This window comes from Allobosea sp. P2_B12, from assembly GCF_056404835.1.
This window is the reverse complement of record NZ_JBFUDG010000009.1, coordinates 1-54,552: the sequence shown is the minus strand read 5'-3', so window position 1 is coordinate 54,552 and position 54,552 is coordinate 1. Positions and strand designations below refer to the sequence as shown.

The window sequence follows — 54,552 nt, the reverse complement described above, 5'->3', positions numbered from 1 at the left end:
GGGAGAGCGAAATGCCATTCTCAAAACTGGCGAATCCGATCGAGGTTGCGCTGGCCCGTGCAGCGCTGGATCGTGCCTGGGCGGAGCTCAAAGATGATCCCGACCTTATGCTCGGGAGCGACGAAGCGGAGCGGCTGCGGCTTGCCGGAATCGTCGCCGGCCTGGCCCCGCTGGCGATCGATGAAGACGATCTGGTCGCCAATGCCATCGACCACTTTGTCCAGGGCTGCCGGAACCAGTCGCCTCGTCTGGCGTCTTGAGAGTGTGCCGGTTCTCTGGTGCCATGCGGTGTGTGTCGCTTCCCAATGGCCGGGCACTGCCGCATGATCAATCCCCTGGCAAGGACGAGCATCCGATGGACATCGTTGTGACGCAGACCGGCCTCGGCGCCTGGACGCTTGTCGACCTGCTGGGCCGCCATATGGGCGTCGTGGAGGAAATAACGGGCGATGAGTACCGGATCACGCCTGGCGAACGCGTCGCGGAATCCCTGCGCGCGATGAAGCATGGCCCCTTCGCCACGCTCGACAAGGCGCTCTCCGAGATCGAGACCTTCACCCGCTCGACATGCCGGATTGCGCCGACGGACGTGCCCCAGGCGGTAGCCTGACGCCGTCGCGCCGCCTGCCGCATTTACTTCCCGCTAGGCCTGAAGCAGGCGATATTTCCGGTGTTCCATGCAGGAATTCACGACGGCGACATAGCCCTGCATCGCTCTCTCCTGAGTCTCGGCCGCATTGGCAGCCGTTCCTTCGCCGACCGACTGAAGCGCATTGGTGGCACCGGCCAGCACATGAGCCTGACGGAAACCTGGCACGGGGATGAAGCTTGCGAGCGCGCCGACGGTCTGGATGGCCGTACCGGTCTGCTGGGTCTGCGCGGCGCGGCGCGCGGCGGCCTCATGCGGTGCGGCCTCCGCCCGGCACTCCAGAAGATCCTTTCTCAACTTGGCGGGGTTCACCCGGCGCGTGTCGACCACTGGCTCGTAGAGTGGCGTCGCGGCAGCAATCTGGGCGTCTGACGGCAGGTTCGGAGGCGGTCCGGCCGGCATTCCACCTGTCGGACCAGAAGATGCCAACGCCGTCGGCGCCGTGGATGGCAGAGTAGTCTCGGCTGTCTGTGACGTTTGATTGCAGCCGGCCAGCATCAGGCCGCAAGCCGCGGCCAAAAAGACTTTCATGATTTCGCTCCCCAACACCGCATCTTTACGTGTGCTCCAGGAGAAAAAGCACGACGTTAGGGAAATCGCAACCATGTTGGCGCGCCGAGAGTTAACGCGCGATCGCGCAATCCACTGGTTCCGTTCGGGACGAGAACAGTGCCCCGCGGTGCGATGCGGGTTGCCGATCCACCGACCATCGACAGCGCAACCGAGGCTGACGCCGTTCACCATGAGGGAGCGCAAGCGGTGCTCAACCAGAAATCGAAGGAACATTTGTCCTCTCTCATAGGTTGATGACGTGGAGGGCCAAATGTTCAAACAAGGTTCCACCTCATTTTTTAGCGAGAATAGTTTCGTCAGATCGCGTTTGACTGGCGCAATGATTGCCAAGAATTCCGAAGCGTTTCGCCACGAACGGGAAATCGAGTTTCTCTGCTCGCTCTCCCCGGATGGGCTGGACGATATTCTGAATGGCTTTGGCCGCAACACCTGCCTGCAAGACAGCCTTGCTGCCTTGCGGAGGCCGATCGAGCTTAATGTGCTTCGATCCGAGATCGCCCGGTTCCGCGCCTTCTCGGTGAGGTGAGGAAGCCATGCACCACCTCGAGGTAAGACCACCCATCTGGCCGGAACTGGACGTCTGGCTGTGGGTCGCGATCATCGTCGCGGTGTGGGGCTTTGGCAGCTTTACCCTGCGATAGCCCAGACGCTTCATCCGGCGGTCGGCGATGGCGCGCAGCCGTCGATGCGATCCGCCTGCGCTCCTATCCCTGATATTCTGTCCGCGAATGCCTATATTCGCGACGAGGTAAAATCAGGAGGTCCAGGATTATGACAACGGAACGCGCAGTGCTTGCCGGCGGTTGCTTCTGGGGCATGCAGGATCTGATCCGCCGCAGACCCGGCGTGATCTCGACCCGCGTCGGCTATTCCGGCGGCGAGGTGGCCAATGCGACCTATCGCAATCATGGCAACCATGCCGAGGCGATCGAGATCGTGTTCGATCCGGCACAGACCAGCTACCGCGACCTGCTCGAGTTCTTTTTCCAGATTCACGACCCGTCGACACGCAACCGTCAGGGCAATGATGTCGGCGCGAGCTACCGCTCGGCGATCTTCTATGGCAGCGACGAGCAGAAGCGCGTTGCCGAGGATACCATCGCCGATGTCGACGCCTCGGGTATCTGGCCCGGCAAGGTCGTGACCGAACTGGCGCCGGTGGGCGATTTCTGGGAGGCCGAGCCCGAGCACCAGGACTACCTGGAGCGGCTTCCCTCCGGCTACACCTGCCACTTCCCGCGGCCGAACTGGACGCTGCCGAAGCGCGAGGACATCCGCCGCGCCGGATGAGAGTTCTGCGGATCGCTGCAGCCCGGTTTGCCGCGGCGATCCGCACCATCGCGAAGCTATCCTTGGAACCTGAAGGCGACGCCTCCGTTTTGCCGTGCAGGCAACACGAGGAGGCGCAGATGCCACGTGGTGACAAATCCAAATACACCGACAAGCAGGAACGCAAGGCCGATCACATCGCCGAGGGCTACGAGAAGCGGGGCGTCTCGGAGGAAGAAGCCGAACGCCGGGCCTGGGCCACCGTCAACAAGGACGATGGCGGCGGCAAGAAGGCCGGCGGTTCCGGACGCGGCAAGGAAACCGGGCATCCCGCCGCGCATAAGGGCGGCGAGACAGGCGGCAAGGCCGCGGCCTCGCGCTCGGCCGAAGACCGCTCCGCATCCGCGAAGAAAGCAGCGGCCACCCGCAAGAAAAACGCCGAGCATCGCGCTCATTCCTGATCAGTAGTGACGGCCCCGCGCTGCGAGACAGTCCGCAAGGGCCGCTTCGCCGGACGCGGGTAGGCATGCAAATGGCCAGGTCGGCGCAAGGACGCTCCGCGACGATCCGGATCGGTCTGTCACGCGCCGCGCCAGTAACGCAGAGCTTTGCCGGCAAGATAATGCGGAGCCCCGCCCCACCGACGCACCTGGGAGGGTGCTCGGCTGGGGCTGGAGGCTTGGTCAGCCTAACGCCGAGGCAGCGGTCGCGCGCACCGCTCCGGCAGGTTGGTGTCTGGACTGCGACTGCCGATAATTTACCACCGCGCCCCCGATGACGGCGCGCTTTGCTTGCGCTAGATTGAGCGTTCCCGGTCACTCATCCTTGAAGCTCCATGTACGATCGTCGCACGCCTCAGTCCTCTCAACCCTTTGTCACGCACGAAAATATCGAAGCCAAGGTCAAATGGTTCGACCCCGAAAAGGGGTTCGGTTTCGCGTCGCCAGCCGATGGCTCGGGCGACGTCTTCCTCCACATTTCGGCGATCGGCCCGCTCGATCAGCAGGCCCTGCAGCCGGGCGCCACCATCGTCTGCGATCTCGGCGAAGGACGCCGCGGCCTTCAGGTCGTCGCTGTCCATGAGATCGACGCCTCCACGGCGACGCAGTCGGCGCCGCGCTCTGCCCCCCGCGCCCCGCGCGACGATTTCGGCGGCGGCGGTTATTCCGATCGCGGTGATCGCGGCGGCTACGGTGGTGGCGGCGGCTATGGTGGCGGCGGTGGTTACGGCGGCGGTGGTGGCGGCGGCTATGCCGATCGCGGCGGCTCCGGCAGCCGCGACAGCGGCCCGATGGAAGGGCCCTATGACGGCGCCGTGAAGTTCTTCAACGCCGAGCGCGGCTTCGGCTTCATCGCGCCCGACAAGGGCGGCCCGGACGTGTTCCTGCATGTCTCGTCGCTCGGCCGCAGCGGCCTGCAGCCGCCGATGGACGGGCAGCGCGTGCGCTTCTCGATCCGCGCCGGCAAGAAGGGCCCGGAAGCGGCCAATGTCAGCTACATCTGACGCAACGACGCGTTGAGATCTCAGGCCCGCCGGCTCCACCGGCGGGCCTTTTCTATTGGGGCCTGATGGTCAACCCGCCGCCCGCACATGGAAATCCTGACAGTCCCCGGCTCAGGCTGCTGCGCGTGGGCGCGCCGCATACAGCACGCCCATCGTTGCCACGGCGAGGAGCGAGCCCAGCATCGCCGCCAGGTAGTCGCCAGACAGCAAGGGCCAGAGTGCGATCGCAACCATCGTCAAGGCCAGAAGCTCTATGACCGTCACGGCGATGGGACTCTTCATGCGCCGCCTGATCATGCCGGTCCTCGCCAGTCTGGGTTGATGCCAGATGTTGACGAGGATGCCGCAGGCGATGGCGCAGGCAACACCGAGCAGACTGACCAGACCGGCCCAGGCATCGAACATCAGCAAGAGCATCAACGGCGGTGCGGCGAACGTGACTGCAAGCCAGGATATGGCGCCAAAACGGGCGCGCGCGCGTAAGCGAGGGTCCAGCGGTGCGGTCAAGGCAAGTTCGGCTGCTTCGTCTGCCGATATCGCGATCCAGGTCAGGCCACCGGCAATCTGGCCACACAGAACGATGAGGACCGGCACGAGCGCCGAGGCGCCGTCGGCCCCGCTCGAGACCCGATAGACCGTCACGACGGCGATCGGGATCAGAAAAATGCATTGCATCAGGATCTGCGACAACAGCCACGGATCACGGAGAATGATGCGCCGTTCCTTGAGCATCAGTGCCGCCACCGGTGATGCTCCGAAGGAGGCGCGACTGCGCCTGGCGCGGGGTGGAGCTGCAGACGCCGATCCTGCTGCCAGGACCGCATTGCGCACGAAGCTCTCGGCAAGGCCTGTGAACATCAGCACGGCCATCAGCACAGCACAGGCACCCACAGCCAGGAGCGCCACGACATCGCCCGTCATGGCGCGGGCAGGCAACATCGCCAATTGCCAAACAGGAGACTGGGGATTGGCCATATAGTCCGCGACGAGGGCGTCCTTTGGACCTCGCCCAAAAATCGCATCCCACTGCACCATCACAAGCACCAGCAGACCGGCCAGCGCTGCCGCCACCTGCGCCGCGACGCGCGTGCTCCGGATACCGATAAGGCGAACCAGACCCATTGCCAGTCCGATCGCGATGGCCGTTGCGCTGAGCGCAAGCGCCAGGATCAGGGGCAGGCCAGCCAACCAATGCGGTCCGCGCTGCACCGCCAGCAGGATCAGCATCGGCGCGCCATAAAGACCGGCTTTGGACAGCGTGAAACCAAAGACGTTGAGAGCCCTGACCAGCAGCACCGTTTGCGGTGGCAGGGGCGCGGAGAACATCAGATCGTAGTCGCCGCGCGCGTAGAGCGCATAGGCGGCGGAATCGAGCGCGGCCGAGATCATCAGGACGAACAGGAAGGCAAGATTGATGGTCAAAGTGATCTGAAGGCGCGGATCGGCAGGGTCCAGTTCGCCGGCCTGCATCAGCAGAAGCTGCGACACGCCGAAAATGATCGTGCAGACCACAGCCAGCACGCATGCGATGCGCCAGGGACGCATTGCCGTTTTCGGGCCTGCCATATCGGCAATGCCGCGCAATGCCAGACGCGCTTCGAGCGCCAGCACGGCGCGGCTTGCACCCGACACGAGGGCCTTCATCTCAGGCTGCCTCGTCGCGCGAGACGACATCGAGGAAAACATCCTCAAGGGTAGAACCCTGGTAGGCTCCACCATCGCGCAGTTCGGCCATCGTGCCTTCGCAGACCAGCCTGCCATTGCGAATGATGCCGATGCGGTCACTGAGCCGTTCAGCGACTTCGAGGATATGCGTGGTGAGGATCACCGTCACGCCGGTTGCGACACGCTCCTGAAGCAGTTCCTTCACATGGCGCGCCATCGACGCATCGAGGCCTGTCAGCGGCTCGTCGAGGATCAGCAATTCGGGTTCGTGAATCAGCGCGCCAGCGAGAGCAACCTTCTGGCGCATCCCCTTGGAAAAGCCCTCGCAGCGCTGATCCGCCACGCGGGTTAGCTCGAGGGTCTCGAGCAGGGCGTCGCGGCGCAGCTTTGCGACCCTTGGCTCAACCTGCCAAAGGCCGGCGACAAAATCGAGATACTCGACAGGCGTGAGCTTGTCATAGACCATCGGCTCATCTGGCAGCCACGCCACCACACGTTTTGCCGCAACCGGATCACGCAGGCGGTTGATCCCGCAAATGCTGATCTCGCCCGCGTCCGGAGAGAGCAGCCCCGCGACAATCCTGAGCGAGGTGGTCTTGCCCGCCCCGTTCGGACCCAGCAATGCGTAGAGCTCGCCGCGCCGTACACTGAGATCAAGGCTGTTGACAGCCGTGAGGCCGCCGAAGCGCTTCACGAGACCGCGGACAACCAGCGCATCATGGCCACTCATGCGAACGCCCCCATCATTGTGGGGCGTTATGCGGCATCGCTGGTGACGTTCAGGTTAAACTGACATGCCCAGAGAGAGCCGGCTCGGCTTGTCTGAACAGTTCGCGGGCTTGGCCTGCTGCCGGGGTCGAGCCACGCATCGCGCAAGCGTCAGGACGATGCTTCTGTCACCTTACCGCCTAAACGCCGCTGGCGAGAATGGCTTCGACGATCTCCTGAACGTTCAAGGCTTCGGCGAGCGTCGCAAGATGATGCGCTTCGCCTCGCGTGAGGCGAACCACGCCCTCGATCTGGCGCTTGAGTGCGACCGGACGTGCATCCGCCTGCGACAGCGCATCAGTCGCGCGCTCCCATGTGCCGTCGGGTCGGCGGCGTTCGGCGAGCGACCAGTCGCAGAGCCGGACCGCGCCCCTGTCGCCTTCCAGCATCCAGATATTGTGGTCATCCTTCGCAGTGGTGCCGACACTGCCCTTGAGTTCGACGGGGATCTCACCGGCCGAGAGCTTCGCCTCGATGCGGCGCTCCGATTTGCCCGGCTCCGGGAAAGCCACGCTCGCGGCAAGGCCATGCAGCGGGCCAGCCAGCCGGCGGCTCAGGAAGAGGAAATGCGATACGACCTCACGGGTGAAGCCGCCCTGTTGCCGCCCGTCCAGCCAGGCAGCGGCATCGGCTTGCCAGGAGCGTGGCCAGGTTGCGAAAGCGACGTCGATCGTGATGCGCGACACCGTGCCGACGGCTCCTTGCGCGATCCAGTCCATCAGCGTCGCCACGGCCAGCGATGAGGCGAAGGGGAAGTTGACGGCTCCCTTGTCTCCAGCTTCTCCGACGAAGGCGCGCGCATCGGCGACATCGACCGCCAAAGGTTTCTCGCAGAAGACGCTCTTGCCGGCCGCAATGGCGGCGCGGGCATGACCGAGATGGGACGCTGGCGGCGAGGCGATATAGACGCAGTCGCTCGCGGCGATGATCGCGGCAGCGTCGGCCAAGCGCGGAACCTGCGGGAATGTCGCTGCCATGCGCTCCATCGCCGATGGCGCCGGATCCCAGATGCCGCTGACCGTCACCAGCGGCGGCGACTGGTCGAGAATGGCGCTCAGCAGCCGCTCGCCCATGATGCCTGCGCCAATGATCCCGATCGAAAGAGTGCCGTCATGCATCGCCTGAGATCCCCTGCCCTGAGCCGAGAAGCGCGATAGCAGGATTCCCGAACTCTCACGAGCAAAGCCGTGCGTGTTCTTGAACTCAGCCGGCCCCCGAATGCGACGCGCTCAGACCCGTTCCAGTGCCCTATGCGGCAGTGCCGGCAGCGTCACGGCGATGGCGTCGCCCGGCCGGATTTCTCCGCCTTCGAGCACGACGCCCATGATCCCGGCCTTGCGGACGACCCGCCCCTGCGCATCGCGCCCGAGCACGGCGGCGAGCAGGCCGGGCCGGAACGTCTCGATCTGGGCGCATGGATTGCGCAGGCCGGTGATCTCGACCAGAGCCTCGTCCCCCAGTCGCAACCGCGCGCCGACCGGCAGCGCCAGCAGATCGACCCCGCGCGTCAACACGTTCTCGCCCATCTGCCCGGGAGCGACGTCGAAGCCGGCGGCGTTCAGTTCATCGAGCAGTTCGGCATGCAGCAGATGGACCTGCCGCAGATTGGGTTGCGTCGGATCGACCGCAACGCGCGAGCGGTGCTTCACCGTCTCGCCGCAATGCGCGTCGCCTTCGACGCCGAGCCCCTTCAACAGCCGGATCGAAGCCAGCGTCGGCTTGCTGAAGCGGTGACCGGACGCCCCGCTCACCGTGATGATCGTCGCCGTCATGCCCCGCCTCCGCCCGCCCACGCGCCGCTCATGCCACGCTCGGCTTCTGGCACGGACGCGGCAGGCTGGCGAGCCGCCGAAACGAAAAAGCCGACCCCTTCGAAAGGGGCCGGCTTCTGCTGATTCTGTCCTGGCGGGCGCGGGCTCAGTGACCCTCGTCGAGCGAGCCGACATGCTTCTGGGTGTAGAGCTCGATGCCGATGCGCGCGATCAGCTCAAGCTGCGTCTCGAGGAAGTCGATATGCCCTTCCTCATCCGCCATCAGATCCTTGAAAAGCTGCTCGGACGGGTAGTCGCCGACCTCGCGGGCGTAGCCTGCCGCTTCCTGATAGAGCGACCGCGCCTCGATCTCGGCCTTGAGGTCGCATTCGATGACCTCCTTGACGTTCTCGCCGATGCGCAGCGCGTCGAGGGTCTGCAGGTTCGGGAAGCCTTCGAGGAACAGGATGCGGTCGACGAAGCGGTCGGCATGGACCATCTCCTCGATCGATTCCTTCTTCCAGGTCTTGGCCATCTCCTTCAGGCCCCAGTTGTCCAGCATGCGGTAATGCAGCCAGTACTGGTTGATCGCCGTGAGCTCCGAGCGAAGCCCCTTGTTGAGATATTCGATGACCTTCTTGTCACCCTTCATGGCGCCACTCCCGATCTTACATTAGAATGATACTAATGTAGGGCAGCCAATTTCAGAAGGAAAGCAAAAAAGGCGAAAGGGCCGGGATATTCGGCGGCGCTCAGGCAGCGGCGCGGTCATTGTCCATGACGAGGCCGTCCATCATCTGCCCGACGGAGACATGCACCGCGCATTCAATGTCGCGAGCGGAACATGAGCCGCACTGCGTCATGCAGGCGGCGCGGGCCTCCGCCAGGATGGCGCGCACCTCGCGGGCGCAGCGCCCGCAATCGGGGCTGCAGCCCAGGCAGTCATACGCCTCACCGGCCGTCCTCGGCCCGGTGCCGTCAGGGGCGATGGTGCCCTTGATCTGCCGGCAGGAGATGACGTTGCAGGAACAGACGATCATGAGCAGACGATCACGCGTGTCCGCCCACAGGGCTGCGGCTCTCGATCTCCTGGCCATCGGCGCGGCGCAGCCGCACGATCACCTCGACCGAGGAGATCACCATGCCGTCCGGCGCGTCGGGCAGGCCCGCGACCTGGATCATCGAGCCCGGAATATCGACGACGGTCTCGTCTTCCTCATTGTAGAAATGATGGTGCTCGGAGACGTTGGTGTCGAAGAAGGTCTTCGGACCCGAGACCGAGACCTGGCGCAGCAGGCCCGCTTCCGAGAACTGGCGCAGGGTATTGTAGACGGTGGCCAGCGAGAGCGGCTCGCGGGCGCGCAGCGCCTCCTCATAGAGCATCTCGGCGCTGACATGGCGGTCGCCCTTGGCGAAGAGCAGCCAGCCAAGCGCCATGCGCTGCCGCGTCGGCCGCAGGCCGGCGGTACGCAACCGCGCCTTCACGGCGCTGATCGGGCAGGACGAAGGGCTCTTCTGCGGCCAGGGAATATGGTCCGCCATGACCCGCTGCTGGTCCTGATCCTTCAGGGACGAAACGCTCATCGACAACGCCTTCCACAAGGCCGGCTGGCCGGCTCGTAGTTTAGAAAATATCTAAACTACTGATATTGTTGTTATATTTGTCGCAAAGCCGTCCCGGTGTCAATCTTCGCGGGTGCGGCATCCCGTCCTCGCCCCCATGCTTTGGCCGCACGAAGCCGTGATCGAGTGGCCCGGCCCGCGGGCCGCTCAGTGGCCTCCCCCTCCGCCCGGCGCCGCTGCCGGGGGCTTGCGCATGAACAGCGCCAGCAGCACCAGACTGCCGAAGACGAGGGTCAGCCCGAGGAAGACATCGCCGAAGGCCATGATCAGCGCCTGCTTGTGGGCACGCTGGTTGATCAGGGCCAACGCCATCTGCTGCGCCGCATCGCCATAGTCGATGAAGCGCTGCATCGTCTGGGCGATCGCCTCCTCCGCCACCTGCCGGCCGGCCGCGACGCTCTCGTGCAGCCGCGTGATGTGCAGGTCGGTGCGCGTGTTCAACAGCGTGTTGATCAGCGCGAGACCCACCGCGCCGCCAAGATTGCGCGTCAGGTTGTAGAGACCGGACGCGTTCTTGAGCTGCGCCGGCGGCAGCGTCCCGAGCGCCAGGTTGTTGATCGGCACCATGCACAGCATCAGCGAGACGCCGCGCAGAATCTGCGGAATCAGCAGCTCGTGGAAATCCCAGTCGGCGGTGATCGCGGTCGCGATATAGGTGCCGAGCGCGAAACCGCCGAAGCCGATCATCATCTGCACGCGCGGATCGATCTTCTGCGAGAGCTTGCCGGCGATCGGCGCCGTCAGGAACATGCACAGCCCGGTGACGAACATCGTCTCGCCGATCTGCAGCGCGTCATAGCCGCGGATGCGCCCGAGATAGACCGGGTAGAGATAGGTCAGGCCATAGAGGCCGATGCCCATGCAGAAGGAGAACAGCGAGCCGAAGGCGAAGTTGCGGTCCCGGAAGGCGTAGAGATCCACCAGCGGATCGTCACGCGTCAGGGCCCGCCAGAAGAACAGCACGGACCCCGCGAGCATCACGCCGGTAAAGAACACGATCTCATGGCTCTCGAACCAGTCGAGCCGCGTCCCCTCCTCCAGCACATATTCGAGGCTGCCGAGGAATCCCGCCATGCCGATGAGCCCGAGCCAATCGAAACGCTTCAAAAGCCCCTTCTGCGGCTGGTCGAAATCGATCAGCGTCCAGGCCGCGATCGAGACGCAGATGCCCGGCACGACATTGACCAGGAAGAGCCAGTGCCAGGAGAAGGCGCTGCTGAGATAGCCGCCGACGGTCGGCCCGATGGTCGGCGCCAGCGTCGCGACGAGGCCGATCAGCGGCGAGACGATCGGGCGCTTCGAGGGCGGGAAGATCGTGAAGGCCGCGGCGAAGACGCCGGGAATCATGCCGCCGCCGATGAAGCCCTGGACGGCGCGCCACAGGATCATCTCGTTGATCGAGGACGACATCGCGCACAGCACGCTCGCGATGGTGAAGCCGGCTGCGGCCATCGAGAAGAAAACGCGCGTCGACAGAGCCCGGCTGAGATAACCCGACAGCGGGATCATGATCACTTCCGCGATCAGATAGGCGGTCTGGACCCAGGCGATCTCGTCGGACGAAGCCGAGAGGCCGGCCTGGATCTCGGCGAGCGAGGCCGAAACGATCTGGATGTCCAGGATCGCCATGAACATGCCGAAGATCATCGCGATGAAGGCGAATATCCGCCGCATCGGAATAGCGTCGTCGGCCGGCGGCGCGCCGGCGGGGCTGGTCAGGGTCGCGGTGGCCATAGTGGCCTGCCTTTCCTATGCAACCTCTTGGTCATCCCGGACAAGCCGCGAAGCGGCGCTGATCCGGGATCCATGCCTGAGCATGGGCCGGTGAGGTTCAGGCATGGATCCCGGGTCTCCCTGCGGTCGCCCGGGATGACGGTGAGGTTTTCGGCAAGCTCAGCGCCGGCCTTCCGGCCGCGGATCGATCTTCACGACCACCGACATGCCCGGCCGCAGCACATGACGCCCGGCCGCCTCCGGCGCGAGCGCGATCCGCACCGGCACGCGCTGGACGATCTTGGTGAAGTTGCCGGTCGCGTTGTCGGGCGGCAGCAGGGTGAAGACCGAGCCGGTGCCGCCACTGATGCCGCTGACCTTGCCCTCGAAGACATGGCCCGGCAGCGCATCGACGGTGATGGTCGCGCGGTCGCCGATCTTGAGCGGCCCGACCTGCGTCTCCTTGAAGTTGGCATCGACATAGACCTGGTCGAGCGGCACGATCGACATCAGCCGCTTGCCGGCGCTGACGAGATCGCCAAGCTGGACATTGGTGTTGGCGATGAGCCCGTCGATCGGAGCCGCGACCTTGGTGAAGGTCAGGTCGCGCTCGGCCTTCTGCTCGGCGACCTTGAGTTCGTCGGCCTGCCGGGCCGCCTCGACGCGCTGCGCCTTCAACACCTCGATATTGGCCTTTGCCGCCGAGACGCCGGCTTCGGCGCTGCCCAAAGCGGCCCTGGCCTGATCGCGGGCAGCGGTCGCACCATCAAGCGTCGCCTGCGAGCCATAGGACTTGGCGGCGAGGCTGTTGGCCCGCTCGAAATCGGCGACGGTACGGGTCACGCCGGCCTGGGCCGAGACCTGCTGCGCCTGCGCCTGCTCGAGGCTGGCGCGCCCTGCCTCGATCTGGCTGTCGATGCGCGAGAGCGTCGCGGCAGCCGTCGCGCTCCTGGCGCGCGCACTGTCCAGCGCGATGCGCCAGTCGCCGTCGTCGAGCGCGACCAGCGGCTGGCCGGCCTTGACCTGCTGGTTCTGCAGAACGGAGACAGAGGCGATGTTGGCGGAGAGCTTGGCCGAGATCGTCGCCATCTCGGCGCCGACATAGGCGTCGTCGGTCGACACGATGAAGCGGCCGTTGAACCACCAGTCCGAGCCGAACCAGAGACCTGCTCCGATCGCGGCCGTTCCCAGCAGCATCAGGCCAGCGCGGCGCAGCCTCTTGCTCTTGAGCGGGGCTGCCGCGGGAGCGCCCGCAGCCTCGCTCGGCCTCGCCTCGGTGCGCCGCGCTTCCGCAGGCGCCTTGTCGAGGGCGGGATCGACCAGCTGCAGCCTGTCGCGGCGCTGGTGAGTGATGATCTCGGCAGCCATGGCTTCGTCCCGGAGAAAACAATTCGAACCAGCCGGTTCGATATGACTTGAAATAGCGTGAGCCTTCGCGCATATCAAGTCATATCGAACCGATTGGTTCGATTCTTTTTGCATGGCAGCCACACGCTGCCGGGTGGGGGCGATGACCAAGACTGCCGAGGCGAAACGCAGATCGGGCCCGCGCAATCGCCGCGTCGCCGGCATGGACCCCGACAAGCGCCGCCAGATTCTCGACGGCGCGCACGCCGTGTTCAATGCGCAGGGCTTCGATGCGGCCAGCATGAGCGAGATCGCCGCCGCTGCGGGCGTCTCCAAGGGCACGCTCTATGTCTATTTTGCCGACAAGGAGCATCTCTTCGTCGCGTTGATCGAACGCGAGCGCGAGGCTCAGAAGATCGGCGTCTTCGAGACGCTCAACGAAGACACCAACCTGGCCCATGCGCTTGCGCATTTCGGTGAGGCGCTGATGCGCCTGCTGGCCGGCGACTTTGCGGTCAGCGCGCATCGCATCGTCATCGGCGTGGCCGAGCGGATGCCCGATCTCGGCCGCGAGTTCTACGAGCGCGGTCCCCAGCAGGGAGCTCATCGCCTCGCCGATTTCCTGGCCGCCAAGGTCGAGCAGGGGCTGCTGGCGATCGACGACACCTATCTCGCCGCCGTGCAGTTTCTCGATCTCTCGCAGTCGACCATGCTGCGGCCGCGCCTGTTCAATGCCAAGCGCGAGCCGCCCTCGGAGGAGGAGATCCGGCGTGTCGTCGCCTCCGCGGTCGAGATGTTCCTGGCGCGCTATGGCACGAAGGCGCTTCTCGACAAGTCCTGAGCGCGTTCAAGCCAGGCTCTTGGCCCTGATCCGCTCGCGATGCGCGGTGTAGAGCCCGGACGCCGCGATGATGACGGCACCGACAAGGGTCCAGATGTCCGGCAGCACGGTGAACAGCAGATAGCCGAACGCCGAGGCCCAGAGCAGTTGTAGATAGGAGAACGGCGCCAGCAGCGAGGCGTCGGCATAGCGGAACGCCGTCACCAAAAGCCAGTGCCCGACCGTCGAGGACACGCCGATGAAGAGCCCCATCAGCAGGAACTCCGAGGTCAGCGGCTGCCAGACGAAGGGTACGAACAGGCTGACGATGGCAAAGCCGATCATCGCCGAATAGGTCAGCGTGGTCAGGGGTGTCTCGGTCCGGCTCATCATCCGGGTGATGATCATCGCAAAGGCCCAGGACAGAGCAGACGCCACCGGCAGGAGCGAGGCAAGCTGGAAGCCGCTCCCGCCGGGCCGTACCACGATCAGGACGCCGATGAGGCCGATCAGGGTCGCGGTCCAGCGCCGCCAGCCGATCGTCTCGCCCAGCATTGGGATCGACAGGGCCGTGACGAAGAGCGGCGCGACGAAGCTCGATGCCGTCGCATCGGCGATCGGCAGGTATTGCAGGCCCCCGACGAACAGGATCGAGGACACGGTCACGCCGACGCCGCGCAGGAATTGCAGAGCGGGCCGCTTCGTCCGCAGCCGGCTGCGTCCGCCGGCGCGCCAGACCAGCGCCAACATGATCAGCATGAAGGTGCCGTAGCGCAGCCAGATCACCTGCAGCGTCGACATCTCCGCCGTCAGCAGCTTGGAGACCGCGTCCGCCGAGGTGAAGAAAACCCCCGTCACCAGCACCAGGCCGATGCCGCGCAGCGGCGCGTCACGGCGCAGCGGCAGCGCATCGCCCCCCTTCGGCAAGGGCGTCGGTTCGGGATGCGGGACGTTTGGCAAGGAAGCGGCGTTTCCGGAAGGCTTGGGCGTCGAGTCTTGGGGCGCGTCGACTTGAGCCGTGACACTAGTCGATTTCGCCGGATTTCGTCGCGCAAAGAACGAAAGCCCTGCATGCGCACGGGCGCCCCCAGCTCGGATGCCGCCAAAGACAAGGTCAGCCCGCGAAACGAAAAAGGCGGGCTTCGCAGCCCGCCTCGTTCAACTCACGCCGGTGAAGCCAGCCGTCAGGCCGCCTTCTGGCGCGGCTGGATCAGCTTGCGGTTGATCAGCACCTCGGCGATCTGCACCGCGTTCAGCGCCGCGCCCTTGCGCAGATTGTCGGAGACGCACCAGAAGGCGAGCCCGTTCTCGACGGTGGCGTCCTCGCGGATGCGCGAGATGTAGGTCGCGTCCTCGCCGGCCGCTTCATGCGGGGTGATGTAGCCACCGGGCTCGTGCTTATCGATGACGAGGATGCCAGGTGCCGCGCGCAGAACCTCGCGCGCCTCGTCGGCCGTGACGGGCTTCTCGCACTCGATGTTGACGCTCTCGGAATGGCCGATGAAGACCGGCACGCGCACGCAGGTCGCGGTCAACTTGATCTTCGGATCGAGGATCTTCTTGGTCTCCGCCATCATCTTCCACTCTTCCTTGGTGAAGCCGTCCTCCATGAAGACGTCGATCTGCGGAATGAGGTTGAAGGAGATGCGGGCGGGGAACTTCTTGGTCACGACCTCGCCAGCCGAGAACACGGCGCGCGTCTGGTTGAAGAGCTCGTCCATGCCCTCCTTGCCGGCGCCGGAAACCGACTGATAGGTCGAGACCACGACGCGCTTGACGACATACTTGTCATGCAGCGGCTTCAGCGCGACGACGAGCTGCGCGGTCGAGCAGTTCGGATTGGCGATGATGTTCATCTTGGTAAAGCCGGCCACAGCCGCCGCATTCACCTCCGGCACGACCAGCGGCACGTCCGGATGCATGCGCCAGGCCGAGGAGTTGTCGATCACGACGCAGCCCTGCTGGCCGATCTTGGGCGACCACGCCTTCGAGATCTCGCCGCCAGCCGACATCAGGCAGATATCGGTGTCGGAGAAGTCGTAATGCTCCAGCGACTTGCACTTCAGCGTCCTGTCGCCGAACGAGACCTCGGTCCCGATCGAACGCGAAGAGGCGAGAGCCACGACCTCGCTGACCGGGAAGGCCCGCTCGGCCAGGATGTCCAGCATCTCGCGGCCCACATTGCCAGTGGCGCCAACGATCGCGACCTTGAAGCTCATGATGAAATTCCTTTTGGTGAAACCGGTTTTGGTCTCCCCCTGGGCACCGTCCGCCTCACTCATCGGGGCGGGTTCGGCGTAATGCCCCCGCCGGGGGGGAGGGGCCCGGAACCGAGGCGAAATTCAGCGCGGCGTACCGGTGGTCCCGGTCGCCGGTTTGGTCGTGCGTTTCGTCGTGAGACGGACAGTCACAGGGCCAATCCCGAAAGGCTGAAGCTTCGCGGCGCCATCCAGGGCGCTCGGCCCTGCATGACACATCGCTGTGAGAACACCGTAGACGGCGAAAAGTCAATTGCCCCCTGCTCCGGCGCATGTCCCGGCCGCCGCATGTCTCGCGCAGCCAGCGGCCATTAACCCTGCTTCTTGACCACCCGTTCACGCTGCGTCGCGATTCCCCGGCCGCGGTAACCCGCCGCTGACTCACCCGCCGTCACCGTGCACGCGGGTGAGGACGAACGCGCCGCTCGGACGCAGCGCGGGAGCACGGGTTGGGGTCGTGTCAGGTCATATCGCATCGCTTCTGCTCGACCGGGTCAGGCTGTCCTGGCCTGTCCTGCGGGATATCCGGCCAGGGTTGGGCCAGGCATGGGCGCGGCTCGCCAGGGTCGATCTCGCCACCGCCCTGATCCGCTTTGCCGACGGCATCGAGACCGGCTTCGGCTATCTCTCGCGCGGACTTTCCGGCCTGCGCCATCTGCGCGTCCTCCTGCTGATACCTGGTTTTCGCCTCACCAGCGGCCTGATCTGGCGCAGCGTCGCGGCCGCGACCGGCATCGGCCTGACGGCCGCGCTCGTCACCGCCCTGTCTTCCGGGAGCGAGGTGAGGATCGCGAGCCTGACCCTGCCGATCGAGCAGGACACGCGCCCGGTTCGCGATGTCCGCCAGGAGCCGCGCCCAAGCCCGGGCAGCCGCGAGAACTGGATCCCCATCACCAGGCCGATCCCGATGTTCGGGCTGGAATCGCCCGAGCTCGACCGCGGCTCGGCCGTTCTGGAGGCCCGCCGCAGCCAGGACGGCTCGCAGCGCGAGGACCTGCTGAGCTTCTCGGCCTTCATTGAGCCGAAGCCGCATCTGCTGCTGCGCCTGAGCGTGGAGCATGGGCGCGCCGACCTGTCCCAGCCCTTCATCATCGCGCTGGTGCGCGACGCCGCTTCGCGCGCCATGTCGGTCCAGCGCAGCGGCACGCCGACCGCGATCCAGACCCGCTTCGGCCCCGTCGAGACCGCCGATGCGACGCTGAGCGATGGCGATGTCAGCCGCGCCTGCATCGCTTTCCGCATGGATTCGGGCACCCTGCCGCTGTCGCTGAGCGGCTGGTGGTGCGGCGGCACCAAGCCGGCCGACCGGCAGCAGCTCGTCTGCCTGATCGACCGGATCGACCTGCTCAATGCCGGCGACGACAAGGCTCTGCGCCTGGCCTTCTCCCGCACCGAACTCAGCCGGCAGCCGGCCTGCGCGCCGCCTCGCCTCTCATCGACCGGCCGCAAGGCCTCATGGCTCGACGCCGACGCCACGGCCCCCGCTTTGCGCACCAAGAGCGCAACGGCCGAGGGCAAGCCGACTCCCCGGCGCTGACGGCAGGGAGAGGCTCGATGTCCGACCCACGCTCCCAGACCATCTCCGCATTGGGCGCCACCGGCCGCGTCGCGATGGGGACCGCGCGCTTCCTCTTTCTGGCGCTGGGCGCCGGCGTCTTCCTCGCCGTCCTGCTCGTCGGCTGGTGGATTTCGGGCTTCGTCCCGACGATCAGCCATGGCACCCCGGCCTTTACCTGGATGCCCGAGCAACTCGCCATGACCAAGGCGACCACGGTCACTGCAACCAGCCCCTTCCGCGGGCGCGAGCAGGGCCTGCAATTCGGCGGCCCCGGCACGGACGGGCCCTTCGCGGCGATGATCCTGGCCGAGCCCAGCGACAGCGCCGTGCCCTTCACACTGGCCACGCCGGTATTCTGGCAGTTCGCGCCCTTGCGCGTGCTTGCCCCGCGCGTCGGCGGTCCGCACTACACCATGACGACCCGCTTCGGACGCTTCACCGGCCGCGACATCTATTATCGCGAGAGCGACGGCCGGACGCGCACCTGCATCATCTTCCGCAATGGCTTCGAGACCGCCGCATTCGCGCTCGGCGGATATTATTGCGCCGCCGGAGCACAGAGCGCCGATGCCGGCCCCCTAGCCTGCATGATCGACAAGCTGCGGATCGAGCCCGGCAAGACCCCATCGCCGGCAGTCGCCTATCTCGCCGCCCGCGCCGGCAACGCGCCGCAATGCGCCAATACGACCTTCTACCAGCCCGGCACGCGACAGGTCGTCCGCGACCGCAATGGCGGCGTGGTTCGGATGAGGGGCGACACCGGCGAGGCCTTTCCGCTCTGGGCCCGCTGACACGGCGCTGATAAGTTCATTAACTACGCTGGGCTATCTTCCCGTCGGATCGTTTCAGCCCCACATTCGTGATCAGACCATCATTGTCCCGGAGCCCATCATGTCCTCGTTCAAGCGTCTTGCAGCCGTTCTTGCCCTGTCGGTCGCGGCGTCAACCGTGATGGTCGCAATGGCGGAGGCGCAGAGCCGCCGCGGCCCGCTGCGGGTCACCGTCCAGAAGCGCAGCTATTTCGACCTCGGCAACGTCGTCCCGGTCGGCTCGATGAACCGCTACGCCAGCCAGCACTTCGCCTCGTCGCCGACCTATGCCAGCTTCGGCGGCTTCTATGGCGAGGACACCTTGCCCGGACGTATCGGCGCGGGCGCCAATCCCTTCGCCAACACCTTCGAGACGCCGCGCTTCTGAAGCGCGATCGTCATGGTCGGGCCAAACTGAGGGCTCGACCGCACCTCACACACACCACCGTCATCCCGGGCTTGCCCCGGGATCCATCATAGGGCTCCGTCGTGCCCTATGATGGATCCCGGAGCTCCGCTTCGCTACGTCCGGGATGACGGGGAGGTTCCTCGCGAACCGTCAAACGCTTACGGCAGCGCCTTCAGATAGCGCACCGGCCGCCCCGGCGCCGCCGCCTGCGCCGCATGGACGATCGCGTTCGCGTCAATGCCGAAATGCCGGTAGAGATCGGCGACTGTGCCGGTCTGGCCGAAATGCTCGACGCCGAGCGCCTTCTGCCTGTGGCCATGCACGCTGCCGAGCCAGGCCAGCGTCGCCGGATGCCCGTCCAGCACCGAGACGATGCCGCAATCGCGCGAGAGGTCGCCGAGCAGCCGCTCGACATGGCTGGTGGCGCGGTGGTTGCCGCGTTGCCGCGCCCGCTCCGCCGCTTGCCAGCCGGCATTGAGCCGGTCGGCCGAGGTGATCGCCAGCAGGCCGACATCGCGCCGATCCTCGCCTAGTAACCCGACCGCCTTGATCGCCTCGGCCGCGACCGCGCCGGTATAGGCGATCACGACCGAGGCGTTGGGGCCGGGCTTCCTGAGCCAATAGGCGCCGTCGATGATCTCGCTTTCGAGTTCGGGCGTCATCACACGCTGCGGCTGCTCGACTTGCAGCGTCGAGAGCCGCAGATAGACCGAGCCGCCGGTCTCGTCGCGCAGCCAGGTCCGCTCGTCGGGATCGCCCTCGCCATCCTTCTGCAGGTACTCGAAGGACCAGCGCATCATCACCGCGAGTTCGTCGACGAAGGCCGGCTCGAAAGCGCAAAGCCCGTCCTGGCTCATGCCGATCAGCGGCGTCGCAATCGACTGATGCGCCCCACCTTCCGGCGCCAGCGTCACGCCCGACGGCGTCGCCACCACCATGAAGCGCGCATCCTGGTAGCAGGCATAGTTCAGCGCATCGAGCCCGCGCGAGATGAAGGGGTCGTAGAGCGTACCGATCGGGATCAGCCGCTCGCCGAAGATCGCATGCGACAGGCCGAGCGCCGCGAGGTTGATGAACAGGTTCATCTCGGCGATGCCGAGCTCGACATGCTGGCCCTTGGGCGAGAACTCCCATTTCTGCATCGAGGGGATGCGCTCGTCCTTGAAGGTATCGGCCATCGATGCCTTGGCGAAGAGGCCGCGCCGGTTCACCCAGGGACCGAGATTGGTCGAGACGGTGACGTCGGGCGCGGTCGTGACGATGCGGTCGGCCAGCGGCCCACCGAGCTTTGCCAATTCGTCGAGAACCTTGCCGAAGCCCATCTGCGTCGACATCACCGGCTGGATGCCGGCTTCGAGCTTCGCCGGCACAGGCAACACGGGAGCGCTGAGCCGCCTGCGGCCTTGGCTGAAGAACGGCACCTTGTCGAGGAAGGCGCGGACATCCTTTTCGGGCAGTGAAAGCCCCTCGAACAGATCCCATTCATGGCCGGCGCGGACCTTGTTGGCGCTTTGGAAGCCCGCCATCTGCTCCTTGGTCATCAGGCCCGCATGGTTGTCCTTGTGCCCGGCCAGCGGCAGGCCGAAGCCCTTGACGGTATAGGCCAGGAAGCAGACCGGCCGGTCGTGGTCGATCGCCTCGAAGGCCTCCAGGATCGACGGCAGATCGTGCCCGCCGAGATTGCACATCAGCTTCGAGAGCTCGGCATCGGAGCGGCTTTCGATCAGCTTCGTCACCGGCCCCTGGTCGCCGAGATCGTCCATCAGCCGCTTGCGCCAGGCGGCACCGCCCTGGAAGGTCAGCGCCGAATAGAGCTGGTTCGGGCAGGAATCGATCCAGGCCTTAAGCCGCTCGCCGCCTTTTTCCTTGAAGGCCGCCTGCTGCAGCGAGCCATATTTCAGCGTGACGACGTCCCAGCCGAAATTCCTGAACATCTGCTCGAAGCGGTCGTAGAGCCCCTCGCGGATGACCGCGTCGAGCGACTGGCGGTTGTAGTCGATCACCCACCAGGTGTTGCGCAGCCCGTGCTTCCAGCCCTCCATCAGCGCCTCAAAGATATTGCCCTCGTCGAGCTCGGCATCACCGATCAGCGAGACCATGCGGCCTTCCGGCCGGTCCTTGGCCCAGCCATGCGCTTTCACATAATCCTGCGTCAGCGAGGAGAACAAAGTCTGCGCCACGCCCAGCCCGACCGAGCCGGTCGAGAAATCGACATCGTCGATGTCCTTGGTCCGCGAGGGATAGCTCTGCGCGCCCTTGTAGCCGCGGAAATTCTCGAGCTTCTCCTGGGTCTGGAGGCCCATCAGATAGTTGATCGCATGGAAGATCGGCGAGGCATGTGGCTTCACCGCGACCCGGTCCTGGGGTCGCAGTGCCGCCATGTAGAGCGCCGTCATGATCGTGCAGAGCGAGGCCGAGGAAGCCTGGTGCCCGCCGACCTTCATGCCGTCGGCGCTCTCGCGCAGATGATTGGCGTTGTGGATCGTCCAGGACGCCAGCCAGAGGATCTTCTTTTCGAGCTCGGCCAAAAGCGGCAGACGCGGATCGGACATCGGTAGCACTCCCTGGGCAGGCCCCGGGGTTGCGCGCCCCGGAAACGCAGCAATCATGCACGAAACGCGCAGGCCATGTGAACCGCAATCGCCCAGGAAACGACAGACACAATGGCACTTTCTGCCAAGGCCATCACGGTCTTGGCGGAAACGGCCAAGATCGCACAGGTTGGGCATCACGGCGGCCGCCCCCACGGCTCACTGGACCGATCTTGCATTCGCCTGTCGCAATCGTCAGGTTGCATCGCCTAGCGGCAAGGTGCGCCGCCCGCATGGAAGAAGGGACGCATCGCATGAACACGCTGTCGGGCTTCAGCATCTTCGTCATCGTGCTCGTGGTGCTGGTCGTGATGACCATCGCCTTCCTGGTGAAGACGGTGCCGCAGGGCTACAATTACACGGTCGAGCGCTTCGGCCGCTATTCGCGCACGCTCAGCGCCGGCCTCAACCTGATCGTGCCTTATGTCGACCGCATCGGGCACAAGGTGAATGTCATGGAGCAGGTGCTCGACATTCCCTCGCAGGAGGCGATCACCAAGGACAATGCCGGCGTGCGCATCGACGCCGCCGCCTTCTACCAGATCCTCGATGCCGCCAAGGCGCGCTACGAGGTCTCCGCGCTCGACGAGGCGCTGATGACGCTGACCATGACCAATATCCGCACCGTCGTCGGCTCGATGGATCTCGACCAGTTGCTCTCGCATCGCGACGAGATCAACGAGCGGCTGCTGCGCGTCATGGATGCCGCCGCCTCGCCCTGGGGCGTCAAGGTCACGCGCATCGAGATCAGGGACATCCTGCCGCCGGCCGACATCGTCGGCGCGATGAACCGGCAGATGAAGGCCGAGCGCGAGAAACGCGCCGCCGTGCTGGAGGCCGACGGCATGCGACAGGCCGAGATCCTCAAGGCCGAGGGCATGAAGCAGTCGCAGATCCTCGCCGCCGAGGGCCGCAAGGAAGCCGCCTTCCGCGACGCCGAGGCGCGCGAGCGTTCCGCCCAGGCGGAAGCCTCGGCAACCGCGATGGTTTCCGAAGCGATCAGCAAGGGCGACATCCAGGCCGCGAACTTCCTGCTCGCCGAGCGCTACACCGACGCGCTCAAGGCGCTCGCCAGCGCGCCCAACAGCAAGCTGGTGATCGTGCCGATCGAGGCGGCAGCGCTCGCCGGCACTGTCGGCGGCATCGCGCAGCTCACCCGCGCCGTCTTCGGCGACGAGGCGGTCGAGGCCAGGCGGACGGGTTCCGTGCCGTCGACCGGCCGCGGCGGCGCGTGAGGGTCCGCTGATGCCGTTCTTCGATACGCTGGGCGCCTGGAGCTGGATCATCCTCGGCCTGATCCTGATCGGCGGCGAGATGCTGGCGCCGGGCGTCTTCCTGATCTGGCTCGGGCTCGCCGCGCTTTTGACCGGTGCGATCGTCGGGCTCGCCGATATCGGTTGGCAGGCGGCGGCGCTCGTCTTCGCGGGCTTCAGCCTCGTCTGCGTCGCGGTCGGGCACCTTCTGACACGCCGCAAGGGAGAGGAGCCTGATGTCGCCACGGGCCTGAACGACCGGGGCCGCCAGCTCATCGGCAAGGTCTACAAGCTCGACGCGACGATGACCGGCGGCGAGGGCCGCATCCGCGTCGGCGATTCCTCATGGCGCATCACGGGGCCGGAACTGCTCGCCGGCAGCGAGGTCCGCGTCGTGCGCGTCGATGGCGCGACGCTGATCGTCGAGAAAGCCTGAGCCTGCGGCACCTGCGCACGGCTCTCATGCGAAGAAACGGTTTATCCGGCGCGGGGCGAGGTCTATAGCGGGCGCTCCTCGCCCCAAGACCGTCCCTCGCCAAAGCCCGATCGTCATCATGACACTGCCCAGCGAACGCCTGTCCCTGTCGAAGGACCGCATCAAGGTCCTGCTGCTGGAAGGCATCAACGATTCCGCCGCCGACCTGCTGCTGAATGCCGGCTACACCAACATGACGCGCCTGCCCAAGGCCCTCGACCGCGACGCGCTGCTGAAAGCCGTCGAGGGCGTGCATGTGCTGGGTATCCGCTCGCGCACGCAACTCACCGACGAGGTCTTCGCCCATGCGAGCCGGCTCTTCGCCGTCGGCTGCTTTTCGGTCGGCACCAATCAGGTCGATCTGCAGGCGGCGCGCGGCCGTGGCGTGCCGGTTTTCAACGCGCCGTTCTCGAACACCCGCAGCGTCGCCGAACTGACGATCGGCGAGATCGTCATGCTGCTGCGCAAGATCACCGACCGCTCGGTCTCGGCCCATGGCGGCGGCTGGGACAAGTCGGCCGACGGCGCCTTCGAGGTTCGCGGCAAGGTGCTCGGCATCGTCGGCTACGGCAATATCGGCAGCCAGCTCTCGACGCTGGCCGAGGCGATGGGCATGCGGGTGATCTATTACGACCAGACCGACCGCCTGCGCCATGGCAACACCGAGCCGGTCGACAGCCTGAACGAGTTGCTCGGCTCGGCCGACATTGTCTCGCTGCATGTGCCGGAGACGCCGCAGACGCATGGCATGATCGGTGCCGAGCAGATTGCCGCGATGAACCCCGGCAGCTACCTGATCAATAACTCGCGCGGCACTGTCGTCGATCTCGACGCGCTGGCCCTGGCCCTGAAGAGCGGCCATCTGGCGGGCGCGGCCGTCGATGTCTTCCCGGTCGAGCCGGCTTCCAACAATGACCGCTTCGTCTCGCCGCTGCAGGGGCTGCCCAACGTCATCCTGACGCCGCATGTCGGCGGCTCGACCGAGGAGGCGCAGGAGCGCATCGGCGCCGAGGTCGCACGCAAGCTGATCGACTATTCCGATGTCGGCTCGACGGTCGGCGCGGTGAACTTCCCGCAGGTCCAGCTCGCCCCGCGCCCCATCGGTACGCGCTTCATCCATGTCCAGCGCAACGTGCCGGGCATGCTGCGGCGCCTCAACGACGTCTTCGCCAGCCGCAACGTCAACATCGCCGCACAGAACTACCAGACCGATGGTGAGGTCGGTTATGTCGTCATGGAGGCCGACAGCATCGGCGACGACGCGCGCGACATCCTGCGCGAGATCCGCGCGCTGGACGGCACGATCAGGGCGCGGCTGCTCTACCAGCGCGCCTGATCGACAGTACAGGGAAGCCTGCAGCCTCAGTGATGCTGCTTGCTGGCGCCGGGCTTTGTCGGCGCCTGCGCTGCGACCGGGTCGCTGGCCGGGAAGGTGTCTTCCAGAGCCTTGTGCAGCTCGGCATCCTCGCCGTGCTCTTCGACGGCCTTGCGCTGCTCGCGCTGTTCCTTGCGCAGGCTTTCCTTGGCCGGATTGGTGCTCGTCGGATTCGGATGCGTCGTCATGGCAACCCCTTTTCGACAGTGCCCACATCGCTGCGGGCGTTCATCAGGGGCAACGCGCAAGGCCGCGGCGCGTTCCCCTCGCCGCCTTCTCCCGTGCCCGGTGCTACCAGCGGCGCGGCCAGGCGATCGTGGCGCAGAGGCCGCCGCCCTGACGCTCCGCCAGGGTGAGCTCGCCGCGATGCGCCTCGGCGATGGCGCGCACGATCGAAAGGCCAAGCCCGAAGCCGCTGCCCTGCTTCAGGGTGCGCGCCAGATCGCTGCGGTAGAACGGCTCGAACACCTTCGAGCGCTCATCGGGCGCAATGCCCGGCCCGTCATCCTCGACATGAACGGCGATGGCCGCGGGATCGCCATCGTCCAGCCTGACCACGACCTTGCCGCCGAACTTGATCGCGTTGTCGACGAGGTTGGTGACGGCGCGCGTCATCTGGTCGGAATCGCATAGCGCCGAGGCCCGCATCGGCCCCTCGAAGACGACGATATGGCCGAGATCGGCGAAGTTGTCGCAGATCGTCTGGAGCAGCGCCGGAATATCCGTCGCGGCCATGCTGCCCGAGGCGCGCCCATCGCGCAGATAGGACAGGGCCCCGCCGACCATCCGTTCCATCAGCGCGAGATCGGCCAGGATGGCCTGGCGCTGCGCGCCATCGGCGATCTCCTCCGCCCGTAGCCGCAGCCGCGTGATCGGCGTGCGCAGATCATGGCTGACGGCGGCCAGCATCCGCGTGCGGTCGTCGACGAGCCGCCGGATGCGCGCCGCCATGCCGCCGAAGGCGCCTGCCAACCGCTTGACCTCGGTAGGTCCCTGTTCGGGCGCCAGGATATCGTCGCGGTCCGGATCGAAGCGGTCGACGGCCTCCGCCAGGCGCGACAGCGGCGAGGCCACTGCCCGCGCCGCCCAGAGCGAGAGCAGCCCGACGAGCGTCGCCAGCGAGGCCAACATCACGATCAAATAGACGATGAAGGCCGTGCCCCGCGGCGGCGGCGTCATCGGCGACGGCGCCATCGCGAGGCCCGAACCATCGGCGAAACGCAAGGCGACCGGCGGCGGCCCGCGCCGCCCATCCGGCGAATCCAGCACCAGCACCTGCGCGATCCCGGCGAACTCCTCCTCGAGATCGCCCAGCATCTGCCGGTCCGGCTTGGGCAGGCTGCGATCCGTCGAGCGGGCGTCCGGCGGCAGGCGCGACAGGCGCGGATTGGCGGAAAGCGCGGTCTCGATGATGGTCTGCCGCACCTCGGGCGTCGGCGCGGCCTGGACCTGCCGTGCCAGCGCGACGAGCTCGGTCACATAGGGCAGGTTCGGCAGGCGCTTCAGCTCAGGCGGAAGCAGCACGATCAGCGCCATGACCGTGACCAGATTCGCCAGCACCAGCGAGCCGATCACGATGACGGTGATCTGCGCCGCGGCCCGTGCCGGCAGGAGGCGCAGCAGCAGCCGTTTCATTCGCGCGCGCTTTCCGGCGAGGACTGGATCTCGGGCGAGAACATGTAGCCCCCCGAGCGGATCGTCTGGATCAGCTCGGGCTCGCGCGGATTGCTTTCCATCTTCTGGCGCAGGCGGCTGACCAGCACATCGATCGAGCGCTCGAACGGCGCCGCCACGCGCCCTTGCGTCAGATCGAGAAGCTGGTCGCGGGAGAGGACGCGGCGCGGCCGCTCGCAGAAGGCCAGCAGCAGGTCGAGCTCCGCCCCGGTCAGCATCACCCGCTCGCCCTGCGGGTTGAACAGCCGCCGCACGGCCTTGTCGAGCCGCCAGCCGGAAAACGCCAGCACGGTGCTCTCGCCGGCCTCGGGCTCCGGCGCGCTGCCGGCCCGCCGCAGCACGGCGCGGATGCGGGCGAGCAGCTCACGCGGGTTGAACGGCTTCACCAGATAATCGTCGGCACCCATTTCGAGGCCGAGGATGCGGTCGATCTCCTCGCCTTTGGCGGTGAGCATGATGATCGGGATTGCGCCGTCATTGCGCAACCGGCGGCAGAGGCTCAAGCCATCCTCGCCCGGCAGCATCAGATCGAGCACGATCAGGTCGAAGCGGCCGTCGCGCAGCGCGACATCCATCTCGCGCCCGTTCGGGACGGCCCTGACACGGAAATCATTGTTGCGCAGGAAGCGCGACACCAGCGTCGCGATCTCGCGGTCGTCCTCGACGATGAGGATATGCGGGGTTCGTGTCATGGGCCGGCTCTAGCCGCGGCTCGCGGCAAGGTCGTGGCCGGATTTGTTTCCGATCATGTCTGCCTCCGGGCCTGGAAAAACAACGATACCAGAAGCCTGCCGCCAGACGTCATCGAGAAAACTGACCGCCACACAACCGGTCGGGCCGCGGCGCTCGATGACGCCATGTTCAGACTTGCTTCCTCCACTCCTGAAACCGCCACCCCGCTTCGCCTGACACTACGGCGCGCCGGGGCCGGCATCGCCCTGTCGGGCGCCGTTGCGCTGTGGCTCTGGGCGCTGCCGGTGCTGCTGACGCGCGACGGCTTCGCCCTTCGTGGCGGCGCAGCCTGCACGCAGGCCAGCTATCGCGACCCGGTCACCGGGCGGGACCAGCCCGCGCCCTCCACCCGGATCGCCCGGCAGGAACCGTGCCGGCTCGCGACGTCGGGAGCCCGGCCATGACCGCACTGCCGCTCGGGCGCCAGCCCCAGGCTCAAGCCTGGAGACCAGCTCCTCACCGCCTCGTGCTCGCGATCGTCCTTATCCTGCCGCTCGCCCTCAGCTTCGGCTCGCTGGCGGGCTTGGCGATCGGCCGCATCGCCGCACCGCTCACCTCCTATCGCGACCAGCGTCTCGCCGAGATCGCCTCAGACCTCGGCCGGGTCGACGGCGACTATTTGCTCGCCTCCGGCGATTCCCATGTCGTCCGCTGGCGTGCCCGCGAATTTTGCGGCCTGCCCGTGGTCAATGCCGGCGTCGATGGGGCAACCGCCGACGACACCAACGCACTGCTCACGCAAATCTCGCTGCCGCGCCCGCCGCGCGCGATCATCCTCACGGTTGGCACCAATGACGCCAACCGTAAGCGCTTCCGTGACACACCCGACGCGGTGACCCGGTTTCGCCAGGGTTTTCGGCCGCTGTTGAGGCGGCTGTCCCATACGGCCGATCTGGTGGTCGTCACGGGCCTGCCCACCATCGATGTCAGGCAGGTCGAAGGGTTTTCGGCAGGGGCCGCCACCGCCATTTCAGCCTCGGCCGAGGCCTCCTGCCGGGCGAGCCCCTCCTGCCGCGTCGCCAGCAGCTTCAGCGCCGACGACACCCTGACGGACGGGTTGCATCTCGCCGATTACGAGCGGGCCTATGGCCGCATCGCACCGACGCTCTGTCCGGTGCTCGCCGCCGGCCGACCGCCCTCCCCAGCAGTAAGCCAGAACGCAAACGCAGGCAGGCCATGACGGATCGGCGCGGCCTCTGGATCGGCGCTGCCGGCCTCCTTATCTGAGGGCCGACGCCACCGGCCCCCGGTGCGCAAGCATCAGCAGAGGCCTCCATGGTCGCCATTTCCGTCCTCGACCTCGTTCCCGTTCGCGAAGGCCAGGAGGTGGGCGACGCGCTCCGCTCCTCGATGGATCTCGCCCGCCATGTCGAAGCGCTCGGCTACACGCGCTACTGGGTCGCCGAGCACCACAACATGACCGGCATCGCCAGCGCCGCGACATCCGTCGTGATCGGCCAGCTCGCCGCTGCGACGAAGACGATCCGCGTCGGCGCCGGCGGTATCATGCTGCCCAACCACGCCCCGCTGATCATCGCCGAGCAGTTCGGCACGCTGGAGGCGCTCTTCCCCGGCCGCATTGATCTCGGCCTCGGCCGCGCGCCGGGCACCGACCAGATGACCATGCGGGCGATGCGGCGCAGCCCGATGGCATCCGACCAGTTTCCGCAGGATGTCCTGGAGGTGCAGGCCTTCTTCGCGCCCGCAGGTCCCAATCAGGCGATCCAGGCCGTGCCCGGCGCCGGGCTGAATGTGCCGCTCTGGATCCTGGGCTCCAGTACGTTTGGCGCGCAACTCGCGGCCGAACTCGGCCTGCCCTATGCCTTCGCCTCGCATTTTGCGCCGGACGCGCTGATGCAGGCGATGGCGATCTATCGCGAGCGCTTCAAGCCCTCCGAGCAGCTCGAAAAATCCTATGCCATGCCCGGCATCAACGTCATCGCGGCCGAGACCGATGCCGAGGCGCGCTATCTCGCCACCTCGCTGCAGCAGCGCTTCGTCGGCATGGTCCGGGGCGCGCGCGGCAAGCTCCAGCCTCCGATCGACGACATCGAGACCTATTGGTCGCCGGCCGAGAAGGCGCATGTCTCTGGAATGCTGCGCTATGCCTTCATCGGTTCGCCCGAGACGCTGAAGCGCAGCCTCAGCGCCTTCATCGCAGCGACACAGGCCGATGAGATCATGGCAACCGCGCCGATCTTCGACCATGCGGCGCGAAAACGATCCTTTGAAATCCTCGCCAGCATCGCGCCGGAGATCGGGGCGGCGAAAGCCGCCTGAGATCGGCGGAACTTCCACCTCGTCGTGGCGTTGGCCGGGTTTCCATGCTGCAATGCACCCGGGGGCGACCATGAAACTCAACGTGTCGGCGACGCTGACCTATGGCTTCGAGAGCGACACGCAGGTGATCGCGGCGATCGAGGCCGCGCGCTCGCCCGACCAGATCATCATCTCCGAAAGCCTGGAGATCTCGCCCGATGCTGTCCTCGTCCGCGATCAGGACCCAGTGACGGGCGAGCGCCGCTTCCGCACCGCCCTCTCCGGCCAGGTTCAGATCAGCTATCAGGCGCTGGTCGACAACGGCAAGCGCATCCCGCTCGTGCCCTATGCGCGCCAGCACGATTGGTCGGAGCTGCCGCAGGACGTGCTGCCCTATCTGCTGCCGAGCCGCTTCTCGCCCTCCGACGAGTTCATGCGCTTCGCCCAGCGCGAGTTCTGCGAGATCGAGGCCGGCGGCTCCCGCATCCTCGCCGTGCTCGACTGGCTGCATGAGCATCTCGACTATGTCCATGGCGTCAGCCACGCGCAGACCACCGCCGAGCAGACCTTCATCGACCGGGCCGGCGTGTGCCGCGACTTCAGCCATCTCGGCATCGCGCTGACCCGCGCGCTGAACATCCCCGCCCGCGCCGTCAGCGCCTATGCGCTCGACCTCGACCCGCCGGATTTCCACGCGATCTTCGAAGTCTATCTCAACGGCGGCTGGTGGCTGGTCGACCCGACGCAGCTCGCGCCGGTCGAGGGCATCGTCCGCATCGCCAGCGGCCGCGACGCCGCCGATATCGCCTTCCTCACCAGCCAGTTCAACTGCCAGTGCCTGAACCAGTCGATTACAGTGACGCGCGCCCAGGATGATGCTGGCAGTGACGATGCCGGGCTGCAGGCCGCATGATCGGGCAGGAACTGATCAGGCGAGTGCCGCGCGCCTCGCCGAACGGCGCAAGTTGAGCCCAAGCGCGATCAGGAAGAACACCGCCTGCACCACGACGATGCACGGGCCGGTCGCCCCGTCGAGATGATAGCTCAGGATCGTTCCGATCACGCTCGACACGGTCGCCGCCGTAACGGCGACCGCCAGCATCGCGTCGAAGCGCCGCGTCGTCAGGAAGCCGATGGCGCCGGGCGCGATCAGCATGGCGACGACGAGGATGATGCCGACCGCCTTGAGCGCCGCGACGATGGTCAGCGCCAGCAGCATCAGCAGGCCGAAGTTCAGCAGGCGCACCGGCAGGCCGATCGCACGGGCATGGGCCGGATCGAAGGCGAGCAGCAGGAAGTCGCGGCGCTTGGCCAGCATCACCGCAATCGTCGGCACCACGATCGCCGCCGTCTCGGCGATGTCTTCCCAGCGCACGCCGAGCATGTTGCCGAACAGGACGTGCAGCAGGTGCTGGTCGCTGTCGACCTTGACGAACATCACCAGACCGAGCGCGAACATGCCGGAGAAGACGATGCCCATCACCGTGTCCTCCTTCACCCGGCTGTTCTCCTTGAGATAGCCGATAGACAGCGCGCAGCCGAGGCCCGCGACGAAGGCACCCGCCGCCAGCGGCAGGCCAGCGACCTGCGCCAGCACGATGCCCGGCAGCACCGCATGCGAGACCGCATCGCCCATCAGCGACCAGCCCTTGAGGATCAGGAAGCAGGACAAGACAGCGCAGACGACGCCGACCAGCACCGCGACGACAAGGCCGCGCTGCATGAATTCATGCGCTAGCGGCGCAATCAGCCAGGTTTCGATGAGGTTCATGGCGCCGACTCCGACACGGCGCGCGCCGCACGGGCGGCCGCGAGCCGGCCATGCTTGGGCGCGAAGACGAAGGCGAGCAGGAACAGGATGGTCTGGAACACCACGATCAGCCCGCCGGTCGAGCCGTCCAGGAAATAGCTCGCATAGGCGCCCGCCGCGCTGGTGACGACGCCGAGTCCGACTGCGATCCAGATCAGCCGGCCGAAGCGGTCGCTCAGCAGATAGGCCGTGGCGCCCGGCGTGATCACCATCGCGATCACCAGCACCGCCCCGACCGTCTGCAGCGCCGCGACCGTACAGGCGCTGAGCAGCACGAAGAACAGGATCTTCAGCCGCATCGGCGACAGGCCCACCGCACGCGCCTGGTTCTCATCGAAGAAGACCAGCATCAGGTCGCGCCAGCGCGCCACCAGCACGACGAGCGAAACCGCGGCGATGATCGCGACCTGGATCACGTCCTCGTCGGATATGCCGAGGATGTTGCCGAGCACGATCGACTGGACGTTGACCGAGGTCGGATTGATCGAGACGATCAGGAGCCCCGCCGCGAAGAAGGTGGTGAAGACGATGCCGATGACGGCGTCCTCGCGCAGTTGCGTGCGCACCCTGACCAAGGCCATGGCGAGTGCCGCCAGCAACCCCGAGAAGAAGGCGCCGGCCGCATAGGGCACCTGGAGTAGATAGGCCAGCGCAACGCCGGGCACGATGGCATGCGCCAGCGCATCGCCCATCAGCGACCAGCCCTTCAGCATCAGGAAGCATGACAGGAAGGCGCAGACCCCACCGACCAGCGCCGAGACCCAGATCGCCTTGACCATGTATTGATAGCCGAACGGCTCGAGCAGCAGCTCGATCATGGCGCCGGATCCTTCTCACCATCCGTCTTTGCGCCATTCGTCTTGCCGGGAGCCAGCGTCTCGCTTTCCCGCTTGCCGTAGAGCACGAGCGGGCGTTCATCGTCGGTGATGACGGTGACGTGGCGCTGGTCGTCATCATCATGCAGATCGGCGCCGCCGAGGCGGAAATGCCTGAGCGCGCCGCCGAAGGCGCGCTGGAGATTGTCATGGGTGAAGGTCGTCTGCGTCGGCCCGGCCGCCAGAACCGTTCTGTTGATGATCACCACCTGGTCGCAGAAATCCGGGATCGAGCCGAGATTATGCGTCGAGACCAGCATCAGCCTGCCTTCCGCCCGCAACTCCCGCATCAGCGCGACGATCGCATCCTCGGTCTTGACGTCGACGCCGGTAAAGGGCTCGTCGAGCAGGATGACCTGCCCACCCTGCGCCAGAGCCCGCGCCAGGAAGACGCGCTTGCGCTGCCCGCCCGACAATTCGCCGATCTGGCGCTTGCGGAACTCCAGCATGTTGACGCGGGTCAACGCCTGCTCGACCGCCTCGCGATCGGCCTGGCCTGCCATGCGCAGAAAGCCCATATGGCCGTAGCGGCCCATCATCACCACGTCCTCGACCAGGACGGGAAAGCTCCAGTCGACCTCCTCGGCCTGCGGCACATAGGCGACGAGCCCGCGCTTCAAAGCCTGGCGCACCGGCAGGCCGGCGATCGAGACCAAGCCCCGCGCCGGCTTGAGGAAGCCCATTAGCGTCTTGAACAGCGTCGACTTGCCCGAGCCGTTGATGCCGACGAGCGCGCAGATCGTGCCGGCACCGAGCGCGAAGGAGGCATCGTTCACCGCGGTGACGCCGTTACCGTAGCGCACCGTGACACATTCGACGACGATGGAGGGCTTCACATCGGCAGAGCCCGGCAGGCCAGTCGTAGAGATATTCACTGACGGAAACCCTTGGCGATCGTGTCGACCGTGACTTCGAGCAGCTTGAGATAGGTCGGCACCGGTCCGTCCTCGCCCGAAAGCGAATCGACGTAGAGCACACCGCCATAGGTGGCGCCGGTCTCCCGGGCGACCTGCCTGGCCGCCTTGTCGGAGATCGTGCTTTCGCTGAACAGGGCCGGGATCTTGTTCTTGCGCACGAGGTCGATCAGCCGGCGCACCTGCTGCGGCGTGCCCTGCTGGTCGGCATTGATCGGCCAGAGATAGGCTTCGCGCCAGCCATAGTCGCGGGTGAGATAGCTGAAGGCGCCCTCGCTGGAAACGAGCCAGCGCTTGTCGGCAGGCACCTTGTCGAGACGCGCGCGCAGCGGCGCATCGACGGCCCTGATCTTGTCGGAATAGGCCTTGGCGTTGGCCGCGTAAGTCGCGGCCTGCGCAGGATCGGCCTCAGCCATCGCCTTGCGGATGTTCTCGACATAGATCAGCGCGCTCTGGGTCGACATCCAGGCATGCGGGTTGGGCTTGCCCTCATAGGGCCCCTCCTTGATGCCCATCGGGACGATGCCCTCGGTCACGACCGCGCTCTTCACGTTCTTGACGTTCTCGAAGAAGCGCTCGAACCAGCGTTCGAGGTTCATCCCGTTCCAGAGCACGAGATCGGCCGACTGCGCCTTCACCACATCGAGGGGCGTCGGCTGGTAGTCATGGATCTCGGCGCCGGGCTTGGTGATCGATTCGACGATCGCGGCATTGCCGGCGACGTTCTGGGCGATGTCCTGGATCACCGTGAAGGTGGTCACGACGCGCAGTTTCTTGTCTTGCGCCAGCGCGACCCCCGACCCCATCGCCAATCCGCCCGCCAACAGCGCGGCGGCACTCAAGCTCATGAAAAATCGACGCGAACGCATGCGGTCTCCTGTCGGATGTCCAATCATGCCATCACGCTATTGCAACGCACTTGCATCTGTCAATGCAGTTGCGAGTTATTTGCAATAAGGAGTTTTTGCAAATGCCTCTCAGAATTGCTATGCCGGCGACATGACGGGTATCGAGCAGCGCGTGGCCGGCTTCGAGGGCCAACTCAGGGATGCCGGGCTGCGGATGACGCAGCAGCGCCGGCTGATCCTGCGCGTGCTCGCCGAGGCTGACGATCACCCCGACGCCAAGGGCATCTTCACCCGCGCCTTCGCGCATGATCCGACGCTCTCGCTCTCCACGGTGTATCGCACCATGAAGCTGCTGGAGACGCAAGGCGCGATCGAGCGCCACGCCTTCGAGGACGGCGTCTCGCGCTACGAGCACGCCGGCCAAGAGCATCACGACCATCTGATCGACGTCGAAAGCGGCGAGGTGATCGAGTTCTCCTCGGATGCGATCGAGGAACTCCAGCGTCGCATCGCCGCCGAGCTCGGCTATGAACTCGTCCGCCACCGGCTGGAGCTCTACGGTCGCAAGAAGCGCCCAGGCGCCTCGCGCGGCAAGAAGGGCTAGCCGCTCACCAGATCCGACAGATCCGGCCCCACCGGCACGATGCCCGTCGGATTGATGGTGCGGTGGCTCTCGTAATAGTGCCGCTTGATGTGCCCGAGATCGACTGTGCCGGCGACGCCCTCGACCTGGAACAGCGCCCGCAGATAAGCGCTCAGCCGCGGATAATCGGCGATCCGCCGGGTATTGCACTTGAAATGCCCGACATAGACGGCGTCGAACCGGATCAGTGTGGTGAACAGCCGCCAGTCGGCCTCGGTGATCGTATCGCCGGTCAGGAAGCGCCGCGTTTCCAGTCGCTCTTCCAACCAGTCAAGCGTTTCGAAGAGCGGTCCGACGGCCTCTTCATAGGCACCTTGAGTCGTCGCGAAGCCGGCCTTGTAGACGCCGTTATTGACCGTCCCGTAGATGCGCTCGTTCAGCGCGTCGATCTCGGGGCGCAGCGCCGGCGGATAATAATCGCCCGCCTTCGCGCCGATCCCGTCGAAGGCCGAATTGAACATCCGGATGATCTCGGAGGATTCGTTGCTGACGATCGTGCCCGTCCGCTTGTCCCAGAGTACCGGCACGGTGACGCGGCCGGTATAATGCGGGTCGGCGCGGGTATAGACCTCATGCATGAAGCCTGCCCCGCCGATCGGATCGGGCACGACGCCCTCTCCGGCTGCGAAGGTCCAGCCCTTGTCGAGCATCAGCCAGTGCACGACCGAAACGTCGATCATCGCCTCCAGCCCCTTGAGCGCCCGGAAGATCAAAGTTCGATGCGCCCAGGGGCAGGCCAGCGAGACATAGAGATGATAGCGGCCGGCCTCGGCTTGAAAGCCGCCCGTGCCGCTCGGGCCGGGCGCGCCGTCAGGCGTCACCCAGTTGCGGAAGGCGCTGTCCTGCCGCACGAAGCGCCCGCCACTTTTGGCGGTGTCGTACCACTGGTCGTGCCAGTGCCCGTCGACGAGCAGGCCCATCGCAAACCCTCTCCGCAGCCTCAGCCGTCGATGATGTCGTTGTATTCCGGATGCTTCGCGGCCCAGCCCTGCATGAAGGTGCAGCGCAGCACGGCCTTGCGGCCGCTCGTCCGGATCAGCTCGAAAACGCCATGCGCCAATCGCGAGCCGACGCCCTGCCCCGACAGCGCCTGCGGCACCTCGGTATGAACCAGCACGATCCTCTCGCCCTCAACCCTGTAGGCGGCGATCGCGGTGCCATCCGGCAGCGCGAGTTCGAAACGGTTCTCCGCCGGGTTGTCGATGACCTGGTCCATGTTCATTCCTTTTTGCCGGATGGCCGCCCTCAGACCTCGGCCCGCCACGGATAGCTCCAGGTCTCGGTCAGCGTCTTTTCGCCGCTTTTGAGGAAGGCGCGCATTTCGGCGAGTTGCCCCGGCTCGACGACGATGTCGATGAAGGCGCGAAACCCTTGCGTCTTCGGGTTTGGCACGATGAAGGCACGGTCGATCCGGCCATAGGCGATCGAGGGCACGATCTCGACCTTTTCCGGCTGGCGCAGGTGATAGTCGAGGTCGCCACCGGCGAAATCGACGATGAAGCGCCGCGCTCCCGCTGGCACCGGCTCGCCCGACCCAAGCGCCTTCGGCCGTGCCTGATAGGTGTTGATGATGCGCCCGCCCGGATGCAGGTCGTTCGAATCCATCATCGCGGTCAGCTTGTAGCCAAAAGAAAATTCGCGGCCGGGCTCCAGCGGCGTCTTCGGCGCCCAGAGCGCGACGATGTTGTCATTGGTCTCGTCGGTCGTGGGGATCTCGATCAGCTCGACCGCGCCCTCGCCCCAGTCGCCCTGCGGCTCGATCCAGTAGGACGGGCGCAGTTCATAGGTCAGGTCGAGATCCTGGTAGTGCTCGAAGACGCGGTCGCGCTGCATCAGCCCGAAGCCCCGGACATTGCGCTCGACGAAGGAGGAGACCGCCTGCTGCCGGGGGTTGCGCAGCGGCCGCCAGATCCACTCGCCGGTGCCGGAATGGATCATCAGCCCGTCCGAATCATGCAGCTCGGTACGGAAATCGTCATGGATCCGCCGGTCGTTCTCGCCGGTGAAAAACATCGAAGTCAGTGGCGCCAGGCCGAGCCTCTCGATCGGCTTGCGCGGGAACAAGGTCGCCCCGACATCGACCACGGAATCGACATCCGGGTAGATATGGAAGCGGTAGGCCCCCGTCACGGAGGCTGAATCGAGCAGGGCATAGACCGTGACGCGCTCGGCGTTGGCAGCGGGCGCCTCGACCCAGAACTCCCGGAACATCGGGAACTCCTCCCCGCCCGGCACGCCGGCGCCGATCGCCAGCCCCCGCGCCGACAGGCCGTAGCGCTGCTCGCGGCCGAGCACCCGGAAATAGCTCGCGCCGATGAAGGAGATCAGCTCGTCATAGATGCGTGGATCGTTGAGCGGGTAATGCAGCCGAAAACCGGCAAACCCGAGATTGACCGGCAGCGGCTTGTCGAACTTGACCCGGCCCTGGTCGAACAGGTTCGCCGAGTAGGGCACCGGCGTCGGCACGCCGTCGCGCACGACATTGACCGCGACGGGGCGCGTGAACAGGAAGCCCGGATGGAACATCTGCATCCGGAACGGCGAGCCGTTCTGGGCGAGCAGCGCACGATCCGGCCGGAAGCGGATGTCGCGCCAGGAATCGAAATCCAGCCGCGCCAGCGGTTCGGGCAGGTTCGGGCCGGGATCATAGGGGACGGCCGCGATCTCGCGGGCTCGGCGCACCACCTCCTCGAAGCCGAAGCGCGGCTGCGGCGGCTCGGCGGAAGGTTCGGCCTGCGGTGCGGGTTGCTGCGCCAGCAGGACGGACGGAGCCGTCGAGAGGCTCAGCGCGGCTGAAAGCCCCGCCAGGACACGGCGGCGGTTCGTGAAGGTCATGCTGGGTCCGTCGTCTGGTCTTGGCCGCCGTCGGAGGCGGATTGTCAAAGGCTTGCCTGCCAGTGACTTAGGCGAGGAATTGGGGCCGGTCTAGGGCGGGATCGCCCGAGGAGACGGCACCTGACGACGCTCAGGCCGTCATCAGGCCCAGATGCTCGACGAATGGGCCGCATGACAATCTCCCATGCGCCGCATCGCGGCCAAAGCGACCCATCCAGACCGCCGCAGACAATTCGACCCCCGCGTCCAAAAAAACCTTGCGGAGGGGAGGCATCGTCCGTATATGCAGCTCACCCAATTCGCACGTGCCTGTGGCCGCGTGTCAGTCGGTGGGCATCCGGACAAGAGGCCGGACAGCCGCCAGGAGTTGGAGGACGGATGGAGGGGGATGGATATCCCCTCAAATCACGCCTCCCGGTTCCCCCCAAGGGAATTGTTCTCCGAACAGCGACTGGCAGCCGGAGGCGAAACCGGCGAACCCCGAATCTCCACGGGGGACGCAGCTTAAAGCAACGACGGAACGGGCTTTTTTTGGTCTCGCTGGTCCTCCAAAGACCAGCACCGAAGAGGCTTGTCCTTCATTGCCGGGCGTGCGGGGTCTTCCCAAGCGACGGTTATCAGAGTCCGGACGTTTCGTTCGGTGATCCTTGGCGTTTCCAACGCGCCGTGGACCGCCCGACCGACTCAGGCCGGCTTCATGTCGCATCGGCGCCGCTTGCGCCGGAGGGAGACGCGTCTCATGACCGAGCGCATCCGTGAGTTCCTTCGTACCCGTCGCGATGACGGTCCTTGCGTCGTCATCGACCTCGATGTCGTCGGCGAGAACTATCATGCCTTCTCGCGGGCCCTTCCCGACACGCGCGTGTTCTACGCCGTGAAGGCGAATCCCGCGCCGGAAGTGCTGGGCCTGCTGGCCAAGCTCGGCTCGAGCTTCGACTGCGCTTCGGTCGTCGAGATCGAACTCGCACTCGCAGCCGGCGCGACGGCCGACCGCATCTCCTTCGGCAACACCATCAAGAAGGAGCGAGACGTCGCTCGCGCCATGGAGCTCGGCGTTCGCCTCTTCGCGGTCGATTGCACGGCCGAGGTCGAGAAGATCGCCCGTTCGGTCGACAAGACCGGCGCGTCGGATGTGCGGATCTTCTGCCGCATCCTCTGCGACGGTGCCGGTGCCGACTGGCCGCTCTCGCGCAAGTTCGGCTGCGAGCCCGACATGGCCGCGGACGTGCTTGAGCACGGCCATCGCCTCGGCCTGACCGCGCATGGCATCTCGTTCCATGTCGGCTCGCAGCAGGCCAATGTGAACGCTTGGGATTCCGCTCTGGGCTCCGCCTCGGCGGTGTTCAAGGAGTGCGCCACCCGTGGGCTCTCGCTGTCGATGGTCAATCTCGGCGGCGGCTTCCCGGCGCGTTACCTGAAGCCGATCCCCGGCGTGCCGTCCTATGGCGATGCGATCTTCCAGGCGCTGTCGAAGCATTTCGGCAACCAGCTCCCGGAGACCATCATCGAGCCGGGTCGCGGCATGGTCGGCAATGCCGGCCTGATCGAGACCGAGGTCGTCCTGATCTCGAAGAAGGCCAAGGACGACCAGGTCGCCTGGGTCTATCTCGACATCGGCAAGTTCAACGGTCTCGCCGAGACCATGGACGAGGCGATCCGTTACCCGATCCGCAGCGCCCGCGACGGCGATGCGACGGTGCCCTGCGTTCTGGCCGGCCCGACCTGCGATTCGGTCGACGTCATGTACGAGAAGACCCCGTACATGCTGCCGTTCAGCCTGGAGATCGGCGACAAGCTGCTCATCGAGGGCACGGGCGCCTATACGACGACCTATTCGGCCGTCGCCTTTAACGGCTTCCCGCCGCTGAGGCAGTACGTCATCTGACGAAAACGGGGCGCGACCAAAACCGCGCCCCTCACCAATCGGGTCCGGCGAAGCGCCCTGCCAGGTTCGGCAGGCCGCCCGGCGGTTTCGGGCGGAGCGTCCGTGTCTTCCAAGAATGGAGGCACGGCCGTGGCTCCCGCCGGACCCTCTTCCACCCTCATCCCTTGATGTTGTGGCCGCGCTCCCGCGCGGCGCCGGGAAGGTCTGCGGAATCGCAGGCGCTCCGGCCGGAGGTGCGTCATGATCACGATCCGCGACGAGGTCGCTGCCGATGTTCCCGCCCGCGAGGCGCTGCTCGACCATTGCCTGGGCGAGCGCCGCACCGCCAAGTCGAGCGAGCGGCTCCGCGAAGGTCGTTTGCCGGCTGATGGTCTTGCCCTGACCGCCGAGCGCGACGGCGTCGTCGTCGCAACCGTCCGGCTCTGGCATGTCGAGGCGGCCGGCAAACCCGCGCTGCTGCTCGGCCCGCTCGCGGTCGCGCCGGACCTGCAGGGCGAGGGCGTCGGCCGCGCGATGATGCGCGAGGCGATCTGGCGCGCAGCCTGCCGCGGCCATGGCGCCGTGCTGCTCGTCGGCGACGCCGCCTATTACGAGCGCTTCGGCTTCTCCGGCGACCTGACCCGCGATCTCGCCATGCCGGGCCCGGTGGAACGCGAGCGCTTCCTTGCCCTCGAACTGCGCGATGGCGCGCTCGCCGGGGCGGCTGGCGTACTCATCGCGACCGGGCGTCCGGACCACACCGCCCTGCCGGCAGAGCCGGTGCGCCGCGCCGCCTGAGGATAACCAGGACAGTCCCGGCGTTTCGCCGGGACTGTCACGCATCCGTCATCGAACCGTAACCGCTTCGTCGTCCAGCCCCTCCATGACCCCCGCCAAAGGTAGGGGTGCATGGCGCAGGCGGTTTTCACGACGGGCAAGGCGAGGGGATGGAGCGTGCCGCGCTGGCGGCCGCGCCAGACCACCGTGCTCGCCTTCGCGATGCTGGCGCCGTCGCTGCTCTTCCTGGCGCTGTTCACCTACTGGCCGGTCGTCCAGGTCCTCTGGCAGTCGTTCCACGGACAGATCCGCGTCGGCGGCCCGCAGGCCTATGTCGGGCCGCATAATTTCCTCAAGCTCTTCGCCGACCCTGCCTTCCGCAAGGCGCTCGGCAATAATCTGGTCTATGCGCTGGGCACCGTGATTCCGAGCCTCGTGCTGGCGCTGGGCTTCGCCATGGCGCTGGTGAAATCGAGCCGCGTCAACGCACTGTTCCGGGCTCTGTTCTTCCTGCCCGTGCTGATCCCGCTGGTCGCCGCGGCGTCGATCTTCCTGTTCCTGTTCCTGCCCAATGTCGGCTTGCTGGACTACCACCTTGCCAAGCTCGCCATCTCCGGCCCGAACTGGCTCGGCGATCCCGACATCGCGCTCTGGTCGATCATGGCGCTGACGATCTGGAAGAACGCCGGCTACTACATGCTGTTCTTCCTGGCCGGCCTCCAGGCCGTGCCGGCCGACGCCTATGAGGCGGCGATACTCGACGGCGCCGGCCCGTGGCAGCGGCTGCGCTATGTCACCCTGCCCTATCTCAAGCCGACCATCGGCTTCGTCCTGGTGATCGGACTCCTGAACGTCGTCACCCAGGTCGACCATGTCTTCGTCCTGACCAAGGGCGGCCCGTCCGACTCGACCAACCTGCTGCTGTTCTACATCTACCAGCAGGCGGTCGAGAACTACGACGCCGGGCGCGCGGCGGCCGGCACGCTGGTAATGCTGGCGCTGCTGCTCGCCGTCACCGCCTCCTCGCTGCGCACGCTCGAGCGCTCCTTCGGGGAGAAGGAGCCATGAGCCAGACGGGTATTCACCAGGCCAGCACGGGAGTCGCGACCGGCGAGATCTCGCCCAAACTCGGCTATGCCGCGACACTGCTGATCGCAGCGCTCTGGATGGTGCCCTTCCTGTGGATGCTGGTCGCCGCCTTCAATCCCGAGAGCATCGGCGCCGGCATGGCCTCGCTGGTGCCGTCCTACATCCCAACGCTCGCCAATTTCCGCGAGGCCTGGGCCTCGGCCGACTTTCCCCGCTATGGCCTCAACACCACGATCATCAGCCTCGGCATCCTCGCCGTGCAGATCGTCACGATCACTTTAGCTGGCTATGCCTTCGCGCGGCTGGAATTTCCCGGCCGGACGCTCTGCTTCTATCTCTTCCTGCTCCAGCTCATGCTGGCACCGGTCGTGCTGATCGTCCCCAACCTGACGACGATCGCGAAGCTCGGCCTCTATGACAGCCTACTCGGCGTGATGGCACCCTATTTCGCCTCCGCCTTCGGCACCTTCCTGATGCGCCAGGCCTTTCGGGCGATCCCACGCGAACTGGAAGATGCGGCGCTCATCGACGGCGCCAGCGTCTTTCAGCGCATCGGCTTCATCTACCTGCCGCTGGCAAAACCCTCGCTCGTCGCCTTCTCGATCGTCTCGGTCACCGCCCATTGGAACGAATTCCTCTGGCCGCTGATGGTGATCAACTCGCCCGATCTGCGCCCGCTGACCGTCGGCCTCGCCTCGTTCACGCGCGGCGCCGAGGGCGCCCAGGCCTGGGGCGTGATCGCAGCCGGCACCCTGCTGGTCAGCGCGCCGCTGCTCATCGCCTTCGCGGTGTTCCAGCGTGCCTTTGTCAACTCCTTCGTCTCCTCCGGCATCAAGTAAGGAAAAACACCATGACGACTACCCGCCGCACTTTGCTGGCCGGCGCCGCGCTGGCTGCGAGCTTCGCGCTCTCCCCCGCCTTCGCGCAGGCGCCGACCGAGATCGAGCTGTTCTTCCCCGTCCCCGTCGACGGCCAGCTCGCCCGCGACATGGCCACCCTGATCAAGGAGTTCAACGAGAAGAACCCGTCGATCAAGGCGACGCCGGTCTATACCGGCTCCTATGACGAGACCCTGATCAAGACCCGCGCCGCGATGAAGGCCGGCAAGCCCCCCGCCGCCGTGATCATGTCCGCCAACTTCCTGCTCGACCTCAAGATCGAGGGCGAGATCCAGTCGATGGACGCGCTGATCAAGGCCGACGGCAAGACCAACGACCAGTTCATGGGCCAGTTCTTCGACGCGCTACACGGCAATGCCGTGCTCGACCGTCAGGTCTATGGCGTGCCCTTCCACAACTCGACGCCGCTGCTTTACGTCAACACGGACCATCTCAAGGAAGCCGGCCTCGATCCTGACAAGCTGCCCGCCAACTGGGAAGAACTGGTCGCCACCGCCAAAAAGCTGACCAAGCGCGACGGCGACCGCGTCACCCGCTGGGGCATGATGATGCCGTCCAACTATGATTACGGCGGTTGGATCCTGCAGGCGCTGACCCAGTCGAACGGCGGCGAGTGGTTCAATGTCAATTACGGCGGCGAGGTCTATTACGACACGCCGTCCATGCTGGGCGCACTCACCTTCTGGTCGGACCTCGTCACCAAGCACAAGGTCCACCCGGCCGGCGTGCAGGCCGGCGGCGCGGTGTCGGGCGCCTTCCTCGCAGGCCAGACCTCGATGATGCTGCTCTCGACGGGCTCGCTGACCCATATCCGCAACAACGCCAAGTTCCCCTACAAGGTCGCCTTCGTGCCGAAGAACGTCCGCAACGCGGTTCCGATCGGCGGTGCCTCGCTGGTCATTCCGACCGGCGTCGAGGGCGAGCGCCGCAAGGCCGCCTGGACGCTGATCAACTGGATGACGGCGCCGGAAAAATCCGCCTGGTGGAGCCGCGCGACCGGCTATTTCGCGCCCAACAAGGCCGCCTACGACACGCCCGACATGAAGGAGTTCATCGCCAAGAACCCCGACGCCGGCATCGCGGTCAAGCAGCTGGACGTCGCCAAGCCCTGGTTCGCCACCTACAAGACGGTTCCCGTCCGCAAGGCGATCGAGGACGAGCTCGCCGCCGTGCTGTCGGGCAAGAAGACCCCGAAGGAGGCCCTCGCCGCCGCCCAGAAGCAGGCCGACGAGATCATGCGCCCCTTCGTCGAGCAGACCGCGCTGAAGCTGCCGACGAACTGATACTTGCGATCGAAGGGATGCCCGGCACCGAGCCGGGTATCCCTTCGTCGCTCCCCTCCACCGTCATGGTCGGGCTTGTCCCGACCATCCACGTCTTCTCTTCCTGGACGTCGCAAGGCGTGGATGCTCGCCACAAGGGCGAGCATGACGGGAAGGTTGCATCCGGATACCCGTTCAATGCTCATCGCCCAGATCACCGACCTGCATATCCGCCCGCGCGGCAAGCCTGCTTATCGCGTCTCCGAGACCAATGCCCTGAGCGAACGCGCGCTCGACGTCGTGGCGAAGCTCACGCCCCGCCCCGATGTGCTCGTCATCACCGGCGACCTGACGGATTGCGGGCTCGCCGAGGAATATGCCCTCCTGCGGGCCATGCTCGCGCCGCTGGGCATTCCGGTCCTGCTGGTGCCGGGCAACCACGACCGCCGCGAGACTCTGACCGCCGGGCTGACGCTCGATCCGCGCCAAGTGCTGGATGGCGGCTTCGTCCAGTTCGTCGCCGATCTCGGCCCGATGCGGCTGATCGGTCTCGACACGCTTTTACCGGGCAAGAGCGCCGGGGCACTCTGCGCGACGCGGCTCGCCTTCCTCGACAAGGCGCTGACCGAGGCGAACGGCAAGCCGGTCGCGATCTTCATGCATCACCCGCCCTTCGACTGCGGCATCGCCCATATGGATGCGATCCGGCTGCTCGACGGCGCCGCCGAATTCGCCGCGATCGTCGCCCGCCATCCCAATATCGAGCGCATCCTCTGCGGCCATCACCACCGCCCGATCGTCACCCGCTTTGCCGGCACCATCGCGCAGATCGCACCCAGCGTGACGCATCAGGTCACGCTCGACCTGTCGGAGACGAGCGAGGCGACCTTCCACATGGAACCGCCGGCCTATCTGCTGCATTCGTTCCGCGAGGGCGCGGGCTTCGTCACGCACACTGCCTATGTCGAGCGCTTTCCGGGGCCCTACCCCTTCGTGCTCGATGCCGACTATCCGGGCGGCCACTAGCATCGCCGCAAGCACACCGCACGATTGACGCAGGCGCGCTTCGCCCATACGAGCCGGGGATGGCTCCGCGCGGCCACCCCTCCCAACAGCGCTACCCCCAGAAGGAGACAACCCGAGAATGAGCAACTGGCCCGTACACGGAAAGATCACCGGCCCGATCGTGATGATCGGCTTCGGCTCCATCGGCCGCGGCACGCTGCCGCTGATCGAACGGCATTTCGAGTACGACAAGTCGCGCTTCGTGGTGATCGGACCCGATGATGCCGACCGTGCCTTGCTCGACGAGCGCGGCATCCGCTTCATCAAGGAGGCGGTGACCAAAGATAATTACAAGACGCTACTCGAGCCGCTGCTGACCGTCGGCGGCGGACAGGGCTTCTGCGTCAACCTCTCGGTCGACACCGGCTCGCTCGACATCATGCAGCTCTGCTCAAATCTCGGCGCGCTCTATATCGACACGGTCAACGAGCCCTGGCTCGGCTTCTATTTCGACCACAGCAAGGGTGCGAGCGAGCGTTCGAACTACGCCCTGCGCGAGGCGACGCTCAGTGCCAAGCATGCGCGCCCGGCCGGCACCACCACGGCCGTCTCCTGCTGCGGCGCCAATCCCGGCATGGTCTCCTGGTTCGTCAAGCAGGGCCTGCTCAATATCGCCGCCGATCTCGGCTTGCAGATCCTCGAGCCGAAGAGCCGCGAGGATTGGGGCAGGCTTGCCCAGACCGTCGGCGTCAAGGGCATCCACATCGCCGAGCGCGACACCCAGCGTGCTAGGCAGCCGAAGCTGCCGGGCGTCTTCGTCAACACCTGGTCGGTCGAGGGCTTCGTCTCGGAAGGCATGCAGCCGGCCGAACTCGGCTGGGGCACGCACGAGACCTGGATGCCCGAGAACGGCCGCGAGCACGAGGCCGGCTGCAAGGCCGCGATCTATCTGCTCCAACCCGGCGCCAACACCCGCGTCCGCAGCTGGTGCCCGACACCCGGCGCGCAATACGGCTTCCTGGTGACGCATAACGAGTCGATCTCGATCGCCGACTACTTCACCGTGCGCGATGAGGCTGGCAAGCCGGTCTACCGGCCGACCTGCCACTATGCCTATCACCCCGCCAACGACGCCGTGCTCTCGCTGCACGAGATGTTCGGCGCGGCCGGGAAGGTCCAGGACCAACACCACATCCTCGAGGAAAACGAGATCGTCGACGGCATCGACGAACTCGGCGTGCTCCTCTACGGCCATGGCAAGAACGCCTACTGGTACGGCTCGCAGCTTTCCGTCGAGGAAACCCGCCGGATCGCCCCCTACCAGAACGCCACCGGCATGCAGGTCACCTCGGCCGTGCTCGCCGGCATGGTCTGGGCGCTGGAAAACCCGAAGGCCGGCATTGTCGAAGCCGACGAGATGGATTTCCGCCGCTGCCTCGACGTCCAGCTGCCCTATCTCGGCCCGGTCACCGGCCACTACACCGACTGGACGCCGCTCGACGGCCGCCCCGGCTTCTTCCCGGAGGACATCGACACCAGCGATCCCTGGCAGTTCCGGAATATTCTGGTTCGGTGAGAGCTGTCATTCCGGGGCAGGCGCATAGCGCCTGAACCCGGAACCCATGACTGGGTGGCCCGGCAAAGGACGTAGGTAACGCGGCATTGTACCCCGTCGTGGGTTCCGGGTTCGGCCCTCCGGGCCGCCCCGGAATGACGCGCGGCTACGGCGCCCGCTTCACCTTGACGCCCGCCAGCAGCGCCCCGCCCGCGAGGAAGAACACCACCAGCACGGCCAGCCCGGCGCGCTGGCTGGCGAAGACCGTCGTCGCCAGCGCCACCAGCGTCGGCCCCAGGAATGACGTGACCTTCCCCGACAGCGCGAACAGCCCGAAGAACTCGCCCGTGCGCCCCTCCGGCGCGAGCCTCGCCATGAGGCTGCGCGACGAAGCCTGCAACGGACCGGCGACGAGGCCGATCAGCAGGCCCAAACCGAGATAGACCTTCTCCGGTAGCGAGGCGAAGAGCCCGTCGCCCGGCGTCGCCGGCGCAGCCGCGATCACGAAGAACACCGTGTCGCGACCCAGCGACAGGATGCCGAGGCAGGCCAGCAGCAGGCAAGCAATCGCACCCAGCACCACGGCCTTGCCGCCTATCCGGTCATCGAGCTTGCCGCCGAGCCAGGCGCCGAGCGTGCCGGTGATGGTCAGCATGATGCCGAAGATGCCGAGTTCGATCGTCTGCCAGCCAAAGACGCCAGCGGCATAGATGCCCCCAAAAGCGAAGAGCGCGACGAGTGCATCCTGGTAGATCATATTGGCCAGCAGGAACCGCCCGAGCGACGGCAGGCGCGGCAGCTCTTGGAGCGTCGCCTTCAAGCGGCCGACGCCGCCCTTGGCCGCTTCGCCGAGCTTCATGCCGGTGCGGACGGAATCCGGCGTGAACAGGAACATCGGCGTTACGAAGACGATGAACCAGAGCGCCGTCAGAGGCCCCGAGAAGCGATCGCCCTCGCGAGCGGCCGCATCGAGCCCCAGGATCGGCGTCAGCCCGGCCAGTGTCTTGCCCGTGGTCGGATCGGCTGCCAGCAACGCCAGCGTGATGCCCAGCGACAGCAGGCCGCCGAGATAGCCGATCGCCCAACCCGTGCCCGAGAGCCAGCCGAGCCGCTCCGGCGGCACCAGCCGCGTCATCATCGCATTGTTGAAGGTGGTCGCGAATTCGGCGCCGATGGTCGCGACGATGAAGCCGGCAAGCGCAATCGGCACCGCATAGGCTGAACCCGGCACGGCAAACCAAAGCGCACCCGAGCCCAGCACCAGCAGCGCCCCGAACACCGCGATCCAGGGCTTGCGCGGCCCGGTGCGGTCGGCGATGCCGCCGAGCAGCGGCGAGAGCAGCGCGATGCATAGGCCCGCGAAGCCCGTGGCATAGCCCCACAGCGCCTGTCCCTGCGCGGGATCGGAGGCCAGCGCAGCGGCGAAGAATGGCGCGAAGACGAAGGTCGTGATCAGCGTGAAGAAGGGCTGGGCCGCCCAGTCAAAGAACAGCCAGGCCGTCACCGCCCGGCGGGGCGGGTAGACGACGGGCGCGGTCTCGGCACTCGCAGGAGGCAGGCTCACTGCAGCGTCGTCTCGGGGTCGCCGCCGCCCCGCGCCAGCTCGATCTCGGTGATCGCCACCAGCACCTCGGCACGCTGCTTCAGGCTCGGCGCTTCCAGCAGCGCCTGCTTCTCACGCGGCCCGAACGGGCACATCATCGACAGCGCATTGACCAGCGCCTCGTTGGGCGCCTCGTTGACGCCCTTCCAGTCGATCTTGAGGTCGCTCGCCTTGGCGAAGGCCCGCAGCGCCTTGAGCAGCGCGGCGCGGTCGACCTCGTCCTCCCCGGCCCGCGCCGTGAAATCGAGGATGAAATCGTCATAATCGATGCGGCACTGCCGGTAAGGCGTCGTGACCGGCAGCTCCTCGGCGATGCGGAAACGGCTGATCCCCGTCAGCGTCAGGATATAGCGGTCGTCGCCGGTCTCGGCGAATTGCGTGATCCGACCGAGACAGCCGACCTGCAGCAGTGGCGGCGTCGCCGACTGGCGCCCGCTCTCGGGCTCCGGCTGGATGATGCCGATGACGCGATGGCTCCTGACCGCGTCGTCGATCATGGCGATATAGCGCGGCTCGAAGATGTTGAGCGGCATCTGCCCGCGCGGCAGCAACAGGGCTCCGCCCAGCGGGAAGACCGGGATCACCGACGGGCAATCCTCGGGTCCCTTGTAGACGGCGTTCATGCCCATCTGTGGCAGCTCCTGCGGCTTAAGAGAACAACAGGGTGGAAAGCTTGCGGCGGCCGGCCATGCTGTGCTCGTCCATCGGCCCCCAGGCCTCGAAGAGCTGCAGCAGCTGCTTGCGGGCGCCGTCGTCGTTCCACGTCCGATCGGCCTTGATGATGGCGATCAGATGATCGACCGCCTCCTCGCGCCGGTCGCGTGCGTTCAGCGCCAGTGCCAGATCGAAACGGGCCTGATGGTCTTTCGGGTTGGCCGCGACCTTCGCCTCGAGCTCGCCGGTGTCGCCGAGCGCAGCCGCCTGTTCGGCCAGTTCGATCGCGGCGCGCACGGCCGCGACCGCCGGGTCTGCAGCCTTCGCCTCGGGCACCATGCCGATGATGCCGGTCGCACCCTCGAGGTCGCCCATGTCAAGATGCAGCCGCGCCAGGCCGGCGATCGCCGCGACGTTCTCGGGCTCGAGTTCGAGCACGCCGGCATAGAGTTCGCTGGCGCCGGCCGCGTCGCCCGCCTCAATCGCGGCCTGCGCTGCGGCGATCAGCTCTTCCGTCGGGCCTGGCCCCATCGGGCCGACCAGCTTCTCGATGAAGGCCTTGATCTGGCTTTCCGGCTGCGCGCCCATGAAGCCGTCGATCGGCTGGCCCTGCTTGAAGGCGATCACGGCGGGAATCGACTGGATGCCGAGCTGCCCCGGGATCTCCGGAAACTCGTCGATGTTCATCTTGACGAGCCGGACCTTGCCGCGCGCCTCCTTGACCACCTTCTCGATGACGGGAGTCAGCTGCTTGCAGGGTCCGCACCAGGGCGCCCAGAAATCGACCAGGACAGGCTGATTCATCGACTCGGCGACGACATCCTGCCGGAAGCCTTGAGTCGTCGTGTCCTTGATCAGGCCGGGGTTTTCGGCCGCTTCGGTATTGACCAGCATCGGTCGTCCTTCGTCGCGCTTGGATCAGACAAGGGGTCGGTTGCGGCCGCCGCTGCGACCGAACCATAGATGGGGAGGATCAGCCGTTCTGTCCATCATCGGGAACCGGCAAATCGACGATCAGCGGCTCATGGCCGGCGCCGCGCAGGAAGGCCAGCATGTCGTCGCGCCCGATCCGAAGCGTCGCCGTGTTGATCAGCGGATGGAAGTTCATGTCCTCGCCGCCGGTGAGGTTGCGGTCGAGCACCATCGTCACGACACCCGCGCGGTCGTTGACCACCGCGAAAGCCGTGACCGAGCCTGGCGTGACACCGAGCGTCTCCATCAACGCTTCCGCCGAGCAGAAGGACAGCCGCCCGCTGGCGCCCAGCGTCTCGTGCAGGCGCTTCAGGTCGATCCGGGCATTCTCCCGCGCCGAGACCAGGAAAAGCCGGCCCTTCTTGTCCTTCAGGAACAGGTTCTTGGAATGCAGCCCGGGCAGCGTGCCGCGCAGCGCCTGCGATTCGGCCACCGTGAAGACAGCCTCATGATCGATGCGCTCGAAGGCGAGACCCTGCGCGGTGAGATGGGCACAGAGCTCATCGGGCGTGAGCGGAGCGGCGGTAGCAAGCGTCTGGGACATCGGATTCGGCTTGGTTCGGCTTCGGAGGATCGGTTTTGGCAGGGCTCGCGCGATGCGTAACGAGCCGGAAGGGCCACCACAAGCGTCGTTTGCCGCGCGATAAGACCCGCGAAGCGCGGGTCTGGAACGTCATTCGGCAAAAGATGCGCGTTGCACAACAAGGCGCTTGCACTGCGCGCCGCTTTGGGGCAATAAGCCGGCCTCCGCGGCGGAAACGCCGCGACAGTGTCCTGATGCGGGAGTAGCTCAGGGGTAGAGCACAACCTTGCCAAGGTTGGGGTCGAGGGTTCGAATCCCTTCTCCCGCTCCAGGACATAATAAGGCCAGTTGGGCACGCAAGCGTCGGGTTTCCCGGCGCTTTTTGCGTTTGGCGACCGATCGCGGGCCGCCTTCGCCTGGGCGCCGCGCTCCTTGCGATCCTGACGGCGCGGTCTGGCCACCCACGGCTTGAGTGGCACGCCCGAGCGATAAGCGTCACGAGCCGCTATCGGCCGCATCCGAGACGACGCAGAGCCCTGTCCGAGCCAGCCAGGAATTGCTGGCGCGGCCTTTACGCGACAGAAATTCTCTTGCATGCAAGAAATGGATGATGCACCCCTCGGCAGATGAGAGGATGGCCGTGGGCGTCGGGAGAGTGATGAGACAGCCCTCCGGCTCGCGGATGAACGGCACGGGTCGGGTCGATCAAGTGCGGCGCCGCCTTGGGCACAGCCATCGCTGGGCTTCCACAGGCTGCAGCGCTTCCATGCGGAGTTGTTGTTGAAATGAAGACCATCCACGGCAAATGGAACGCCGATGAAAGCGCGATCACGCTGATCGACGCGCATCACCACCTGTGGGATCTGAAAAACAACTATTATCCCTGGCTGTCCGACACACCGGAAGACCGGTTCTTCCTCGGGAATTACGATCTCATCAAGCGCGACTATATGCCTGACGACTATCGCCGCGACACGTCCCGACACAACGTCTTGATGACCGTCCATTGCGAGGCCGAATGGGATCGCACCGACCAGGTCGGCGAAACCCGCTGGCTCAGCGCCATCAGCGAGCGCTTCGGCTTTCCCAATGCCATCGTCGCTCACGCCTGGTTTCATACGCCCGACGCGGCTGAGGTCCTGGCGCGGCAGGCGGCGTCCCCGATAGTGCGCGGCATTCGCTCCAAGCCGGTGACCTCGCATTCGCCCGACACGATGACGCCGGGCGCTCCCGGCACGATGCAGGATGAGGCCTGGCTACGGGGCTTCGCGCGATTGCAGGATTACGGCCTGAGCTGGGATTTGCGCGTTCCCGCCTGGCATCTGGCGGAAGCCGCCGAGGTTGCGCGCCTGTTTCCGGACATCAGGATCATCCTGAACCACACCGGCTTTCCGTGGGACCGCTCGGAGGAAGGCCTCGCAGCCTGGCGGTCGCAGATGCAGACGATCGCGAGACAGCCCAACGTCCACCTGAAGGTCTCGGAGTTCGGCCTCAAGGACCAGCCGTGGGATTTCGACTCCAACAAGCGGATCGTCCGGGACGCGGTGTCGATCTTCGGCATCGAGCGGTGCGTCTTCGCGAGCAATTTCCCCGTCGCGGGTCTGCGGGTCGATTTCGACACGCTGGTCAGCTCCGTTTCGCGCATGCTGGAGGATTACTCGCCCGCGGACCGCGAGAGGTTCTTCTGGCGCAATGCGGTTTCGTTTTATCGCCTGCCCGAGCCCGACGCGGCCTGAGCGCTGGGCCCGTCAACGGCTCTGGTTGGGCTGCAATAAAAATCTTGCATGCAACATTGAGCTGTGCCCTCTTTCGATCGCGCCGGCGCAGCCGGCCCACGGGCGGCGACGATCGCCCGGCCACAGTGACTGGCGGAAACGCGCGGGTAAGATGAACTATCATCGCTATTTCGGTTCCGCGGCCAGGCCGGTCGAGACCTGTATCGTGGGCACCGGCGATTTCGGCCGCAGCTTCCTTGGGCAGGCGCGTCGTGTCCCGTTGATCTCGACCCGAATCGCCGTCGACATCACGTCGGAACGCGCGGGCGAGGCCTGGCGCGCGGCGGGAGCCGATCCCCGGGAGATCGCGCTGTGCAGCACGGCGGCCGAGGCCAGGGCGGCCTGGGCCAGCGGAAAAATGATCGCGGCGGGGGATCTCGCCTGCGTCGTCGAACTGCCGATCGATGTGGTGATCGAAGCCACCGGACACCCCGAAGCCGGAGCGCGCCATTCGGCGATCGCGGTCGAGGCCGGACGCCATCTCGCGCTCGTCTCGAAGGAGGTCGACATCGTCGTCGGCGCCGGCCTTTCGGAGATGGCGCGCGCTCAGGGGCGGGTGGTGACGCCGATCGACGGCGACCAGCCGAGCCTGCTGATGGGACAGGTCACCTGGGCCGAGACGCTGGGCTTCACCGTCGTCGCCGCGGGCAAATCCAGCGAATACGACTTCGTTTTCGATGAAGCCGCCGGGACATTGCTGAGCAATGGCCGCGTCTCGCCGGTGAGCGGACTGGCCGATTGCTGGTCGCTCGGCGCGCGGCCCGTGGGCGAGGTCATCGCGCAGCGGTCGCAGATGGCCGCGATGCTGCCGCAGCGGACGGTGCCCGATCTCTGCGAACTGCTGATCGCCGCCAATGCGCTGGATCTGCAGCCCGACCGTCCCGATCTCCATGCGCCGATCCTGCGGATCAGCGAGGTCCCCGACGCCTTCGCGACCCTCGCCGATGGCGGCGTGCTGGCCGGCGAGCGGCGCATCGACGTGTTCAACTGCCTGAGGCGCCCCGACGAGATCAGCTTTGCCGGCGGCGTCTTCGTCGTCGTGCGCTGCGAGGATGCCGCCTCCTGGGCGATCCTGCGCGAGAAGGGCCATGTCCTGTCCCGCAACGGCGCCACCGCCATGCTGTATCTACCGCGCCATGTGCTGGGCCTGGAGGCTGCGACCAGCGTTCTGGAAGCCGGCATCCTCGGCGTGTCCAGCGGCGCCGAGAGGCCCAAGCCCCGCTTCGATCTCGCAGCAAGGGCCGACGCCGACCTGCCCGCCGGCACGATCCTGACCGCGAGCGGCCATCACCACAGCATCGCCGATGTCTCGGGCTACGCCGTGCCCGGCGCCGCGCTCGGCCCCGGAGTGCCGGTGCCGTATTATCTCGCCGCCAACCGGCGCCTGGTCAGGCCCGTGGCGAAAGGCGCGCTCATCGCCTGCGACGACGTCGAGATCGCCGAGGATTCGATGCTGGCGACGCTGCGGCGGCGTCAGGACCGGATGTTCTTCGGCGCGGGCGGATAAGCGATGGCCCGCGCGCGCCATCACTCGAAAATCGGTTTTGAAGATGGGCCGTCTCCCGCAGCGAATGTCGTGTGGCGGATGTCGGATTGGCCTAGACTGGACCGCCCCCGGATCGGGTAGAAGCCTTCGGTTTCGGGCCGGAGTCTTGCGTCCAAGACGTGAGCGCCTCGGATCGACACGAAAGGCGGGCGGGACCGTTCATGACAGATCTTCAGGACCTGACACCTCTGCAAGCGCTTCTGGCCAAGACGCCGCTGTCCGACGACGCCCGTCGCAAGGGTCAGCTTCACGGCAACACCGTCAAGCATCTGCGCAACCTGATCGTCACAGGCGTGTTGGCGCCCGGCGCCCGCCTGAATGAGAGAGAGTTGTGCGAGGAGATCGGCGTGTCCCGCACGCCGATCCGCGAGGCGATCAAGACGCTCGTCCAGGAAGGACTCCTGCGCGCGCTGCCCAACCAGTCCCCCATCGTCTCCGATCTCGATATCGAGGAGATCCAGGCACTGATCGACGTCGTCAGCACCATCGAAGGTCTGGCCGGCGAACTCGCCGCGGCTCAGGTCGGCGAGGAGGCCATCGCCGAGGTCGGCCTGCTGCATTATCAGATGATGCTGCATCACACGCGCGACGAGCTTCCCGCCTATTTCGAAGCCAACAAGGCCTTCCATCGGCGCATCATCGAGCTCTCGCGCAATTCCGTCCTGATCTGGGTGTGGGAGCTGCTGGCGCTGCGCGTCGACCGGGCGCGCTACACATCCAATCTCTGGCCCGCCCGCTGGGACAAGGCGATCGAGGAACACCAGTTGATCCTCGATGCGCTCACCGCCCGCGACCCCGCGCGGACCGGACAGGCGCTGCGCGCGCATGTCCGCAATGGCCTTGCCAGCTTGGTCGCCGCGCTGCAGGCGAAGCGAGCTGGCCGCGATACCTAGCGGATAGACCGTCTATTTGATCGGCGTGAACCGCACGCCCCTCAAAGCACCGACGACATCCCGCCGTCGACATAGATGATCTGGCCGTTGACGTAGTCGGACGCAGCCGAGGACAGGAACACCGCCGCGCCGACGAGTTCGCCCGGCTTGCCCCAGCGCCTTGCCGGCGTACGGCCCTTCACCCAGGCATCGAAGGTCGGGTTGTCGATCAGCGCCTGGTTCATGTCGGTGATCATGTAGCCCGGCCCGATTGCGTTAGCCTGGATGCCGGCCTCGGCCCATTCGGCCGCCATGGCCCGCGTCAGCATCTTGATGCCGCCCTTGGCGACCGTGTAGGGCGCCACCGTCGCGCGCGCCAGCTCGCTGGTCAGCGAGCCGATATTGATCACCTTGCCAGCCCCACGCGCGATCATGCGCTTGGCCGCCTCGCGCCCGATCATGAAGGCCGAGGTCAAATTGGTGTCGATGACGCGCTGCCAGTCGGCCGTGGCGAGTTCCACCATCGGCTTGCGAAACTGGATGCCGGCGTTGTTGACGAGGATGTCGACCGCGATGCCGGCGGCATCGAAACCCTCGAAGGCGCTGACGATCGCGGCCTCGTCGGTGACGTTGAACGGTGCCGGCTCGGCCTGATGCCCGGCCGCCCTGAACTCGGCGACGGCCTCGTCCACGCGGATGGGGTCGGTGCCGTTGATCAGGATGCAAGCGCCCGCGATCGCGAGCCCTTCCGCCATAGCGCGGCCGAGACCGCGCGAGGAACCGGTGACGAGCGCGGTCTTGCCCGAGAGATCGAAGAGAGGGTTGTTCATCTGGTTCTCACAGGCTGGAGCGTCGGACGGTGAGGTCTGAGCGTTTGAAGACGGCGGGGAGGAGTTCGACGCCGAGCCCGGGTCCTTCCATCGGCAGGACATGGCCGTCCTTGATGGTGGGCATTGTGGTGACGAGTTCGTTGTACCAGCCGGTGTAGAAGGCGCGCACCGATTCCTGGATCAGCGTGTTGGGCTGGCTGAACGAGGCGTGGATCGCCGCGATGAAGCCGACCGGGCCGATGCAGTCATGCGGCGCGAAGGGGCGGTGATAGGTTTCCGCCATCGCGGCGATCTTGCGGCCTTCGGTCAACCCGCCGGTCCAGCAC

At 66.2% G+C, this 54,552-nt stretch carries 57 protein-coding genes and 1 tRNA gene (1 of these 58 only partly in view); 29 read left to right on the top strand and 29 right to left on the bottom strand.

All coding sequences use genetic code 11. The features are described 5' to 3' along the window. Positions 1-260, top strand: partial view of a hypothetical protein gene (locus AC1DYU_RS19830; RefSeq protein WP_158486607.1) — the 3' portion only. 49 nt of this gene lie to the left of the window's left edge; only the last 260 of its 309 coding nucleotides appear in the window; the start codon falls outside the window, past its left edge; its stop codon occupies positions 258-260. 95 nt (positions 261-355) lie between these two features. Further along, on the top strand, positions 356-610 hold the full coding sequence (locus AC1DYU_RS19825; RefSeq protein ID WP_476793116.1) for a hypothetical protein: 255 nt from the start codon (positions 356-358) through the stop codon (positions 608-610). Between the two features lie 33 nt (positions 611-643). On the opposite strand, the gene AC1DYU_RS19820 is transcribed toward AC1DYU_RS19825, so the two are convergent. Further along, entirely contained in the window at positions 644-1,435 is a 792-nt protein-coding gene (locus AC1DYU_RS19820) for a hypothetical protein (protein ID WP_476793115.1), read from the bottom strand. 37 nt (positions 1,436-1,472) lie between these two features. Here AC1DYU_RS19820 and AC1DYU_RS19815 point away from each other — a divergent pair, with 37 nt between their 5' ends. The 4 genes from AC1DYU_RS19815 (at position 1,473) to AC1DYU_RS19800 (ending at position 3,995) form a co-directional block, all read left to right on the top strand. Further along, entirely contained in the window at positions 1,473-1,748 is a 276-nt protein-coding gene (locus tag AC1DYU_RS19815; RefSeq protein ID WP_476793114.1) for a hypothetical protein, read from the top strand. Between the two features lie 245 nt (positions 1,749-1,993). Next, positions 1,994-2,512 (top strand): peptide-methionine (S)-S-oxide reductase MsrA, encoded by a 519-nt coding sequence (msrA, locus tag AC1DYU_RS19810; protein WP_158486611.1) that lies wholly within the window; start codon positions 1,994-1,996, stop codon positions 2,510-2,512. A 119-nt stretch (positions 2,513-2,631) separates the two neighbouring features. Beyond that, entirely contained in the window at positions 2,632-2,952 is a 321-nt protein-coding gene (locus tag AC1DYU_RS19805) for a plasmid stabilization protein (RefSeq protein ID WP_476793214.1), read from the top strand. A 374-nt stretch (positions 2,953-3,326) separates the two neighbouring features. Beyond that, positions 3,327-3,995 (top strand): cold-shock protein, encoded by a 669-nt coding sequence (locus AC1DYU_RS19800; RefSeq protein ID WP_476793113.1) that lies wholly within the window; start codon positions 3,327-3,329, stop codon positions 3,993-3,995. Positions 3,996-4,106: 111 nt separating this feature from the next. On the opposite strand, the gene AC1DYU_RS19795 is transcribed toward AC1DYU_RS19800, so the two are convergent. From AC1DYU_RS19795 to AC1DYU_RS19755, 9 genes are all read right to left on the bottom strand, one after another. Further along, positions 4,107-5,639, bottom strand: a complete 1,533-nt coding sequence (locus AC1DYU_RS19795; protein ID WP_476793112.1) for a hypothetical protein — start codon at positions 5,637-5,639, stop codon at positions 4,107-4,109. A 1-nt stretch (position 5,640) separates the two neighbouring features. Continuing rightward, positions 5,641-6,390: an ABC transporter ATP-binding protein gene (locus tag AC1DYU_RS19790; protein ID WP_476793111.1), complete on the bottom strand. Its 750-nt coding sequence runs from the start codon at positions 6,388-6,390 to the stop codon at positions 5,641-5,643. 178 nt (positions 6,391-6,568) lie between these two features. Then, on the bottom strand, positions 6,569-7,546 hold the full coding sequence (locus AC1DYU_RS19785) for a Gfo/Idh/MocA family protein (RefSeq protein ID WP_476793110.1): 978 nt from the start codon (positions 7,544-7,546) through the stop codon (positions 6,569-6,571). A 111-nt stretch (positions 7,547-7,657) separates the two neighbouring features. Further along, a complete protein-coding gene (locus tag AC1DYU_RS19780; RefSeq protein ID WP_476793109.1) occupies positions 7,658-8,200 on the bottom strand; it encodes an MOSC domain-containing protein in 543 nt (180 codons plus the stop codon). Positions 8,201-8,345: 145 nt separating this feature from the next. Continuing rightward, the gene (gene bfr, locus AC1DYU_RS19775; protein ID WP_158486617.1) at positions 8,346-8,831 is read right to left on the bottom strand and encodes a bacterioferritin; all 486 of its coding nucleotides are present in this window, start codon (positions 8,829-8,831) and stop codon (positions 8,346-8,348) included. Between the two features lie 100 nt (positions 8,832-8,931). Then, positions 8,932-9,219: a (2Fe-2S)-binding protein gene (locus tag AC1DYU_RS19770; RefSeq protein WP_476793108.1), complete on the bottom strand. Its 288-nt coding sequence runs from the start codon at positions 9,217-9,219 to the stop codon at positions 8,932-8,934. Positions 9,220-9,229: 10 nt separating this feature from the next. Next, positions 9,230-9,721, bottom strand: a complete 492-nt coding sequence (gene irrA, locus AC1DYU_RS19765) for an iron response transcriptional regulator IrrA (protein WP_476793213.1) — start codon at positions 9,719-9,721, stop codon at positions 9,230-9,232. Positions 9,722-9,949: 228 nt separating this feature from the next. Then, positions 9,950-11,536 carry a DHA2 family efflux MFS transporter permease subunit gene (locus AC1DYU_RS19760; protein WP_476793107.1) on the bottom strand — a complete coding sequence of 529 codons (1,587 nt, stop codon included), beginning with the start codon at positions 11,534-11,536 and terminating at the stop codon, positions 9,950-9,952. Positions 11,537-11,695: 159 nt separating this feature from the next. Next, a complete protein-coding gene (locus AC1DYU_RS19755; protein WP_476793106.1) occupies positions 11,696-12,883 on the bottom strand; it encodes an HlyD family secretion protein in 1,188 nt (395 codons plus the stop codon). A 142-nt stretch (positions 12,884-13,025) separates the two neighbouring features. Between AC1DYU_RS19755 and AC1DYU_RS19750 the strand changes: the two genes are divergently transcribed. Beyond that, positions 13,026-13,703 carry a TetR/AcrR family transcriptional regulator gene (locus AC1DYU_RS19750; RefSeq protein WP_476793105.1) on the top strand — a complete coding sequence of 226 codons (678 nt, stop codon included), beginning with the start codon at positions 13,026-13,028 and terminating at the stop codon, positions 13,701-13,703. Positions 13,704-13,709: 6 nt separating this feature from the next. Here the strand turns inward: AC1DYU_RS19750 and AC1DYU_RS19745 are convergent, their stop codons facing one another. Further along, positions 13,710-14,642, bottom strand: coding sequence for a DMT family transporter (locus AC1DYU_RS19745; RefSeq protein WP_476793104.1), 933 nt, complete (start codon positions 14,640-14,642; stop codon positions 13,710-13,712). 224 nt (positions 14,643-14,866) lie between these two features. Continuing rightward, positions 14,867-15,901, bottom strand: coding sequence for an aspartate-semialdehyde dehydrogenase (locus tag AC1DYU_RS19740; RefSeq protein ID WP_158486626.1), 1,035 nt, complete (start codon positions 15,899-15,901; stop codon positions 14,867-14,869). Between the two features lie 496 nt (positions 15,902-16,397). On the opposite strand from AC1DYU_RS19740, the gene AC1DYU_RS19735 reads away from it, so the two are divergent. The 3 genes from AC1DYU_RS19735 to AC1DYU_RS19725 all read left to right on the top strand — a co-directional run bounded on the left by AC1DYU_RS19735 (position 16,398) and on the right by AC1DYU_RS19725 (position 18,695). Further along, complete coding sequence (locus tag AC1DYU_RS19735; protein ID WP_476793103.1) at positions 16,398-17,477, top strand: hypothetical protein; 1,080 nt, start codon at positions 16,398-16,400, stop codon at positions 17,475-17,477. A 17-nt stretch (positions 17,478-17,494) separates the two neighbouring features. Further along, complete coding sequence (locus tag AC1DYU_RS19730; protein WP_476793102.1) at positions 17,495-18,289, top strand: hypothetical protein; 795 nt, start codon at positions 17,495-17,497, stop codon at positions 18,287-18,289. Positions 18,290-18,389: 100 nt separating this feature from the next. Beyond that, entirely contained in the window at positions 18,390-18,695 is a 306-nt protein-coding gene (locus AC1DYU_RS19725) for a hypothetical protein (protein WP_476793101.1), read from the top strand. Between the two features lie 179 nt (positions 18,696-18,874). Here AC1DYU_RS19725 and AC1DYU_RS19720 read toward each other — a convergent pair whose 3' ends face one another. Next, a complete protein-coding gene (locus AC1DYU_RS19720) occupies positions 18,875-21,268 on the bottom strand; it encodes a transketolase-like TK C-terminal-containing protein (RefSeq protein ID WP_476793100.1) in 2,394 nt (797 codons plus the stop codon). 293 nt (positions 21,269-21,561) lie between these two features. Here AC1DYU_RS19720 and AC1DYU_RS19715 point away from each other — a divergent pair, with 293 nt between their 5' ends. The 3 genes from AC1DYU_RS19715 to serA all read left to right on the top strand — a co-directional run bounded on the left by AC1DYU_RS19715 (position 21,562) and on the right by serA (position 24,371). Continuing rightward, complete coding sequence (locus AC1DYU_RS19715; protein ID WP_158486633.1) at positions 21,562-22,542, top strand: SPFH domain-containing protein; 981 nt, start codon at positions 21,562-21,564, stop codon at positions 22,540-22,542. A 10-nt stretch (positions 22,543-22,552) separates the two neighbouring features. Continuing rightward, positions 22,553-22,996, top strand: coding sequence for an NfeD family protein (locus AC1DYU_RS19710; protein WP_476793099.1), 444 nt, complete (start codon positions 22,553-22,555; stop codon positions 22,994-22,996). A 118-nt stretch (positions 22,997-23,114) separates the two neighbouring features. After that, on the top strand, positions 23,115-24,371 hold the full coding sequence (gene serA, locus AC1DYU_RS19705; RefSeq protein WP_476793098.1) for a phosphoglycerate dehydrogenase: 1,257 nt from the start codon (positions 23,115-23,117) through the stop codon (positions 24,369-24,371). A 26-nt stretch (positions 24,372-24,397) separates the two neighbouring features. On the opposite strand, the gene AC1DYU_RS19700 is transcribed toward serA, so the two are convergent. The 3 genes from AC1DYU_RS19700 to AC1DYU_RS19690 form a co-directional block, all read right to left on the bottom strand. Next, positions 24,398-24,598, bottom strand: a complete 201-nt coding sequence (locus tag AC1DYU_RS19700) for a hypothetical protein (RefSeq protein WP_476793097.1) — start codon at positions 24,596-24,598, stop codon at positions 24,398-24,400. 103 nt (positions 24,599-24,701) lie between these two features. Further along, a complete protein-coding gene (locus AC1DYU_RS19695; protein WP_476793096.1) occupies positions 24,702-26,045 on the bottom strand; it encodes a sensor histidine kinase in 1,344 nt (447 codons plus the stop codon). Beyond that, entirely contained in the window at positions 26,042-26,776 is a 735-nt protein-coding gene (locus tag AC1DYU_RS19690; protein WP_158486638.1) for a response regulator, read from the bottom strand. Before AC1DYU_RS19690 ends, AC1DYU_RS19695 begins: the two co-directional genes overlap by 4 nt. A gap of 165 nt (positions 26,777-26,941) precedes the next feature. Between AC1DYU_RS19690 and AC1DYU_RS19685 the strand changes: the two genes are divergently transcribed. From AC1DYU_RS19685 to AC1DYU_RS19670, 4 genes are all read left to right on the top strand, one after another. Further along, entirely contained in the window at positions 26,942-27,220 is a 279-nt protein-coding gene (locus tag AC1DYU_RS19685) for a hypothetical protein (RefSeq protein WP_476793095.1), read from the top strand. Beyond that, complete coding sequence (locus AC1DYU_RS19680; protein WP_476793094.1) at positions 27,217-27,996, top strand: SGNH/GDSL hydrolase family protein; 780 nt, start codon at positions 27,217-27,219, stop codon at positions 27,994-27,996. Before AC1DYU_RS19685 ends, AC1DYU_RS19680 begins: the two co-directional genes overlap by 4 nt. A 95-nt stretch (positions 27,997-28,091) precedes the next feature. Then, entirely contained in the window at positions 28,092-29,096 is a 1,005-nt protein-coding gene (locus AC1DYU_RS19675; protein WP_158486641.1) for an LLM class flavin-dependent oxidoreductase, read from the top strand. Positions 29,097-29,166: 70 nt separating this feature from the next. After that, positions 29,167-29,988 (top strand): transglutaminase-like domain-containing protein, encoded by an 822-nt coding sequence (locus AC1DYU_RS19670; protein WP_476793093.1) that lies wholly within the window; start codon positions 29,167-29,169, stop codon positions 29,986-29,988. 15 nt (positions 29,989-30,003) lie between these two features. On the opposite strand, the gene AC1DYU_RS19665 is transcribed toward AC1DYU_RS19670, so the two are convergent. Genes AC1DYU_RS19665 through AC1DYU_RS19650 form a run of 4 tightly spaced genes read right to left on the bottom strand, consistent with a single transcriptional unit; the run spans position 30,004 to position 33,480 of the window. Further along, positions 30,004-30,846, bottom strand: a complete 843-nt coding sequence (locus AC1DYU_RS19665; protein WP_476793092.1) for a metal ABC transporter permease — start codon at positions 30,844-30,846, stop codon at positions 30,004-30,006. Then, the gene (locus AC1DYU_RS19660) at positions 30,843-31,703 is read right to left on the bottom strand and encodes a metal ABC transporter permease (RefSeq protein WP_476793091.1); all 861 of its coding nucleotides are present in this window, start codon (positions 31,701-31,703) and stop codon (positions 30,843-30,845) included. The genes AC1DYU_RS19665 and AC1DYU_RS19660 overlap by 4 nt, the downstream gene beginning before the upstream one ends. Beyond that, positions 31,700-32,629: a manganese/iron ABC transporter ATP-binding protein gene (locus AC1DYU_RS19655; RefSeq protein WP_476793212.1), complete on the bottom strand. Its 930-nt coding sequence runs from the start codon at positions 32,627-32,629 to the stop codon at positions 31,700-31,702. The genes AC1DYU_RS19660 and AC1DYU_RS19655 overlap by 4 nt, the downstream gene beginning before the upstream one ends. 2 nt (positions 32,630-32,631) lie before the next feature. Further along, positions 32,632-33,480: a metal ABC transporter substrate-binding protein gene (locus tag AC1DYU_RS19650; protein ID WP_476793211.1), complete on the bottom strand. Its 849-nt coding sequence runs from the start codon at positions 33,478-33,480 to the stop codon at positions 32,632-32,634. 193 nt (positions 33,481-33,673) lie between these two features. Here AC1DYU_RS19650 and AC1DYU_RS19645 point away from each other — a divergent pair, with 193 nt between their 5' ends. After that, entirely contained in the window at positions 33,674-34,126 is a 453-nt protein-coding gene (locus AC1DYU_RS19645) for a Fur family transcriptional regulator (protein WP_158486646.1), read from the top strand. Here the strand turns inward: AC1DYU_RS19645 and AC1DYU_RS19640 are convergent. The 3 genes from AC1DYU_RS19640 to AC1DYU_RS19630 are packed head-to-tail and all read right to left on the bottom strand — an operon-like array spanning position 34,123 to position 37,000. Then, positions 34,123-35,085 (bottom strand): glutathione S-transferase family protein, encoded by a 963-nt coding sequence (locus tag AC1DYU_RS19640; protein ID WP_476793090.1) that lies wholly within the window; start codon positions 35,083-35,085, stop codon positions 34,123-34,125. The genes AC1DYU_RS19645 and AC1DYU_RS19640 overlap by 4 nt on opposite strands. A 20-nt stretch (positions 35,086-35,105) precedes the next feature. Beyond that, the gene (locus tag AC1DYU_RS19635) at positions 35,106-35,381 is read right to left on the bottom strand and encodes a GNAT family N-acetyltransferase (protein ID WP_476793089.1); all 276 of its coding nucleotides are present in this window, start codon (positions 35,379-35,381) and stop codon (positions 35,106-35,108) included. 29 nt (positions 35,382-35,410) lie between these two features. Then, the gene (locus tag AC1DYU_RS19630) at positions 35,411-37,000 is read right to left on the bottom strand and encodes a glucan biosynthesis protein G (protein WP_158486649.1); all 1,590 of its coding nucleotides are present in this window, start codon (positions 36,998-37,000) and stop codon (positions 35,411-35,413) included. A 739-nt stretch (positions 37,001-37,739) separates the two neighbouring features. Between AC1DYU_RS19630 and AC1DYU_RS19625 the strand changes: the two genes are divergently transcribed. From AC1DYU_RS19625 to AC1DYU_RS19595, 7 genes are all read left to right on the top strand, one after another. Then, the gene (locus AC1DYU_RS19625) at positions 37,740-38,885 is read left to right on the top strand and encodes a type III PLP-dependent enzyme (protein ID WP_476793088.1); all 1,146 of its coding nucleotides are present in this window, start codon (positions 37,740-37,742) and stop codon (positions 38,883-38,885) included. Between the two features lie 240 nt (positions 38,886-39,125). After that, positions 39,126-39,662, top strand: a complete 537-nt coding sequence (locus AC1DYU_RS19620; protein ID WP_476793087.1) for a GNAT family N-acetyltransferase — start codon at positions 39,126-39,128, stop codon at positions 39,660-39,662. 201 nt (positions 39,663-39,863) lie between these two features. Next, a complete protein-coding gene (locus AC1DYU_RS19615; protein ID WP_476793210.1) occupies positions 39,864-40,709 on the top strand; it encodes a carbohydrate ABC transporter permease in 846 nt (281 codons plus the stop codon). Then, a complete protein-coding gene (locus AC1DYU_RS19610; protein WP_476793086.1) occupies positions 40,706-41,569 on the top strand; it encodes a carbohydrate ABC transporter permease in 864 nt (287 codons plus the stop codon). The genes AC1DYU_RS19615 and AC1DYU_RS19610 overlap by 4 nt, the downstream gene beginning before the upstream one ends. A gap of 11 nt (positions 41,570-41,580) precedes the next feature. Continuing rightward, positions 41,581-42,912, top strand: a complete 1,332-nt coding sequence (locus tag AC1DYU_RS19605; protein ID WP_476793085.1) for an ABC transporter substrate-binding protein — start codon at positions 41,581-41,583, stop codon at positions 42,910-42,912. Between the two features lie 177 nt (positions 42,913-43,089). Continuing rightward, a complete protein-coding gene (locus tag AC1DYU_RS19600; RefSeq protein WP_476793084.1) occupies positions 43,090-43,917 on the top strand; it encodes a phosphodiesterase in 828 nt (275 codons plus the stop codon). 118 nt (positions 43,918-44,035) lie between these two features. Then, positions 44,036-45,472, top strand: a complete 1,437-nt coding sequence (locus AC1DYU_RS19595; protein WP_476793083.1) for a homospermidine synthase — start codon at positions 44,036-44,038, stop codon at positions 45,470-45,472. A 145-nt stretch (positions 45,473-45,617) separates the two neighbouring features. On the opposite strand, the gene AC1DYU_RS19590 is transcribed toward AC1DYU_RS19595, so the two are convergent. The 4 genes from AC1DYU_RS19590 to AC1DYU_RS19575 form a co-directional block, all read right to left on the bottom strand. Then, positions 45,618-47,015: an MFS transporter gene (locus AC1DYU_RS19590; protein WP_476793082.1), complete on the bottom strand. Its 1,398-nt coding sequence runs from the start codon at positions 47,013-47,015 to the stop codon at positions 45,618-45,620. Further along, positions 47,012-47,683, bottom strand: coding sequence for an LON peptidase substrate-binding domain-containing protein (locus AC1DYU_RS19585; protein WP_158486660.1), 672 nt, complete (start codon positions 47,681-47,683; stop codon positions 47,012-47,014). The genes AC1DYU_RS19590 and AC1DYU_RS19585 overlap by 4 nt, the downstream gene beginning before the upstream one ends. Positions 47,684-47,702: 19 nt before the next feature. Beyond that, on the bottom strand, positions 47,703-48,602 hold the full coding sequence (gene trxA, locus AC1DYU_RS19580; RefSeq protein ID WP_476793081.1) for a thioredoxin: 900 nt from the start codon (positions 48,600-48,602) through the stop codon (positions 47,703-47,705). A 79-nt stretch (positions 48,603-48,681) separates the two neighbouring features. Further along, positions 48,682-49,224 carry a prolyl-tRNA synthetase associated domain-containing protein gene (locus tag AC1DYU_RS19575; RefSeq protein WP_476793080.1) on the bottom strand — a complete coding sequence of 181 codons (543 nt, stop codon included), beginning with the start codon at positions 49,222-49,224 and terminating at the stop codon, positions 48,682-48,684. A 235-nt stretch (positions 49,225-49,459) separates the two neighbouring features. Here AC1DYU_RS19575 and AC1DYU_RS19570 point away from each other — a divergent pair. The 4 genes from AC1DYU_RS19570 (at position 49,460) to AC1DYU_RS19555 (ending at position 53,417) form a co-directional block, all read left to right on the top strand. After that, positions 49,460-49,534: transfer RNA gene (locus tag AC1DYU_RS19570), tRNA-Gly, on the top strand. A gap of 454 nt (positions 49,535-49,988) precedes the next feature. Then, positions 49,989-50,939: an amidohydrolase family protein gene (locus tag AC1DYU_RS19565; protein ID WP_476793079.1), complete on the top strand. Its 951-nt coding sequence runs from the start codon at positions 49,989-49,991 to the stop codon at positions 50,937-50,939. Positions 50,940-51,090: 151 nt separating this feature from the next. Then, positions 51,091-52,485 carry an NAD(P)H-dependent oxidoreductase gene (locus AC1DYU_RS19560; protein ID WP_476793078.1) on the top strand — a complete coding sequence of 465 codons (1,395 nt, stop codon included), beginning with the start codon at positions 51,091-51,093 and terminating at the stop codon, positions 52,483-52,485. Positions 52,486-52,685: 200 nt separating this feature from the next. Beyond that, positions 52,686-53,417 carry a GntR family transcriptional regulator gene (locus AC1DYU_RS19555; protein ID WP_476793077.1) on the top strand — a complete coding sequence of 244 codons (732 nt, stop codon included), beginning with the start codon at positions 52,686-52,688 and terminating at the stop codon, positions 53,415-53,417. A gap of 41 nt (positions 53,418-53,458) precedes the next feature. Here AC1DYU_RS19555 and AC1DYU_RS19550 read toward each other — a convergent pair whose 3' ends face one another. Together AC1DYU_RS19550 and AC1DYU_RS19545 are read right to left on the bottom strand one after the other, a co-directional pair. Further along, positions 53,459-54,226 carry an SDR family oxidoreductase gene (locus AC1DYU_RS19550; RefSeq protein WP_476793076.1) on the bottom strand — a complete coding sequence of 256 codons (768 nt, stop codon included), beginning with the start codon at positions 54,224-54,226 and terminating at the stop codon, positions 53,459-53,461. Positions 54,227-54,233: 7 nt separating this feature from the next. Next, the coding region (locus tag AC1DYU_RS19545) for an enolase C-terminal domain-like protein (protein WP_476793075.1) at positions 54,234-54,552 on the bottom strand (319 nt) is incomplete at its 5' end.

Coding starts and splice junctions, on each gene's coding strand:
- AC1DYU_RS19650 (WP_476793211.1), bottom strand. CDS start 33,480: ATGGGGTCGGGGGTCGCGCTGGCGCAAGACAAGAAACTGCGCGTCGTG.
- AC1DYU_RS19710 (WP_476793099.1), top strand. CDS start 22,553: ATGCCGTTCTTCGATACGCTGGGCGCCTGGAGCTGGATCATCCTCGGC.
- AC1DYU_RS19720 (WP_476793100.1), bottom strand. CDS start 21,268: ATGTCCGATCCGCGTCTGCCGCTTTTGGCCGAGCTCGAAAAGAAGATC.
- AC1DYU_RS19785 (WP_476793110.1), bottom strand. CDS start 7,546: ATGCATGACGGCACTCTTTCGATCGGGATCATTGGCGCAGGCATCATG.
- AC1DYU_RS19825 (WP_476793116.1), top strand. CDS start 356: ATGGACATCGTTGTGACGCAGACCGGCCTCGGCGCCTGGACGCTTGTC.
- AC1DYU_RS19610 (WP_476793086.1), top strand. CDS start 40,706: ATGAGCCAGACGGGTATTCACCAGGCCAGCACGGGAGTCGCGACCGGC.
- AC1DYU_RS19800 (WP_476793113.1), top strand. CDS start 3,327: ATGTACGATCGTCGCACGCCTCAGTCCTCTCAACCCTTTGTCACGCAC.
- AC1DYU_RS19770 (WP_476793108.1), bottom strand. CDS start 9,219: ATGATCGTCTGTTCCTGCAACGTCATCTCCTGCCGGCAGATCAAGGGC.
- AC1DYU_RS19600 (WP_476793084.1), top strand. CDS start 43,090: ATGCTCATCGCCCAGATCACCGACCTGCATATCCGCCCGCGCGGCAAG.
- AC1DYU_RS19585 (WP_158486660.1), bottom strand. CDS start 47,683: ATGGGCATGAACGCCGTCTACAAGGGACCCGAGGATTGCCCGTCGGTG.
- AC1DYU_RS19780 (WP_476793109.1), bottom strand. CDS start 8,200: ATGACGGCGACGATCATCACGGTGAGCGGGGCGTCCGGTCACCGCTTC.
- AC1DYU_RS19640 (WP_476793090.1), bottom strand. CDS start 35,085: ATGGGCCTGCTCGTCGACGGGCACTGGCACGACCAGTGGTACGACACC.
- serA (WP_476793098.1), top strand. CDS start 23,115: ATGACACTGCCCAGCGAACGCCTGTCCCTGTCGAAGGACCGCATCAAG.
- AC1DYU_RS19670 (WP_476793093.1), top strand. CDS start 29,167: ATGAAACTCAACGTGTCGGCGACGCTGACCTATGGCTTCGAGAGCGAC.
- AC1DYU_RS19790 (WP_476793111.1), bottom strand. CDS start 6,390: ATGAGTGGCCATGATGCGCTGGTTGTCCGCGGTCTCGTGAAGCGCTTC.
- AC1DYU_RS19660 (WP_476793091.1), bottom strand. CDS start 31,703: ATGATCGAGCTGCTGCTCGAGCCGTTCGGCTATCAATACATGGTCAAG.
- AC1DYU_RS19615 (WP_476793210.1), top strand. CDS start 39,864: ATGCTGGCGCCGTCGCTGCTCTTCCTGGCGCTGTTCACCTACTGGCCG.
- AC1DYU_RS19730 (WP_476793102.1), top strand. CDS start 17,495: ATGTCCGACCCACGCTCCCAGACCATCTCCGCATTGGGCGCCACCGGC.
- AC1DYU_RS19645 (WP_158486646.1), top strand. CDS start 33,674: ATGACGGGTATCGAGCAGCGCGTGGCCGGCTTCGAGGGCCAACTCAGG.
- AC1DYU_RS19760 (WP_476793107.1), bottom strand. CDS start 11,536: ATGGCCACCGCGACCCTGACCAGCCCCGCCGGCGCGCCGCCGGCCGAC.
- AC1DYU_RS19805 (WP_476793214.1), top strand. CDS start 2,632: ATGCCACGTGGTGACAAATCCAAATACACCGACAAGCAGGAACGCAAG.
- AC1DYU_RS19755 (WP_476793106.1), bottom strand. CDS start 12,883: ATGGCTGCCGAGATCATCACTCACCAGCGCCGCGACAGGCTGCAGCTG.
- bfr (WP_158486617.1), bottom strand. CDS start 8,831: ATGAAGGGTGACAAGAAGGTCATCGAATATCTCAACAAGGGGCTTCGC.
- AC1DYU_RS19605 (WP_476793085.1), top strand. CDS start 41,581: ATGACGACTACCCGCCGCACTTTGCTGGCCGGCGCCGCGCTGGCTGCG.
- AC1DYU_RS19715 (WP_158486633.1), top strand. CDS start 21,562: ATGAACACGCTGTCGGGCTTCAGCATCTTCGTCATCGTGCTCGTGGTG.
- AC1DYU_RS19750 (WP_476793105.1), top strand. CDS start 13,026: ATGACCAAGACTGCCGAGGCGAAACGCAGATCGGGCCCGCGCAATCGC.
- AC1DYU_RS19630 (WP_158486649.1), bottom strand. CDS start 37,000: ATGACCTTCACGAACCGCCGCCGTGTCCTGGCGGGGCTTTCAGCCGCG.
- AC1DYU_RS19740 (WP_158486626.1), bottom strand. CDS start 15,901: ATGAGCTTCAAGGTCGCGATCGTTGGCGCCACTGGCAATGTGGGCCGC.
- AC1DYU_RS19565 (WP_476793079.1), top strand. CDS start 49,989: ATGAAGACCATCCACGGCAAATGGAACGCCGATGAAAGCGCGATCACG.
- AC1DYU_RS19700 (WP_476793097.1), bottom strand. CDS start 24,598: ATGACGACGCATCCGAATCCGACGAGCACCAATCCGGCCAAGGAAAGC.
- AC1DYU_RS19795 (WP_476793112.1), bottom strand. CDS start 5,639: ATGAAGGCCCTCGTGTCGGGTGCAAGCCGCGCCGTGCTGGCGCTCGAA.
- AC1DYU_RS19575 (WP_476793080.1), bottom strand. CDS start 49,224: ATGTCCCAGACGCTTGCTACCGCCGCTCCGCTCACGCCCGATGAGCTC.
- AC1DYU_RS19555 (WP_476793077.1), top strand. CDS start 52,686: ATGACAGATCTTCAGGACCTGACACCTCTGCAAGCGCTTCTGGCCAAG.
- irrA (WP_476793213.1), bottom strand. CDS start 9,721: ATGGCGGACCATATTCCCTGGCCGCAGAAGAGCCCTTCGTCCTGCCCG.
- AC1DYU_RS19685 (WP_476793095.1), top strand. CDS start 26,942: ATGTTCAGACTTGCTTCCTCCACTCCTGAAACCGCCACCCCGCTTCGC.
- AC1DYU_RS19550 (WP_476793076.1), bottom strand. CDS start 54,226: ATGAACAACCCTCTCTTCGATCTCTCGGGCAAGACCGCGCTCGTCACC.
- trxA (WP_476793081.1), bottom strand. CDS start 48,602: ATGCTGGTCAATACCGAAGCGGCCGAAAACCCCGGCCTGATCAAGGAC.
- AC1DYU_RS19695 (WP_476793096.1), bottom strand. CDS start 26,045: ATGAAACGGCTGCTGCTGCGCCTCCTGCCGGCACGGGCCGCGGCGCAG.
- AC1DYU_RS19815 (WP_476793114.1), top strand. CDS start 1,473: ATGTTCAAACAAGGTTCCACCTCATTTTTTAGCGAGAATAGTTTCGTC.
- AC1DYU_RS19820 (WP_476793115.1), bottom strand. CDS start 1,435: ATGTTCCTTCGATTTCTGGTTGAGCACCGCTTGCGCTCCCTCATGGTG.
- AC1DYU_RS19635 (WP_476793089.1), bottom strand. CDS start 35,381: ATGGACCAGGTCATCGACAACCCGGCGGAGAACCGTTTCGAACTCGCG.
- AC1DYU_RS19595 (WP_476793083.1), top strand. CDS start 44,036: ATGAGCAACTGGCCCGTACACGGAAAGATCACCGGCCCGATCGTGATG.
- AC1DYU_RS19680 (WP_476793094.1), top strand. CDS start 27,217: ATGACCGCACTGCCGCTCGGGCGCCAGCCCCAGGCTCAAGCCTGGAGA.
- msrA (WP_158486611.1), top strand. CDS start 1,994: ATGACAACGGAACGCGCAGTGCTTGCCGGCGGTTGCTTCTGGGGCATG.
- AC1DYU_RS19560 (WP_476793078.1), top strand. CDS start 51,091: ATGAACTATCATCGCTATTTCGGTTCCGCGGCCAGGCCGGTCGAGACC.
- AC1DYU_RS19725 (WP_476793101.1), top strand. CDS start 18,390: ATGTCCTCGTTCAAGCGTCTTGCAGCCGTTCTTGCCCTGTCGGTCGCG.
- AC1DYU_RS19675 (WP_158486641.1), top strand. CDS start 28,092: ATGGTCGCCATTTCCGTCCTCGACCTCGTTCCCGTTCGCGAAGGCCAG.
- AC1DYU_RS19665 (WP_476793092.1), bottom strand. CDS start 30,846: ATGAACCTCATCGAAACCTGGCTGATTGCGCCGCTAGCGCATGAATTC.
- AC1DYU_RS19625 (WP_476793088.1), top strand. CDS start 37,740: ATGACCGAGCGCATCCGTGAGTTCCTTCGTACCCGTCGCGATGACGGT.
- AC1DYU_RS19620 (WP_476793087.1), top strand. CDS start 39,126: ATGATCACGATCCGCGACGAGGTCGCTGCCGATGTTCCCGCCCGCGAG.
- AC1DYU_RS19690 (WP_158486638.1), bottom strand. CDS start 26,776: ATGACACGAACCCCGCATATCCTCATCGTCGAGGACGACCGCGAGATC.